The sequence below is a fragment of the Kitasatospora sp. NPDC127035 genome, assembly GCF_042726075.1.
Lineage (GTDB): Bacteria > Actinomycetota > Actinomycetes > Streptomycetales > Streptomycetaceae > Kitasatospora.
This window is the reverse complement of record NZ_JBHXDN010000012.1, coordinates 43,149-99,476: the sequence shown is the minus strand read 5'-3', so window position 1 is coordinate 99,476 and position 56,328 is coordinate 43,149. Positions and strand designations below refer to the sequence as shown.

The window sequence follows — 56,328 nt, the reverse complement described above, 5'->3', positions numbered from 1 at the left end:
CGGTCCCGAGCGCCGGGCCGAGCGCGAACCCGAGGCTGCGGGCGAGCTGGACGGCCGAGCCGGCGGTGGCCATCTGCTCCCGCGGGGCGGAAGTCATCACCAGGGCCTGGACGGGGCCGCCGTTGAGGCCCATGCCGATGCCGGCCACTGCCAGGCGCCAGGCGATGTCGGCCGAGGACCAGCCGGTATCCACCGGGACGAGCAGCAGCAGGCCGAAGGCGGTCACGGCGGCGCCGGTCAGCGCGGTCGGGCGGGCTCCCCAGCGGTCGGCGAGCCGTCCGCCGAACCGGCCGGCCACCACCATGCCGAGCGGGAAGGCCAGCATGGTGACTGCCGTTCCGGTCGCGCTGACGCCGTCGTCCCGGCGCAGGTACTGGGCGAGCAGGTAGTGGTTGGCGGCGAACCCGGCGGCCAGCGCCAGCACCGATCCGTTCACGGCGGCGGTGCCGGAGGCCCGCATGACGGCCGCGACCGGCTTCCCGCCGGGCCGGCGCAGCCAGAACAGCGTCAGCGGCACGGCCGGCAGCAGGAGCAGCAGCCAGAGCGGGGCCTCGGGCGCCAGGGTGAGGCCGAGCAGGACGGCGGCCACCGCCGAGCCGATCAGCGCGGCGTCGCCCAGGGTGCTGCGGTCGGGCAGTCGCAGGCGCCCGCCGAGCGGGGCGTCGCGCCGGGTGATCAGCCAGGCGGCCAGACAGATCGGCAGCTTGACGAGGAAGATCGCCCGCCAGCCGACGTGGTCCAGCAGCAGGCCGCCGATCACCGGGCCGAGGACGGCGCCGAGCGGGCCCAGGGTGGCGGGCACGCTCATCGCGCGCCCGCGCAGCTCGGGCCGTACGGCGGTGGCGGCCAGTACCGGCATCAGGACGAACAGCACCGCGCCGAACGCGCCCTGGGCCAGCCGGGCGGCTATCAGCCAGCTCGCCCACGGTGCGGCGGCGGCCAGCGCGCTGCACAGGGCGAAGCCGCCGAGGGAGAAGAGCAGCGCGGAGCGGATGCCGACCTGGTCGAGCCACCGCCCGGCGGGAAGCAGCAGGGCCACCAGGGGGAGCTGGTAGCCGAGCACGGCCCACTGGGCGGTGGTCGAGGAGACGTCGAGGGCGTCGGCGATGTCGGTGAGCGCGAGGTTCACGACGTTCATGTCGAGCATCGCGACGAACGAGATCAGCCCGGCGGCCAGGACCAGGCTCCACCGGTCCTCCGACCGCGCCGGGTCGTCACCCGCCTTGCTGGTGGCGGGCGACTGCTGCGCTGCCATGGGTCATCCTCCGTCCGTTCCCCGTGCCGTCCGGACACCACCTCGGCGGCGGTGTCCGGTACAGCAGTCGGAGGCACACGAGGGTGAGTTCCGAACAGGTGAGGGATTTTTATGACTTGGCCGGATCATGGCGATCGTGGCCGATCTTGTCCGCCCGGGGGCCTCCGGAGGCGCGGTACTGGCGTCGGTGCGGTGCCGGCGGTCGGCCGACGTGGTCGGTGCCGGTGGCGTGCCGACCGCTTCAGCAGGCGGCGGCCAGCTCGGCGGGCGCTCCCGGAGGCGCGTCGCCGGTCTCGGCCGCCCGCAGACGGGCTATCAGCTCCTCCCGGGCCCGTGCCACCCGGGAGCGGACGGTGCCGACCGGGCAGCCGGCCACCTCGGCGGCCTCCGCGTAGCTCAGCCCGACCACCTGGGTGAGCACGAAGGCCTCGCGCCGCTGGGCGGGCACCCGGTCCAGGAGGTCGCCCAGCGCCACGCCGTCCTCGAAGCCGGCGGTGGGCGCGGTGCCCTGTCGCTCGGCGGCCTCCTGCCAGTCCGGCAGCGCGGCGCAGCGGGGCCGGGCGGCGGCGGTGCGGTAGCGGTCGATGACGGTCCGGCGGGCGATCGACAGCAGCCAGGTGCGGGCGGAGGACCGTCCGGCGAACCCCGGCAGGCTGCGCAGGGCCCGAAGGAAGGTCTCCTGGGCCAGGTCGTCGGCGGACTGGACGTCGGTGAGGTGGGCGACGAACCGCCAGACGTCCCGCTGGGTGGCCCGGACGAAGGCCTCGACGTCGGCGGGCCGGCCCTCCCGGGCGGCCAGGGCGAGCGCGGTCAGCTGTTCGTCATCCACGGCGGCCTCCCACCCGGGCGGTCGCACGTCGGGGCGGGTGCGGGACGATGGTCACATGAGATGCGCGCAACTCCGTACCGCTCTGTCCGCACGCCTCGACGGCGAACCCGCCGGTGTGCCGGACCGTCGGCTGGACAAGCACGTCGCGCGCTGCGCGGCGTGCCGGGACTGGCTGGAGCAGGCGGAGCGACTGCGCGGCCCACTGCTCGCGGACCGGACCGACGGACCCTCCGACGACTGGTCCGCGGGGCTCCTCGCCCGCCTCGCGGCGGAGCGCGGCGACGCGGACCGGGGAGACGCGGGCCGGGGCAGTGCTGGATCGGGCCGTCCCGGGCAGGGGGACGACGGGCGGACGCGGTAGGACGGTGGCGCCGGACGAGGCCGGTGCGCCGTCGTAGTCAGGCATGGAAGGTCCTGAGGGGAAGACAGGGGCGGTGCCGCTGCGGGCGGCACCCTCGGCGTCGGTGGGCCGGTCGTGCCACGTCGCCCCGCATGACTGCGGGGGCGGCGGCACGTGCCGGGCCCGGGCCCTGGCGGCGCGGCGGCGCCGGACGCACTCCGGAGTAGCGGTACTCGGGAGTGCGCGGTGTCCGGCGGAACGGCGCAGGGCGACCGGCCCGTCGCGCCCCGGACACCGGTGGTGTCGGGGGAGGCGGCGGGCGCGTCAGCGGGCGATCGCGAGGACCGGCGGACCGCGTCGGACCAGGGCGTGCGAGAGCAGCACCAACCGGGGCGGCCGGGTCCGGTGGCCGGCGGTTCTCGGTGCGGTCGGCGGCCGGAGGCCGACCGGACAGCCGAGCAGGGCCAGCAGCGGCACCAGCAGTGCGCCCGCCAGCACCGAGCCCAGCGAACCGAGCAGTTCGAACAACCGGGCCAGGGCCGCCTCACCGCGCCAGAGCAGCAGCGCACAGGCCAGCGCGGCGAGCACGTGGGCGGTGATCATGCCGGGCGTCATGCCGTGCGCGGCCATGTCGTGCGCCGCCGTCCCGTGGGCCGCCAGACCGTCCCCGGACGTCGCGGCGCCGGACAGCGCGGACGGGTCCGCGGTGGTCGCCGCGCCGTGCGCGTGGTGCTGGACGGCTGCCGTCGTGACGGCCGGTGGCACCGCCGGGTCGAGTCCGGCCATCCGGGCCAGGTCGTCCGGCGAGAGGCCGGTGGGAGAGGCTTCCGGATTGCAGAGCAGCAGCGAGGCCCAGTCGGTCCCGGCCAGCCGGCCGAGCCCGCCGCCCCCGGCGAGCGTTCCGGCCTGTTCGAACGTCAGGTGGAGCGCGGTCTGCGCGGCCACCATCCAGACGCTGATCAGGCCGAGCCCCCGCTGTCGCCCGGCCAGCAGCCAGGTGAGGCCGAGGGTCAGACCGAAGGCGCCCGCCAGTACCGGGGGGGAGATCCCGGCGCCGGCCATGGCGACGTGAGCCGCGGCGGCCAGCGCTACGCAGAGCGCAGCGAAGACCACGGCGCGCAGCGAGCGGATCCGGTCGGTCATCACGATGACACTCATCGTCGCACCCGCCTCCGTCGGCCAGTACCGCACCCTCGGGTATTGGCCGGTTCCGCCCCCGTCCCGCCACGTCCGACCACCACGGGCACCGCTGTCCCGGGCAAGCCGTTCGGGCACTACCGCCCTGTGCGGGCGGCGGGAACGGGTGGGGTGGCCGGGGGCCGTGCGGTGGCTGGTTCATGACGGTACGGACGTCCCGCTTGCGACGTCTGTGCCTGAATACCCGTTAGTCGTACCAGCAGCACGGTTTGACAGCTTCCTTTCCGGTACGTACTAGATGTGACCCCGCGATGTGACCCCGCGCACACGGGGTGTGAGGGGGCAGGAGGACAGGCATGAGCACCGCCGCCACACCCGACGCCGAGGCCGCACCCGAGGCCGCACCCGAGGCCGCACCCGAGGCCGCACCCGAGGCCGCACCCGAGGCCGACGCCGGGGTGCCCGGCGCCGGCGTTCCCGCCGTGGACCTCGCCGACCCCGCGTTCTGGCGGCTGCCCGCCGCCGTCCGCGCCGCCGCCTTCGCCGAACTGCGCCGCCTCCCCGCCCCGGCCCGGTTCGGCGGACCCGGCTCCGGGCACCCCGGCCACGGCTTCCACGCCCTCGTCCGGCACGCCGACGTCGTCGAGGCCGGCCGCACCCCCGCCGTCTTCCTCAGCGGACCGGGCGTCACCACCCCCGAACCGGCGCGCTGGGTCCGGCTGCTGTTCGGGGACTCCATGGTCAACCTGGACGACCCCCGCCACGCCCAGCTGCGCCGCATCGTCTCCCGGGCCTTCACCCCGCGGCTGATCTCCAAGGTCGAGGACGACATCCGGCGGGTCGCCGCCGACCTCGTCGACCGGGTGGAGCGCGAGCGCCCCGAGGACTTCGTCACCTCGGTCGCCGCCGAGCTCCCGTTCCAGGTGATCTGCAACATGATGGGCATCCCCGAGGAGCCCCGTCGCGTGATCCTCGACCAGGTCAACCACGCGTCCGAGCACACCGGCGTCGCCCGCCCGCTGCGCGCCCGGCTCCGGATGCCCGGCCGCGGCCTGCTGGCACTGGCCCGGATGCAGGGCATGGTCGCCGACCTCGGCCGCGAGCGCCGCCGCCGCCCCGCCGACGACCTCGTCACCGCCCTCGTCACCGCCGACGTCGACGGCCGCCGCCTGACCGGCCGTGAGCTCGGGGCCTTCTTCTCCCTGCTGCTCGTCGCCGGCGTCGAGACGACGCGCAACGCGCTCGCCCACGGCCTCCACCTGCTCACCGCCCACCCGGAACAACGGGCCCTGCTCGTCGGCGACCTCGACCGGCACCTCGGCGGGGCGGTCGACGAGATCGTCCGCCACGCCACCCCGATCATCCAGTTCCGCCGGACCCTGGCCGTCGACCACCGGCTCGGCGGCCCCGACGGCCCGTTGCTGAGGGCCGGGGACAAGGCGGTGCTCTACTTCGGCTCCGCCAACCGCGACGAGACGGTCTTCGCCGACCCGGACGCCTTCGACATCACCCGCAGCCCCAACCCCCACCTCGGGTTCGGCGGCGGCGGACCGCACTACTGCCTCGGCGCGCACCTCGCCCGGCAGGAGATGAAGGTGCTCTACCGGGAGCTGTTCACCCGCCTGCCCGGGATCCGCTCGGTCGGCGAGCCGGAGCTGGTCCCGTCCAGCTTCGACCACCGGGTCCGGTCGCTGCGGTTCACCTTCTGAGTGCCCTCCGGGCGCGCTCGGAGGGCGCTCCGGACGGCCCCCGAGCGCCGCCTGAGCGCAGGCCACGCAGGCCACGCCGGCCACGGCGCGCGGGTCAGCCGCCGGTCGGGATGCCCCGGTCGGTCTTGACCTGCTTCATCGTCAGGTGGGAGTTGACCTGGGCGATCCCCGGCAGCCCGGAGAGCACGCCGGTGATGAACCGCTCGTACGCGGCGATGTCCGCCACCGCGATCCGCAGCAGGTAGTCCGGCTCCCCGAACAGCCGGTGCGCCTCCACCACCTCCGGCAGCTCGGCCACCCGCCGTTCGAACTCCGCCACCGTGACCTGGTCCTCGTGCCGCATGGTGATCGTCACGAAGGGCTGGAAGCCGCGCCCGACCGCCGCGCCGTCCAGCAGGGCCCGGTAGCCGCGGATCACGCCGTCCTGTTCCAGCTGCCGGACCCGGCGCAGGCAGGGCGAGGGGGTGAGGTCGACCCGGGCGGCCAGTTCGGCGTTGCTGAGACGGCCGTCCTGCTGGAGCTCGTGGAGGATTCTGCGGTCAATTCGGTCCATGGCGCAATATTCTGCCAAAAGGTGGTGAAGGCGGGCACGAAGTAGCCATCGCATGCCAGGCCGATCCGGCTACCGTCAGTGACCGCAACCCGCCCGGCCGAGCACGACAGGTCACCGCCATGGACACCCACGCCCTCCTCCTCTTCCTGGGGGTCGACCTGCTACTGGTCTGTACGCCCGGCCCCGACTGGCTCTACATCGCCGCCCGCGGCCTCGGCCAGGGCCGGCGCGCCGCACTGACCGCCGTCGCCGGGGTCTGCGCCGGCTACACGGTCCACACCCTGCTCTCCAGCGCCGGACTCGCCGCGGCCCTGCGGGCCGTCCCCGCGGCCCTGCCCGTCCTCCGCGTCACCGGCGCCGTCTACCTGCTGGTCCTCGCCGTCACCATGCTGCTCGCGCTCCGCCGCGGACGGGGCGGCACCGCCCTCGCCGCACCCCGGCCGCAGCCCACGGCCACGGTGCTGCGCCAGTCCGCTCTCACCGCGCTGCTCAACCCCAAGGGCCTGCTGCTCTACCTCTCCCTGGTGCCGCAGTTCGTCGACCCCGCCGCAGGGCTGCCGGTCGGCGGCCAGGTGCTCGTGCTCGGCACGCTCAACGTGCTGGCCTGCGCCGTCGTCTACGGGCTGGTCGCGCACGCCAGCGGACGGCTCGGCGGCCGCTTCGGCGCCGACCCGGCCGCCGCCCGCCGGATGACCGTCGTCTCGGCGGTCCTGCTGATGCTTGTGGCGGGTGTCACGGCGACCGCCTGAGGACGGGAGCAGAATGCGCTCATGACAGACCGTTCGACGTCCTCACCGCCCGGCCCCGGTCCCGTGCCCGTCGGGGACCTGCCCACCGCCGATGCCTGGGCCGCCCTCGGGGGGCCGGCGGACCTGCTGGAGCGGGTCGCCTTCCACGGCCCCGACGCGGTGCTGCCCTCCCGGCTCCCCGTCCTGCGCCTCGCCCGGGCCACCGTCGCCGCCTGCTCGCTGGCCGCCGCCGAACTCGCCGCGCTGCGGTCCGGCGGACCGGTACCGGAGGTCGGGATCGACCACGGCGCCGTCGCCACCGCCTTCGTCAGCGAACGCCACCTGCGGATCGACGGCCGGACCCCGGTCTCCTTCGCGCCGCTCTCCGGCTTCTGGCAGACCGCCGACGGCTGGCTCCGGACCCACGCGAACTACCCGCACCACCGCGAGCGGCTGCTCACCGCCCTCGGCCTGCCCGCCGACACCGGGCCCGAGCGGCTCGCCGCGGAGCTGCGGCAGCGGCCGGCCGCGTCGGTCCAGGAGCGCGCGTACGCGGCGGGGGCGCTCGCTGTCGCCGTCGCGCCGGTCCGGGAGACCGCGCTGCCGCTGGTCGAGTCCCGGGTCGTCGACGAGGCCGCCCCCCGGCCCCTGGGCCCCGCCCCGCTCCCCGCCGCCGGGATCCGCGTCCTCGACCTCACCCGGGTCATCGCCGGACCGGTCGCCACCCGCACCCTCGCCCTGCTCGGCGCCGACGTGCTCCGGGTCGACTCACCCCGGCTCCCCGAGGCCGAGGACGCCCACGTCGACACGGGCCTCGGCAAGCGCTCCACCCGCCTCGACCTCGCCGACCCCGCCGACCGGGCCGTCCTGGAGACCCTGCTCGCCACCGCCGACGTCGTCGTCACCGGCTACCGCCCCGGCTCCCTCGACGCCCACGGCCTGGCCCCCGAGGCGCTGCTCGCACGCCGCCCCGGGCTGGTCGTCGCACAGCTCAACGCCTGGGGCTGGACCGGACCCTGGTCCGGCCGGCGCGGCTTCGACAGCCTGGTCCAGGCAGGCGTCGGCATCGCCGGGATCGAGGCCGGCGCCGACGGCCGCCCCGGTGTGCTGCCCGCCCAGGCCCTCGACCACGGCACCGGCTACCTGATCGCGGCCGGGGTCCTGCGGGCCCTCACCGACCAGCGCACGACCCGCCCGGGCGGCCGCCGGCTGCGCTACTCCCTGGCCGGCACCGCCTCCTGGCTGCTGGAGGGCATCGCGCCCACCGCCGACCCGCGCGTCCTTCCGAACGACGAGCCGTACGACCCGGCGCGCTGGATCACCGAGACCGACTCGCCGTACGGGCGGCTGCGCCACGCCCTGTCGCCCGTCGCGTACGCGGGCGCCCCGGCGGGGTGGTCGCGCCCGCCGGGGCGTTGGGGGACGGACGCCCCCGCCTGGCACTGACCCCCCGATCGGTGGATCGGCCCCGGCCCCGGGTGGGGTCGGGGCCGGGGCGTCAGACGCCGGAGGGGATCCGGCCGGCCGTGCTCCGGACCTGGAACGCCGTCACGATCTCGACCAACCCGAGGATCACCAGCCAGCACCCGGACAGGATGGTCAGCGCGGTGATCGAACCGACCGGCCAGACCATCAGCAGCACGCCCGCCAGGGTGTTCGCGACCCCGGCGACGGCCTGCCAGCCGCGGGCGGGCATGGACGCGTCCGAGATCACGGCCGCGAGCTGGGTGATGCCCCGGAACAGCCATCCGATGCCGATCCAGATCGCCAGCAGGAGCAACGACCGGGCCGCGCTGCGGAAGCAGAGCAGGCCCAGCAGCACGCAGATCGCCCCGCTGATGAAGGCCAGCACCCGCAGCGCCGTCGTGGCGTGCGTGCCGAACGCCGCGACCAGCTGGACGATGCCGATGACCAGCAGGTAGAGGCCGAACAGGACGCCCACCACCAGCAGCGTCTGCTCCGGCCAGACGAACACGATGATCCCGAGGCCGAGCGAGACGAGCCCGGCGACCAGCAGGACCTGCCAGGCGGCCTTGGCGAGGAGTCCGAGCGGGCCCCGGACCGGGGAGCCGTCGGGAGTGATGATCGGGGAGACCACGGTGGCGTCCTCCTGGGGGAGCGGAGCGGGTCGGCGTTCCTCACGATCTCCGCGTGTGCCGCGCACCGCCCGCCGGATGCACCCGTTCGGGGGACCGGCCCGGCTCAGGGCGCGGCCGTTCCGCACCGCCGCCGTTTCCCCCCGCGGCTGTTTCCCCTAGGCCACCGGACGTCCATCTCCGCCTCGCCTCGCGTCGATATCGTCCGGCGATATGACTTCTGAAGGGTGGGGGACCCCTCCGGTCGAACCGATCAGCCAGCACTACATCGTCTGCGGCGGAAACGCGCTCGCCCACCGCCTCACGCTCGAACTCGTCGAACACTACGAAGTGCCCGTGGTGGTCCTCGTCCCGGACCGGACCCGCGACCACGCACCGCAGATCGAGCAGCTGGACGGGGTCGCCGCCGTCGTCGAGTACGCCGGCGTCACCGAGGAGGCGCTGCGCGCCGTCCGGGTCGAGACCGCGCGGGGCATCGCCCTGGTCGAGGGCCGCGACCAGGAGAACATCCACGCCGCGCTCTCCGCCCAGGGCCACAACCCCGACATCCGCATCGTGCTGCGGATGTTCAACCAGCGGCTCGGCGAGAACATCGAACGGCTGCTCAGGAACGGCACCGCGCTCTCCGGCTCCGCGACCGCCGCGCCCGCCTTCGCCGCCGCCGCGCTCTCCCGCCCCAACTCCGTCCAGGTCGGCGACCGCTTCCTGCACATCGCCTACGACGACGACATCGACTCCCACCGGATCTGCGTCGTCGCCGACCGGATCGACCGCCAGGACCTCGGCCGCACCCGGCTGCTCCCCGAGCAGGAGGGCGACTCGGCGTCCTTCGTGCGGCTGGCCAGGGAGTTCGGCGACGACGGGCCGATCCGCTCCGGCGCCGCCGCTCGCCGGGCCGCCGGGGCGGAGGGGGCCGCCGGGACGCCCGGGAGCGGGGACGGGGCGGGAGATCGGGCCGGGGACGGGGACACCGGCCGCGAGGCCGCCCGGGAACCTGCCGCCGAGGCCGCCGAGGCCGCCGAGGCCGCCGAGTCCTCCGAGGTCGCCGAGGTCGCCGAGTCTGCGGAATCTGCGGAGTCCGCCGAGGTCGCCGCCGACCGGGCCGCCGAAGCCGACACCGCCGCCCGCGAGGTCGCCGGGGCCGCCGCCGAGGGTCGCGGCGGGGTCGCGGCGCTGCAGACCCTGCCGAGCGAGCCACCGGTCCGGATCGCCTGGTGGCGCCGGCTGCGCTGGCGGCTGCTCGACACCCTCCGCTTCTTCACCAGCGCCCGGCTCCGGCTGGTGCTGATCACCGCCCTGGCCGCGGTGCTGCTCGCCTTCGGCCTGCTCTGGTACCTCAACCGCGACTTCGGCTGGTCGCTGTACGTCTCGCTGCTCGACCTGGCCGGCGCGGCTCAGCCGGACCAGCCCGCCGACGCCGCCGCCGGGACGGGCACCGGCGGCACCTGGCAGCGGATCGCCCAGGTGGTGATCACCTTCTGCGGGATCACCTTCGCACCGGTCGCCACGGCCATCATGGTCGAGGTCCTCGCCTCCGGACGGCGCGGCCAGCCCCGCAACCCCGGCGCCGGCACCCGCGACCACGTCATCGTGATCGGCCTCGGCAACGTCGGCACCCGGGTGGTCGCCCAACTGCACGGCCTCGGCGTCCCGGTGGTCGGGCTCGAACGCGACCCGCAGGCCCGCGGCATCTCCGCGGTCCGCGCGCTGGGGGTCCCGGTGGTGGTCGACGACGGTCCGCTCGCCGAGCAGCTGCGCCGGGCCCGGCTGAAGCGCAGCCGGGCCGTGGTCGCGGTCAGCGGCGACGACGCGACCAACCTGGAGGCGGCCCTGGAGGCGCGCGCCGTCCGGCCCGATGTCCGGGTCGTCGTGCGGCTCTTCGACGACAACTTCGCCCATCACGTGTACGCCACGCTGGACAACGCGGCGTCCCGCTCGACGTCCTACCTCTCGGCGCCCGCCTTCGCCGCGGCCCTGATGGGGCGTGAGGTGCTCGGCACCCTGTCGGTGTTCCGGCACGTCCTGCTGATCGCCGAACTGCGGGCCGAGGTCGGCAGCGGCCTGATCGGCCTGAACCGGCACGACCTGGAGGACCCGGGGGGTGTCCGGGTCCTCGCCGTCCGGCTGGCCCGCAGCCCGCAGGTGTACCACTGGAACTACGCGGACCGTACCCGGGGCCTGGAGCCGGGCGACCGGGTCGTGGTCGCCGCGACACGCAGCGGACTCGCCCGGCTCAACACGGTGCCGGGGAACGCGGGCGGCGGTCGGGCGACGGCCGAGCAGCAGTCGGACCGGTGACCGGCGACCGCTGACCGGTCGGCCGCCGGCAGCGGCCGGCGGCCGACGGCGCCCGTGAACCGCCGGCCGCCGTACGCCGGTTGTCAGCGGTCGTCAGTTGTCAGCGGTGGGTGAACGACGCCGGCCGCTTCTCGGCGAACGCCGCCATGCCCTCCTTCTGGTCGGCGGTCGCGAAGACGGCGTGGAAGAGCCGCCGCTCGAAGCGGACGCCCTCGGCGAGGGTGGTCTCGAAGGCGCGGTTGACCGCCTCCTTCAGCATGATGCTCGCCGGCGCGGACATCTCCGCGACCTTCTCGGCCGTCGCCAGCGCCTCGGCCAGCAGCTGGTCGGCCGGGACGATCCGGGAGACCAGGCCGGCCCGCTCGGCCTCCTCGGCGCCCATCATCCGGCCGGTCAGGCACAGCTCCATCGCCTTCGCCTTGCCGACCGCCCGGGTGAGCCGCTGCGAACCGCCGATCCCGGGGATCACCCCCAGCTTGATCTCCGGCTGGCCGAACTTCGCGGTGTCCGCCGCGAGCAGGATGTCGCAGAGCATCGCCAGCTCACAGCCCCCGCCCAGGGCGAAGCCGGCCACCGCGGCCACCACCGGCTTGCGGAGCTCGCCGAGCCGGTCCCACGGGCCCAGCCAGTCGTCCAGGTAGACGTCGGGGAACCGGTTGCCCTGCATCTCCTTGATGTCGGCGCCGGCCGCGAACGCCTTCTCGGAGCCGGTGATCACCAGACAGCCGATCTCCGGGTCCCGGTCGAACGCGGTCGCGGCGGTCACGACCTCGTTCATGAGCTGCGTGTTGAGCGCGTTCAGGGCCTCCGGCCGGTTGAGCGTGATCAGCCCGACCCGGCCCTTGCGCTCGACCAGGATCGTCTCGTAGGTGTCGGTCATCGCCGTTGACTCCCTTTTCCACTGCTCGGCGCCGCCGGGGCGCGCTCTGACCACCCCACGATCTCCGAACCGGACCGCCTCGCGCCAGTCTCGCTCCGCGAGACGGTCGTCACGGGCCGCGCCCCGGGGGTTCGGGCCGGTGGCTCGGGCGGGTCGGTCCGGCTGTTCAGTACAGGGCCGGCCCGTCACCCTCACGCGGGGCCAGGAAACGCGCCACGTCCTCCTCGGTGACGGCGGCCAGCGACGCCGGGGACCAGTGCGGGTCACGGTCCTTGTCCACGACCTGCGCGCGGATGCCCTCGACCAGGTCGTGGCCGTCCAGCGCCGCGCAGGAGATCCGGTACTCCTGCTCCAGCACCGCCTCCAGCGACGGCAGCGTGCGGGCCCGGCGCAGCGCCGCGAGCGTGACCTTGACGGCGGTCGGGGAGTTGGCGAGCACCTGCTGGGCCGCCTCCTTCGCCTCCGGGACCCCGCTGCCGAGCAGCCGATCGACGATCTCCTCGACGCTGTCGGCGGCGTAGCACTCGTCGATCCACGCCCGCTGCCGCGCGAGTGCGGCGGGCGGCGCCGGTTCGGCGTGCGCGGCCACGGCGGCGGTGACCGCGGCCACGGTGTCGAGGCCGTCGGCGGCGACGAGCCCGGCGAGCAGGGCCGGCACCTGCGCCGACGGGACGAAGTGGTCGGCGAACCCGCAGAGCAGCGCGTCGCCCGGCCCCATCGAGGCCGAGGTGAGCCCCAGGTGGGTGCCCAACTCGCCCGGGGCGTGGGCCAGCAGGCGGCTGCCGCCGACGTCCGGCACCAGGCCGATCCGGGTCTCCGGCATCGCCACCACCGAACGCTCGGTGACGATCCGCACCGCGCCGTGGGCGGACAGCCCGACACCGCCGCCCATGGTGATGCCGTCCATCACCGCGAGGTACGGCTTCGGGTAGCGGGCGATCAGCGCGTTGAGCCGGTACTCGTCGCGGAAGAAGGCGCGCGAACCGGCTCCGCCCGCCTTGGCGTCGTCGTGCATCGCCCGGATGTCCGCTCCCGCGCAGAGCCCGCGGTCGCCGGCGCCGGTCAGGACCACGGCACGGACGGCGTCGTCGGAGGCCCAGCCGTCCAGTGCGGCCCGGACGGTCGTGATCATGCCGTGGGTGAGGGAGTTGAGGGCTCTCGGGCGGTCGAGCACGATCCGCCCCACGCCGCCGTCCCGGTAGACCTGTACCTCGTCACTCATCGGGCTCGCTCCCGTCCGTCATCGGTCCCGCGCTGCAAGGTCGGATGGTTCCTCCGGACACGGTACTGGCAGCGGTGACCCCTGAGAACCGACGCGATCATGGACGTCCATCGGTGCCGGTGGACGTCGCCGTCCGGCCGAGCGGTACGGGGTGGGCGGGGAGTCGCCGACCGGCGCGAAGGGCGGCACCGGTTGCGTACGGTGCCGCCCTTCGCGGTGGGACGGCCGGTGCGGCCCGCGGGGCCCCCTACGGCGCCACGCGGCCGGTGACCTCGCCGAAGCCGATCCGCGTGCCGTCCGGGCCGGGGGCGGTGGCGGTGATGGTCACCTCGTCGCCGTCCTCCAGGAACGTCCGGGTGGACCCGTCGGGGAGCTTGAGCGGCTCCTCGCCGTTCCAGGTCAGCTCGATCAGCGCGCCTCGGGTGTCCCGCTCCGGTCCGCTGACCGTGCCCGACGCGAACAGGTCGCCGGTGCGCAGCGAGGCGCCGTTGGCCGTCATGTGGGTGAGCTGCTGGGCGGCCGTCCAGTACATCGCGGCGAACGGCGGCCGGGAGACGGTGTGTCCGTTGAGCCGCACCTCCAGCGCGAGGTCCAGCGCCCACGGCTCGCCGCCGCGGTCGTCCAGGTAGGGGAGCGGCTCGACGTCCCGGGCCGGCGGGGCGACCCGCGCGTGCTCCAGGGCGTCCAGCGGCACGATCCACGGCGAGAGGGAGGTGGCGAAGGACTTGCCGAGGAACGGGCCGAGCGGCACGTACTCCCAGGCCTGGATGTCGCGTGCGGACCAGTCGTTGACCAGGCAGACGCCGAAGACGTGCTCGCGGAACCGGTCCAGCGGGACCGGCGTGCCGAGCGCGGACGGGGCGCCGACCACGAAGCCGACCTCGGCCTCGATGTCCAGCCGCCGGGTCGGGCCGAAGGACGGGGCGGCGTCGGCGGGCGCCTTGCGCTGGCCGTGCGGGCGGACCACCGGCGTCCCGGAGACCACGACGGTGCCGGAGCGCCCGTGGTAGCCGATCGGCAGGTGCTTCCAGTTGGGTGTCAGCGGCTCCGTGCCGGGGCGGAACATCCGGCCCAGGTTGGTGGCGTGGTGCTCGGAGGCGTAGAAGTCGACGTAGTCGGCGACCTCGAACGGCAGGTGGAGCTCCACCTCCGCGAGCGGCAGCAGCGCCGGGGAGACGGCCTCCCGGAAGGACTCCTCGGTGAGCCAGCGGGTCAGGTCGGCCCGGACCTGCGTCCAGACCGGACGGCCCGCTCCCAGCAGCGGGTTGAGCGATTCCGCGTCGAGCAGCACGGACGGCGCCCCGACGGCGCGGGCGGCCGCTCCGGCGTCGAGGACGAAGTCCCCGATCCGGACGCCGACGCGCCGCCGGCCCGGCCGGTCGGCCGCGGTGAAGACGCCGTAGGGCAGGTTGTGCACGCCGAACGGGGAGTCCTGGGCGCTCACCGGCCGGCTGAGGGGGGTGGTCAACGGTCCTCCTGGGACGGAGAGTCGGGCGAGGTGGGTGGCGAGGTCGACCCGGCCGGCGCGGCGCCGGGCCCGGACAGCAGGCCGAGCGCGGCCAGGTCGTCCAGCGGCTCGACGATGCTGCACGTGCCGAATGCCGTGAACGAGTTGCGGATCGCGGTGATCTGACGATCCGTCAGGTCGCGTACCGACGCTGCCAGGACCTCGCCGGACCGCTCCGCCAGCACCTCGGCGGCGGCCTTCCGGTCGGTCTCCAGGGCCGCGAGCAGGACGTTCAGGAAGCCGTGGTGCTCGAAGCCGGTCGCTTGGTCGGTGTGCCGGACGGCGTGGTGCAGCCCGGCGGTGCACTTGTACGGCAGGCCGCGCTGCGCGCAGCCGGTGAGGAAGCCGGCCAGCTCCTCCTCGTCCGGGAAGGCCCCGGCCACCACTCCGCCGGTGCGGAACTTGGCCCGGTACGGGCTGTCGACCAGGGCGTCCAGCACCTCGTCCAGGCCGTCGCCGCGCAGCAGTTCGCGCGGCAGTTCGACGGCCGCCGGGACGGAGGGCGGCAGCAGCAGGTCGAGCGCGGCGATCGCCTCCCGGGCGTCCCGGGTCGACAGCTCGACCCCGGCGACCTCGAACGGCGCGGCGGCGGTGAGTGCCGGGCCGAGCTCGGAGCTGCCCCCCGGCAGCACCAGGCCGACCCGGAGGGCGGGCCCGGAGCCGACCGTCCCGCCCAGTTCGGCCAGCCGGCCCGCTCCGCAGAGGAACGGGCCGACCGCGTCGGCGTACCAGGCGGTCCGGTGCGCGCGGTGGGCGGGCGCCGCCTCGGCGACCGGCAGGTTCCCCGGCGGGAACACCGCCGCGTCGTCGAAGAGCCCCCGGAACAGCTCGGGGACGACGGACTCCCGGGTGTCGTTCACTGCTGCGGCCCCCGGCCGGCCCAGGTCCAGGCGTAGCCCGGGTCCTCGCTCGCCCGGCCGCCCTCGCCCAGCTCCAGCGGGCGGAACGTGTCCACCATGACCGCGAGCTCGTCGAAGAACTCCGCGCCGATGGACCGCTCGTACGCGCCCGGCTGCGGGCCGTGGGTGTGGCCGCCGGGGTGCAGCGAGATCGAGCTCTGGGCGATGCCAGAGCCCTTGCGGGCCGCGTAGTCGCCGCCGCAGTAGAACATGACCTCGTCGCTGTCCACGTTGGAGTGGTAGTAGGGCACGGGGATCGACAGCGGGTGGTAGTCGACCTTGCGGGGCACGAAGTTGCAGATCACGAACCCGTTGCCCTCGAACACCTGGTGGGCCGGCGGCGGCTGGTGGATCCGGCCGGTGATCGGCTCGTAGTCCCGGATGTTGAACGCGTACGGGTACAGGCAGCCGTCCCAGCCGACCACGTCGAACGGGTGGTGCGGCACGGTGTAGCGGGTGCCGGAGATCCCGTTCGGGCCGCGGTGCTTGACCAGCACGTCGACGTCGCCCTCGGGCGCGGCGTCGGCCGGCAGCAGGTCGGCCGGGCCGCGCAGGTCCCGCTCGCAGTACGGCGCGTGCTCCAGCAGCTGGCCGTACTTGGAGAGGAAGCGCTTGACCGGGGTGATGTGGCTGTTCGCCTCGATGCAGTAGGCGCGCAGCGGCTCGTCGCCGGTCGGCAGCCACCGGTGGGTGGTCGCCCGCGGGATGATCACATAGTCGCCCTGGCCGACCTCCAACGTGCCGAACACCGTCTCCAGGGTGCCGGTGCCGGACTCCACGTACACGCACTCGTCACCGAGCGCGTTGCGGTACAGCTCGCTGGGCGCCCCGGCGGCGACGTAGGAGATCCGCACGTCGCCGTTGCCGAGGACCAGCCGGCGACCGGCCACGACGTCCGCGGACTTCCAGTCCTGGCCCGCGAACAGCTCGTGCAGCTTGAGGTGGCGGGGGAGCAGCGGGTGGTTGGGCACCGTCGACTGGTCCGGCAACTCCCACGGCACCGCGTTCACGACGGCCGAGGGGATGCCCCGGTGGTAGAGCAGCGAGGAGTCCGAGGAGAACCCCTCCTCGCCCATCAGCTCCTCGTAGTACAGACCGCCTTCGGGTGTGCGGTGCTGCGTGTGCCGCTTGGGCGGGATGCTGCCCAGCTGCCGGTAGTGCGCCATCGTCCTGCTCCTCCCAGACCTTCCTACGGCTCAGCGGTGGCCGGTTCCAGCGGTGCCGGTCCCGCGGTGCCGGTTCCGCGATGGCCGGCCCGGCGGGGTGGCGCCGGGCCGGCGGTTTCCGGCCCGGCGCGTGACGCCGGGCCGGGGCGGCGCCTCAGAGGTTGCCGCGGCGGTCCTGCTCGCGCTCGATGGCCTCGAAGAGCGCCTTGAAGTTGCCCTTCCCGAAGCCCAGCGAACCATGCCGCTCGATGAACTCGTAGAAGACGGTCGGACGGTCGCCGATCGGCTTGGTGAAGATCTGGAGCAGGTAGCCGTCCTCGTCCCGGTCGACCAGGATGCCGCGCTTCTTGAGCTCCTCGATCGGCACCCGGACCTTGCCGATCCGCTCGCGCAGCTCGGCGTCGTCGTAGTACGAGTCGGGGGTGTTCAGGAACTCCACGCCGCGGGCACGCAGCACGTCCACCGTGGTGAGGATGTCGTTGGTGGCCAGCGCCATGTGCTGGCAGCCCGCGCCGGTGTAGAACTCCAGGTACTCGTCGATCTGGGACTTCTTCTTGGCGACGGCCGGCTCGTTGAGCGGGAACTTCACCCGGTGGTTGCCGCTGGCGACGACCTTGGACATCAGGGCGGAGTAGTCGGTGGCGATGTCGTCACCGACGAACTCGGCCATGTTCACGAAGCCCAGGACCTTGTTGTAGAAGGCGACCCACTGGTCCATCTTGCCGATCTCGACGTTGCCGACCGCGTGGTCGAGCGCCTGGAACAGCCGCCGCGGCGAGCCCTCGGGGTGCTTCACCCTGCTCTGCGCGGCGACGAACCCCGGCAGGTACGGGCCGTGGTAGCGGGAGCGGTCGATCAGGGTGTGCCGGGTCTCGCCGTACGTGGCGATCGCGGCGCGGCGCACGGTGCCGTTCTCGTCGGACTCGTCGTTCGGCTCCTCCAGGACCGTCGCGCCCTGGGCCCGGGCGTGCGCGATGCACTTGTCGACGTCCGGGACCTCCAGCGCCAGGTCCACGACGCCGTCGCCGTGCCGGCGGTGGTGGTCCAGCAGCGGGCTGTCCGGGGCGACGCCGCCCGTGATCACGAACCGGCAGGAGCCGGAGCGCAGGACGAAGGCCTTGCGGTCGCGCACGCCCGTCTCCGGACCGGAGTAGGCGACCAGCTCCATGCCGAAGACGACCTGGTAGAACTGGGCCGTCTGGGTGGCGTTGCCGACGACGAACACGACGGCGTCCTGCGCGGTGACCGGGAACGGGTCGGTCGCGGGGTCGTGCTCGACGAGGCCGACGAGGCGGCGGAGCTGCTCGGCGTCGAGACCGGCCTCGCGCTCCTCGGGGGTGAGCTCAAGGGCGTGGGACTGCGGGGTCATCGGTCGTTCCTCCACATTGAGGCCTCGGCATTGAGGCATCCGCTTGAGGCGGCCGCGCCGCGGGGTGGGTGCGAGTGCGGCTGAGCGGAGAGCTTGCTCCAGTCGGGGTGGTTGGGCAACAGGTCGGATTTCCACTGTTCAATGTGTACAAGGTGATCAGGAAATCCCTGGTCCTGCTGTGCAGAATGCCCGGTCTTGGGGGCGGTTTCACGAGTTCTGAGGAACGCCCCCGAGGGACCGGGGGCGTCGGTCGGGTGCCCCGGGAGCGGCCGACCACGGTGGGGCCGGGGCGTGCTCGGAGCCCGGTCAGGGCCCGGTCAGGGCCTGGTCAGGGGTGGTGCGGGTCGGTGTGTGCAGGCGGGTCGGCGGGTCGTGGCGGGGGTCGCGGCGGAGTTCGTCAGGCCGGTGCGAAGTGGTCGACGAACCAGACGCGGGCCAGCTCGGCGACCCGGTCGAGGGTGCCCGGCTCCTCGAAGAGGTGACCGGCGTTCGGCACCACCGCGAGCTCACTCTCGCAGCGCAGCAGCTCGCGCGCCCGCCGGTTCAGATCGATCACCGGGCCGTCCCGGGAGCCGACGATCAACAGGGTCGGCGCGGTGACGCGGCCCAGGTTCCCGGCGCCGGCGAGGTCCGGCCGCCCGCCCCGGGAGACCACCGCCCGCACGCCGTCGCCGAGCCGGGCGGCGGTCCACAGCGCGGCGGCGGCGCCGGTGCTGGCGCCGAACAGGCCGAGCGGGATCCCGTCCGCGGGGCCGTCCCGGCCGGGCGGCCCCGCGGACGGGGCGGCGGAGAGCCGGTCGGGCAGGACCGCGGGGAGGTGGCCGGCGACGTCGGTCAGCCGGGCGCCGAGCAGGTCGACGTCGAAGACGTTCCGCCGGTCGGGCTCCTCGTCCTCGGTGAGCAGGTCGAAGAGGAAGGTCGCCAGCCCCGACCGGTTGAGGTAGTCGGCCACGTACCGGTTGCGCGGGCTGCGCCGGCTGCTGCCGCTGCCGTGCGCGAACACCACGATCCCGCGTGCCCCGGCGGGCACGGTCAGCCGGCCGGTCAGCCGGACCCCACCGGCCGCGACGGTCAGCTCGCGGTCGGTGGGGTCCGTGGCGTCGGTGGAGTCCGGCTCGACGCCTCGGTCGGGCCCGGCGGCGGCCCGGGGCCCGGCGCCGACCGGCGTGCCGGCTCCTGCCTCCGCCCGTGCCTCCTCCCGTGCGCCGGCCTCGGCGAGACGGCGCAGGACCTCGGTGTCCTCGGTCTGCCGGAAGTCGGCGTAGAACTCGCCGATTGCGAAGAACGGCGACGGCGTACCCACGCAGACCAGCTCGTCGGCGACGTCGTCGAGCCGGTCCGTCCAGTCGTCGGGGGCCACCGGGACGGCCAGCACCACCCGGGCGGCGCCGCGGGCCCGGACGATCAGGCAGGCGGCCCGGGCGGTCGAACCGGTCGCGATGCCGTCGTCGACGACGACCACCGTCCGCCCCCGCAGGTCCGCGGGTGGCCGGTCGCCCCGGTAGCGGCGGGCCCGGCGCTCCAGCTCGACGCGTTCCCGGGACTCCACGTCGGCGAGCTGCCGCGCCGTGACCCCGGCCGGCCGCAGCACCTGGTCGTTGAGCACCCGTACGCCGTCCTCGCCGATCGCCCCCATACCCAGCTCCGGCTGGTACGGGACACCGAGCTTGCGGATCACGCAGATGTCGAGCGGGGCGCCGAGGGCGGCCGCCACCTCGGCGGCCACCGGGACCCCGCCGCGCGGCAGGGCGACCACCACGGTGCCGGGGCCGCGCAGATGGCCCAGGAGCGCGGCCAGTCGGCGTCCCGCGTCGGTGCGGTCGGTGAAGTGGGTTCCGGTGACGTGCATGGTGCGGCCTCCGGCTTCCACCGTACGTCGGCTGGGCGGCTGGGCGGCTGGGCGGTGGGGCGGTCGGTGTGCCGGGGCGGCGGGCCGCGGGGGCGGCCGTGTCCCGGGTGGGGCCGGGACACGGATGGGCCCGGCCGCCCGTGTGGCCGGGACGGCGGGCGGGACAGCGTGGAGAGCGGCCCGGTCGCCCGTCCTGCGTCCGGCCGTGCCACCCGATCCGTGCGAAGGAGTCGACCCGTGTCCATTCCCCACCCCCAGCACCCCGCCGCCGAACCCGCGGAAACCGCCGATGGCGCCGATGGCGCCGAGAACGCCGCGTCCGCCCTGACCGCCCGCGAGGCCCGGGGCCGCGACCGCCGTGCCGTGCCGGGACCGCACTCCGCCGGTCTCCACGCCGCGGGGCCCGACTCCGCCGGCCACGCCCCCGCGGGCCGGCACGGCACGGCAGCCGGGCACGTCGCCGGCCTGCACGCCACCGGTGACCCGGTGAGCGGCGCCCCGGCCGCCGGCTGGACGGTCGCCACCGCGCTGCCCGTCAGCTACCGGGTCCGCTTCACCCCCGGCGTCCTGGACCCCGGGAACCCCGCGCTCGCCCTGGCCGGCGGACCGCCCGGACGCCGGCTCGTCGTGGTCGACGCCCGGGTGCACGAACTGCACGGACACCGGCTCCACCGCTACCTGACCGCCCAGGGCGTCGAGTACGAGGCACTGGTCCTGCCCGCACACGAGCAGGTGAAGACCATGGACTCGGTGTTCCAGGTCGCCGACCGGATGGACTCCTTCGGCATCTCCCGACGCGGCGAACCGGTCATCGCCGTCGGCGGCGGCGTGCTGACCGACGTCGTCGGCCTCGCCTGCAGCCTGTACCGCCGCTCCACCCCGTTCGTCCGGGTGCCGACCACGCTGATCGGTCTGGTCGACGCCGGTGTCGGCGCCAAGACCGGCGTCAACCACGGCCGGCACAAGAACCGGCTCGGCACCTACCACCCGGCCGTGGACACCCTGCTCGACCCGGCGTTCCTCGACACCCTGGACCGGCGGCACCTCGGGAACGGGCTCGCGGAGATCCTCAAGGTCGCCCTGATCAAGGACCGTGACCTCTTCGAACTCCTGGACCGCCACGGCCGGAGCCTCCTCGACGAACGCTTCCAGGGCCGGCGCGTCGCTGCTGCGGTGCTCGGCCGTGCCGTCCACGGCATGCTGGAGGAGCTCCAGCCCAACCTCTGGGAGCACCGGCTGGAACGCCTCATGGACTACGGCCACTCGTTCAGCCCGACCGTGGAGATGCGCGCACTGCCCGAACTCCTGCACGGCGAGGCGGTCTGCGTCGACATGGCGCTCACCACCGTGGTCGCCCAGCGGCGCGGACTGCTCGACGCCGCGCAGGGCGAACGGATCCTGCGGCTGATGCGGCGGCTCGAACTGCCCGTCTGGCACCCGCTGGTCGAGCCGCTGACGCTCGGTGAGGCACTCGCCGACACCGTTCGCCACCGCGACGGGCGGCAACGGCTGCCACTGCCGTCCGGGATCGGGTCAGGCGTCTTCGTCGACGACCTCGACGCCCGTGAACTCGCCGAGGCGGCAGGCCGGTTGCGTGCCTGGTCGGCGGCGGAGCGCGCGCGGCCGGGGACCGGACAGGCGTTCCGGACGTGGGAGGGGAGTGAGACGCGTGCGTAGCGCGATCGTGGTCGCGGACACCGACGCGCCGGCCGCCGTCCACGGCGTGCACGGCGCGGCCGGGGTGACCGAGTGGACGTGCCTGGCCCGCCGGGTGGGGCTGACCGGGGCCTGGGAGGCCGTGGAGTGGGCCCGCGTGCCGGTCGGCGGGGCCAGCGGCGAACACCTGCACACCCGGACCCGCGAGATCTACGTGCTGCTGGCGGGGGAGGGCGAGGTCGCCCTCGACGGCCGCCCGTACCCGGTCCGGTCCGGTGACGCCGTGCTGACGGCGGTCGGCACCCGGCACGGGTTGCGCAACACGGGCGCGGAGCCGCTGGAGTGGCTGGTGATCGAACTGCCGGCCGACCCGGCGGAGGAGGATCCGGACCGGGCGGGTGACGACGGCGGCCGACGGGTCGGCAGCACGGTGATCACCGACCTGCGGCGGACCGGGCCGCTGGACCCGTCCGCCGTCATCGGCGGACCGCTGCGCCTGCTCCACCACGCCGAACTGGCGCCCGGCGAAAGCACCGGGCTCGTGGCGGACGGCGCGGAACACACGGTGTTCGTCACCGGCGGGGGCGGGCGGACGGACGCCGGGAGTGTCCGGGCGCCGCTGCGGCCCGGGACCGCGCTCACCCTGCCGCACGGCACGGCGGCCGGCCTCGCCGCCGGACCGTCCGGACTGGCGTACGTGCACGCGGAGCTGGTCCTTCCGGGCGGTGAGCGGCGATGATCGTCACCGGAACCGGCGGGCCCCGACTGCTGCTGGGCCCCGGCACCCAGCGGGTCCGCACCCGCTGCCTGGCCCGGCGGGGCATGCTGCACAGCGAATGCGAGGCCTTCGAACACGTCCGGCTCGGCCCCGGCGCCTGCTTCGACCTCGCCGGGCGCGAATCCACGGAAGCCGCCTGGTACGTGCTGCGCGGTCCGGTCGCGCTGGTCGACTGCCCCGACCTGCCGCTGCGCCTGCTCGACCGCGGCGCCCTGGTCCTCGCCCCGCACGGGGAGTCCGTCCACCTGCACGGCGGGCCGCTCGGTGCGGAGCTGCTCTGTCTGACCGTCCTGCCGGCGCGGGTCAGCGCCGCGCTGCCGGAGCGGCGGCCGGAGCTCGACGGCCACGGCACGGCAGCCGGCGGACCGCCGTCGGCAGGGAGCGGCTGACCGGCAACGGCTGACCGGCAACGGCTGACCGGGAACGGCAGACCGGAGCGGTCGGCCGGGAGTGCGGGCAGGCCCGGGCTGCCGTCGCCCGTTGTGCGCCCGTTGCCCGTTGCCCGTTGCCCGTCGCCCGTTGCCCGGCCCGTTGCCCGCGCCGTCGGGACCGGTCCCGGTGTCCTCCTCCCGGGCACCGGGACGGGCCGGGACGCTGCACCCGGGCCGGACCCGGGCCCGGCCGGGGCGCGGACAGGCCCGGCGGCTCAGGCGTCCGGGGCGACGGGCGCCGCACGGTGGGTGTGCGATCCCGAACGGGAGGAGGCCCGCCATGCGTAGCAGCGTTCGACTCGACCGGCGGATCCAGGCCGGTGCCGCGAGCATCGCCCTGGCGGTCCGCAGCGGCGAGCAGTCCTGGGACGAACTCGGCGAACGGATCGGCGAGTTCGCCGGTTCCGCCGGTTCGGCCGGTTTCGTAGGGTCCGCCGGGTCCGCCGAAGCCTCCGGTCCTGCCGGGTCGGCCGCCTTCCGGTTCGTCCTCGTGACGGACGGTACGGCGCCCGCCGACCTCGTGGCCCGGGTGCACGCGCTCGCCGCCTCCCGGGCCCCGTGCGCGGTCCACGACCTGCGGAGCGGTCCGCTCCCCGACCGGCCCGCTCCGGCCGGCCGGACCGTCGTCATCGCCGTCGGCGGTGAGCGGGCCTGCGCCGTCGCGGCCGACGTCCGGGTACCGACCGACCTCGCCACGGCCTGCGGACCGGCGCTCGCCCTGCACCGTCCCGCTCCGACGGGCCCGTCCTCCGCGGACCCCGGCCGCGGCGGCGCCGCCGGTCCCGCGCCCGCCCTGGTCTGGGTCCGCGCCGACCGGCTGGCCGACCGCCCGGCCCGGGAGACCGTAGCCGGGACGGTCGCCGTCGTCCGGCACGTCCTCGCCGTCTGCCCGGCGCAGTACGCGCCGCTGGCCGAGGCCCTCGCCCCCGGGGCCCGGTACGGCGAGCGGACCCTCACGGCGCTGCTCGCGCTCTGCGCGGACGCCCGCGCCGCCCTGGTCTGCTTCGACCCGTACGAGACCGGCCCGGCCCTCGCCCTCGGCTACGGCCGGAGTCTCGGCCGGGCCCTGCGGACCGCCGTCGGCCCGGCGCTCGCACCCGGCGACGCCGACGCCCTGGGTCTGCTCCTCGCCGGCCGGATCGCCTTCCGGCTCGGCCTGCTGAACGGTCCCGCCGCCCGGGCCCACGGCGATCTGCTGGCCCGGACCGGCGCGCCGACCGCCCTGCCCGGCGGCGTGGACACGGACCGCCTCGCGGCAGCCGTCGGCGCCGCAGCCGCCCCGGGCCTGCTGCTCCTCGCCGACCTCGGTCACCCGCACTGCGTCGACGGCCGGTTGCTCGGCCCGTTGGACGGCAGGGTGCTGCGGGCCGCCGTCGGGAGCCTGGGCGGTCCGGCCGGCCTCCCGCACAGCCGGGCCGCCGCACCGGACGCGCCGCCCGTCCGGGACCGGCTGCCCGGCCCGGCCGCGGTGCCCGGCCAGGGCCTGCTGCCCCTCCCGGACGCGCTGTGCGCCGCCCGCTGAGCGGCAGACGGGTCCGGCCCGCGGTGCCCGGCCCCGCTCGGCCCGTGCCCGTCGTCCCGGCCCTCGTCCCGGCCGCTGTTCCCGGTCCCGTGACCCCCGGGACCGGCACCGTTCCCGGGCCCGGCCGGGGGCGGGAGCAGGACGGGACCGGGCTCCCGTGCGACCGGGACGGCGGGCGCCACATCGTGGAGGTCAGAAGCGGCCCAGCACGGACCGCCGGACAGCAGAAGGAGTCCCCGTCATGACGGGCACCGTCATCACCGACCTCCGCCGACGTGGCGCGGTCGACCCCAGCCGGGTGCTGACCGGACCGCTCCGCGCCGTCGGCCTGCAGTGGCTCGACCCGGGCCGCAGCGCCGAGGTCGTCGCCGAGGGTGTCGAACGCGCCCTCTACATCACGGCCGGTTCGGGCACCGCCACCGCTCCCGGGTCGGAGGCGTCGACGGCCCCCGACTCCGGAATCCCGCTGGTCGAGGGCACCGCCGTGACGCTGCCGCTGGGCACGGGCACCGTGCTCACCGCAGGAACGGCCGGTCTGGAGTTCTTCCACGCCGTCCTCGCCGTCGCCGGGCATCCGGGCCGGGCCGCCGCCCACCCGGCCGCCGGCCGCCCCACCACCGAACACCGCCCGGTGCACCCGGACCGGCCCGCGCAGGCGGAACACCGCGCGGACCCGGAACCGCCGGAGAACCCCGAGCGCGGTAGCCGTTCCGGCGGCGCCGACCGCCCCGGACATCCGGACCGCCCCGAGAACCCCCCGAGCCCGAAGGGAGGCGAGTCCCGGTGATCGTCACCACCGCGACGGCCTCGGCCGCCGTCATCCTCGGCCCGAACGGCGAACGCGTCCGACTGCGCTGCCTGGCGCGCCGTTCCATGCTCGCCAGCGCGTGCGAGTCCTTCGACCACCTGCGCCTCAGCCCCGGCGCCCACCACACGCTGGCGGGGCAGCCCGAGGCCGAGACCGTCCTCTACGTGCTGCGCGGATCCCTGCTCGTCGGCGGGACCGCCGACGGGCCCGACCACCTGGCCGTCGACGGCGACCTGCTCCTGGCGACCCGGGGCCGCACGCTCGTGCTGGAGGCCGGCCCGGTCGGTGCGGAGGTGCTCTGCCTCAGCCTCGCGGCGGCCCGCCGCACCACCGCGACCAGGGAATCCCTGGCCCGGCGCCGCAGCGAACGACGGACCCGACCGTGAGCGGCCGCCCCGTAGGTCCGGTGACCGGACCCGTCACCGGACCCGTCACCGGGCCGATCCCGGTGCCGATCCTGGTGCCGGCCCCCGGACCGGCACCGTCCCGGGGCCCGGCGGGTGCGTCCGGCCGGGCCATGACCGCCCTGCGGTTCGAGGCGCCGCACCGGATCGCCCTCGCCCGGGTGCCCCGACCGGGGGCACCCGGGCCGGACGCGGTCACGGTGCGCACCTCCCTGGTCGGCCTCTGCGGCACCGACCTGGAGCTTCTCCACGGCACCGCCGCCTACCTGCGGGACGGACGGGCCGGCTACCCGCTCGTCCCCGGGCACGAGTGGTGCGGGACGGTCGTCGAGGTGGGCCGCGACGTCGCCGGGCTCACGCCCGGCGACCGGGTGGTCGGTCACACGATGGTGCACTGCGGCCTCTGCCGGATGTGCCGGCAGGGCCGCCGTCCGCTCTGCGAACGCCTCACCGAGGTCGGCCTCTACGGTCGCCAGGGCGCCGCCGCCCAGTACGTGCAACTGCCCGAGCGTTCGCTCTCCCGAGTCCCGGACGAGGTACCGGACCGGACGGCGGTGCTGACCGAGCCGGCGGTCACCGTGGTGGCGGGCCTGGAGCAGGCCCGCTGCCGGCTCGGCGACCGGGTGGCGGTGATCGGCACCGGCACGATGGGACTGCTCGCCGTCCAACTCGCCGCCCGGCTCGGCGAATCCGTCGACGCCGTCGGCATCGACCCGGCCGGACGGGACCTCGCCCTGCGCTGCGGGGCGCGCCGCGCCCTGACCCCCGGACAGGCGCGCACCGCCGGCGCCCGCTACGCCCTCGCCGTCGAGGCGTCCGGTGCGGTCGAGGCGTTCGGGTTGGGCCTGGAACTGCTGGAACCGGGCGGACGCCTCGCCGTGATCGGCGTGGCCGGGCAGCCGTACCCGGACTTCGCCCCCGGCCGGCTCGCCCTCCGTGGACTGGAGGTGATCGGGGTCCGGCACGGTCTCGACCACTACGACCGCACGCTCGGGCTGTTCCGTGACGGCGTGCTGGTGGCGGAACCGCTCATCGCGGCCGTCCTGCCGCCGGCCGCGGGGCCGGCGGCCTTCCGGTTGCTCGCCGAGGGGCGCAGCGGCCCGCCCAAGATCCTGCTCGACTTCGGCCGCGTCGGCGGCCCGACCCCGTTCGTCCCCGGTCCGGCCGGCCCCGGGCGCCGGTCCGCCCCGACCGGACGGCCCCGCCGGGAGCCCCGGTCCGGTCCGGCCACCCCGACTCCCACGGTTCCCCCGACTTCCCCGACTCCCACGACTCCCCCCGTGCAAGGAGACCTCGCGTGATCCTCGTACCCGCCGCCGTGCCCCGCACGGCCCCCGCGTTCCGCCGACTCATCGACCCCTTCCACCTGCCCTCGGTCCACGGCGGGCTGACCGTCGAGACCCTGCCGCCGGGGGTCCGGGTCGAGCAACACCCCTCCAGGGTGGCCGAGTCGGTGACGGTGGTCCTCTCCGGCCGGATCCGGTCGGCCGGGCGTGTGCTCGGCCCCGGCGAGGGCATGTACCACCCGCCCGGCAGCTCCTGCGGCATCACGGCACTGCCCGGTGCGCCCGCGGCCGTCCTGACCGTCCGGCCGCGGGCGGTGGCCGACGACCGGCCCGCGCCGCTCCCGTACCCCGTCCCGCTGGGCCCGCCGAGGCCCACCGCCCCTGACGCTCCCACCGCCCCCGCCACTCCTGCCGCCGGGACCGTTCCCGCCGCGCGCCGGGCGGGCGAGGCGGGCCCGTCGGGCGAGGCTGGCCCGGTCCAGCCGGAGCCGGGCGCCGCGGGCCGGATCGCCGGTTCGGCGGGGATGGAGGTGCGCTGGCTCGCCACCGCCGACACGGTCGGCGCCCGCCGGCTCACCGTCGCGGCCTCGACCTTCGCGGTCGGGGGCGGCCACGGCCTCCACCGCCACCCGCACGCCGACGAGTTCTTCCTGGTGATGTCCGGAGGCGGCGGCCACCTCACCGAGACCGCCGAAGTCCCGCTCCGGGCCGGTGACCTGGTGTTCGTCCCGGCGGGGGAGTGGCACGGGTTCCGGACCGGCCCGGCCGGCCCGACCGCCGCGCTGTACGGCTACCTGGGTGCGTCGAGCCTGACCGGCGCCGGCTACCAGGTCCGTCCGGCCGACGTGCCGGAGGTGGCCTGATGGACACCGGGCACCCCGACCGCGGGGAAGGGCCCGCCGGCGGACGCGGGCGAGCCGCCGCGGCGCCGTCGGTGGCGATCGTCACCGGCGCCAGCTCCGGTATCGGCCGGGCCACCGCCGTCGCGCTGGCCCGGGCCGGCCACACCGTGGCCATCGGCTACCGGACCGACCGCGCCGCCGCCGGCCGGACCGCTGCCCTGGCCGGCGGGCGGACCGTGCTGCTGCCGCTTGACCTGGCCGACCCGGCCGCCGCCGCCCGGGCCGTGCACGGCGCGGCGGACCGGCTCGGCGGGCTCGACATCCTGGTCAACTGCGCGGGTGTCAACCGGCGTTCACCCGTGCTCGACGAGACGCTGGACGACTGGCAGCGGATCCTCACGGTGGATCTCAGCGGCCCGTTCGCCTGTGCCCAGGCGGCTGCCCGCCGGATGGTCCGGCAGGGGCGCGGGGGGCGGATCGTCAACGTCACCTCCGTCCACGAGTTCACCCCGATCGTCGGCGGCGCCGCCTACTGCGCGGCCAAGGGCGGGCTGGGCGAGCTGACCAAGGTGCTCGCCCTGGAACTGGCCCCGTACGGGATCACCGTCAACGCCGTCAGCCCCGGCGAGACCGCCACCCGGATGAACGGCGCGACCGACGAGTACGACACACCCGACGGAGCCGACACACCCGACACACCCGACGGAGCCGACCCCGGCACGCCCGCCGACGCCGCCCGGCCGGCCCGGTTCGCCCCTCGTCCCGCCATTCCGGTGGGCCGCCCGGGCCGGGCCGCCGAGGTCGCCGCGGCCATCGTCCACCTGACAGGGCCGGACGCCGCCTACACCACCGGCATCTCGCTCACGGTCGACGGCGGCCTCAGCCTGATGAGCGCCGTCGCGAACCAGCGCGACGCCGCGCACGAGCGGCCCGGCGACGCCCGGCACCCGGCGGGGCGACCGGCCTGACGATCTGACGGCCCGACCACCGGACGAATCGACTGCCTGACGACCGACCTGACGACCGACTTCGCAGAGGAGTGCGCCATGACCGGAATCCCCGGTGCCCGCGCCGTCCATCACGTCGCCTACACCGTGCCCGACCTCGACGCGGCCGTGGCGTTCTTCACCGGCGTGCTCGGCGCGCGGCTGCTCTACCGCGTCGGGCCGGTCGCCGCACCGCAGGGTGACCGCGACTGGATGGCCCGCCAACTCGGCGTCCACCGCGAGGCGGTGGCGCACATCGCGATGCTGAGGCTCGGCCCGGTCAGCAACCTGGAGCTGTTCCAGTACACCGCCCCGGGCCAGCGGCACGAGCTGCCCGCCAACAGTGACTGGGGCGGTCACCACCTGGCGATCGCGGTGGACGACGTCGACCGCGCCGTCGCCTACCTGCGGGGCTGCCCGGGGGTCGAGGTCCTCGGCGAACCGCAGACCGTCGCCGACGGCGGCCCGATCGACGGCGACCGCTGGGTGTACTTCCGCACCCCCTGGGGCCTCCAGCTGGAAGTGCTGGCGATGCCGCCCGGGATGCCCTACGAACGCGCCACGCGCGACCGGCTGTTCACGCCCGACACCCCGTGGGCGTCCGCCGACGCGCCCGGGAGCGGCGATGATTGAGGCCACCGCCGCCGTGGTGGACACCAGGGGCGGACCGTTCGAGCCGGAGACCGTCCTGCTGGACGACCCGCGCCCCGACGAGGTGCTGGTCCGGATCCGCGCCGTCGGGATCTGCCACACCGACCTCAGCGTCCGGGCCGGCCGCACGCCCGCCCCGCTGCCCGCAGTCCTCGGCCACGAGGGCGCGGGCACGGTGGTCGCGGTCGGCGCCGCCGTCACCAGGGTGCGGCCCGGTGACACCGTGATCCTGACGTTCGACTCCTGCGGCGCCTGTCCGCCCTGCCTGGGCGGCCGCCCGGTGCGCTGCGAGCACTGGGCCGCGCTCAACCTCTTCGGCGGCCACCGGCTGGACGGCAGCGCCACCCTGCGCGGCACCGGCCGCCGCGACGGGGCCGTCCTGCACGGCCACTTCTTCGGCCAGTCCTCCTTCGCGACCCACGCGCTGGCGGACGAACGCAACGCCGTCGCCGTCCCGGGACCGGCCCTGCCCTTCGAACTGCTGGCCCCCTTCGGCTGCGGGGTGCAGACCGGCGCGGGCGCGGTGTTCCACGTGCTGCGCCCCCGACCGGGCGACACGGTGGTGGTGTTCGGTGCGGGCGCCGTCGGGCTGGCCGCCGTCCTCGCGGCCCGGCTGACCCCGGCGGCGCGGATCGTGGCGGTGGACCTCCGCCCGGTCCGGTTGGCCCTGGCCCGGGAGCTCGGTGCGACCGACGTCGTCGACGCGGGCGCCGACGACCCGGTGGCGGCGGTCCTGGACCTCACCGGCGGACGCGGCGCCGACCACACGCTGGAGACCAGTGGGAGCGTCCGCGCGCTGCGGCAGGCCGTGGACGCGCTGGCCGTCGGCGGGACGTGCGGGGTGGTCGGCGCGCCGCCGGCCGGCAGCGAGGTGGGCCTGGACGTTCCCGCGCTGCTGGCCCGGGCGCCCCGGATCGTCGGCGTCAACCAGGGGGCGAGCGTGCCCGGGCGGTTCCTGCCGGCCCTGGTCGACCTGTTCCGTGCGGGCCGCCTGCCGGTGGACCGGCTGGTGCGGGCCTTCCCGTTCGCGGCGATCGAGGAGGCGGCTGCGGCGGCGGAGGCGGGGGAGGTGGTGAAGCCGGTGCTGACCCTGCCCTGATCTGCGACGACGACCGCCGTCCCGGCTGCCGGGCCCGTTCTGGGACCGGAACGGGACGGCGGGCCCATGCGCCCGGGGCGCGGGTCCGCCCAGAGTGGAGGAAGAGCGGCCGATCGGCTCGACCCCTCGGAAGCGAAGAATCTGGAGCATCATCCATGGCAACGAACACGGCAACGAAGACGCTCGGCGTCGCGTCCGTAATCGTCGGCTTCGCCGCAGCCACCGCCGTCATCCGGAGCGCCGTCGTCGGCGCGGCGGCCAAGGCGGGCCCCGCGGTCCAGGCCGCGGACTCCGCGCGACGCTGCAAGCCGGGCGAGAAGGACTGCAAGGGCTGATCACCCCTCGGTTCTCCTCCGTCCCCCGATCACTCGTCCCCTGCCTCCGCCCCCGGCGCCGCCAGCGCCGGGGGCGGCAGCCTGTGCGGAGACCGCCCGCCCGGCGGGAACGCCGTCGAGGCGGCGCCGCGGATCACGAGCTGCGCGCCTCCGGGGCGGTCACGCCTCGACACGGATCCAGGTGTTGCCGGCGCGAAGCCACAACACGCCGTCCCGACCCTGCCCGCCGTGCCTGACCACCCGGCCGGGCACGTGCAGGATGCTCCGGTCGATCACCCGCCAGGTGTCGCCGACCAGTTCGGCCCGCACGACCTCGGTCGACCGCTGGTCGTGGGTGCGACGGGTCAGGACTGCTCGACGGTCGCGCACGGCGAATCCGTCCGGGTCGCGCACGGGGCTCGGCCGGCTGGTCACCTCACCCGTCGAGGGGGTGATCCGCGTCAGGAACGTCTCGTCGGACCGGGTGCCGGAGTACCAGACCAACCAGACCCGGTCGCCCTCGGTGGTGGCGGCGCAGCCTTCCAGCGGCTCGTCGGGAAGGCGCCCGCCCGGGGCCCAGACCGCCCGGCCGGTGGCGCTCCAGCCGGCAAGCCCGGCAGTGGACTCCGGATGCTCCCCGTAGACGCCCTCGTCGCCGTAGGCGGTCCAGATCGATCCCGCGCGGTCGGTCACCAGGGCGGGGATGTCGTCGCCGATGCAGAAGGCGTCCTCCTGCTCGCCGCTCCCCAGGCAGAACACCACGGCGTTCGGGCTCCACCCGCCCGCCGGCTCCTGATACGCCCGAGCGCTCGCCACCAGGAGCCGGGACTCCGGGAGAAGCGCCAGGTGGTCGGGGCTGACCGGTACGTCCCTGACCGGTCGGCGCCGCACCGACCCGTCCGCCCGCCGAACCACCAGCACGCCGTCGAACGGCACCGCCGGACCGTGTCCCGCCCGACCCCTGACGGCGTGGCTCCGACGGAGGTACGCCCGGCCGACGAGCAGAACCGCCAGTTCCCCCGCCGGCCCGGCGGTCCACCCCAGGGGGCGCCGCCCGGCCCGCAGGTCCGTGGCGGACGGCCGCCACACCCGCTGAACCTCGACCGCCGACACCGCGCCCCCCGTTCCCGATCGCAGCACCCGGCAGAGGCGCTGACGGGAGGAGTGTACGGACGGCGCCGCCGTCCGCCCGCCGCACCTCCGTGTCTCGCCTCCGCCGCCTCGCCCCCGCCGGCCGGTCGACGCGACCCGTCCGGGGTCAGCGGCCCGACGTCATCCGCCCGGGGCCGGATCGCCGCTCCGGGACGGGTAGCGGGGCAGTACGGCCAGCACGCGCGTCCCGCTGTCCCGGGACAGCGCGTCGACGGTGCAGCTGCCGCCGATCTCCGCGGCCCGGTCCGCCATCGACCGCAGGCCGACGCCGCCGGACGGTTCCTCCTCGGGCCGCGGCGCCTCGCCGATCCCGACCCCGTCGTCCTGGACGGTCAGCGTCAGGCTCGCGCCGTCCACCCGGAGGGCCACCTGGGCGCGGCGGGCCCGGGCGTGGCGCAGCACGTTGTTCAGCGCCTCGGCGGTGATCCGGTACGCGGCCACCTCGACGGCGGCGGGCAGTTCGGGCAGCGGCTCGGGTTCCACCACGGCGGTGACGGCGAGGCCGTCGCCGCTGAACGTGGCCGCCAGCTGCTGTACGGCCCGGGCCAGCCCGAACTCGCCGAGCGGGGCCGGTCCGAGCCGGTCGGTGATCCGCCGGACCTCCTTGATCGCCATCGCGAGCTCCTCCGAGATCCCCTGCAGGCTCTCCGTGAGCCGGTGACCACTGCCACTGTCACTGCTACTGCCGCTGCCGCTGCCGCTGCCGCCGACCCCGCTCCCCGCCCCGGCGTCGCTCCCGGTCCCCGTCATCGAGGCCGAGGCCGAGGCCGCGTCGTCCACCCGCAACCGCAGCCCGGCGAGCGCGGGCCCGAGCCCGTCGTGGATGTCCCGGCGCAGGCAGCGCCGTTCCTCCTCCCGGGCCGCGACGATCAGCTCCCGGCTGGCCTGGAGGTCCTCCAGGAGTCGCAGCGAGGCGACGGCGGGCGAGGCCTGGTCGGCCAGTGAGCGCAGGATGTCGACGTCGCTCGGGTCGAGCTCCTCCTCGCCCGCCCGCAGGCCGACCGTCAACTCGCCGATCACCGTGCCCTGGTGGATCAGCGGGAAGCCCTGGCGGCTCCCGCCGGTCCGGCCGACCGAGGCCAGCGGCCGGCTCCCGGCCCGGGTGGTGACGGTCAGCGCGACGCCCGGCAGCCGCAGCTCCGCCGCGACGGCCGTGCACAGCGCGGACGGCAGTCGCTCGGGCTCGACGACCTGCCGGACCTGGCCGGCCAGTGTGCGCAGCACCTGGTACGGCTGGGCGCGTTCGCCGTAGTAGAGCCGGTCGACCAGGCCGACGGCCCGGCGGGTGGCCCACGGCAGTCCGGCGCCGAGCCCGTAGACCAGGGCGATCAGCAGCAGTGCGGCCGCGCCCCGGCCCGGCACCAGCCAGCCGGAGAGCACGGCCGCGCAGACCACGAACAGCACCGTGAGCCCGGTGGCGAGCAGCAGTCCGGTCAGGACCGAGCGTGCCGCCCGGTCCAGCCGCCACCCGCCGTCGCGGACCACCAGGTACGCGACGGCGACGGCCCAGACCGCGCCCGCCGCGGTGAACAGCGAGTAGCTCAGCCAGTACTCGTACGGGTACCGGCGGGTGTAGTAGTCCTGCATGCCCGCCCAGAGCAGGTACGCGCCCAGCATCCCCGCCACGTGCGCCCGGTGCCGCGGCAGCGCGGTGGCGGTCCCGCCGTCTCGGCCCGGCACGGGCCGGACCAGCCGGGCCAGCAGGACGGCGGCCGCGATGCCGACCAGCAGGTAGTTGACCGGGTCGTAGAGGCCGTCCAGGTGGTCCGCGACGGACCCGAGGAAGCTCGCCGGCTCGGAGCCGGCGAGCGGACCGGGGCGGCCGAAGACGGTCGTCCGGTCGAGGAAGGACAGGCCGTCGGGGATCACCCAGAGCGCCACCGCGCCGATGTAGAGCCACCACCGGCGGGTGGTGAGGCGTCCGGCCGGCAACCAGAGCGGCAGCACGTAGAACAGCGTCTGGCTGACCGTGTCGCAGACCCCGCGTACGACCGCCGTCGCGCCCACGATCGCGGGATCGGAGATCTCGACCCAGACCGGTGCGGCGGCGGCGCTCGGCAGCATCGACGTCAGCGCGTAGACGAGCATCACCCAGCCGAGCGGACTTCCCGGCCGGTGGGCGTGCAGCAGCATTCCGGCGCCGGCGGTCGGCAGGGCGTAGAGCAGGATGGCGAGTTGGTCGCGGGGCCGGTCCACGCCGGGTTCGCCGAGGTGGACCAGCACGTAGCAGACCCAGGCGGCGGCGATCGCCAGGCAGAGCGCGGTGAGGACCGCGGCGCCGGTCAGCCGGCGCTGTGCGGGCGTCCGGTGCGGGGTGGCCCGGGCGGGCCCGCGGGGCCTGGACCGGGGCCGGAGGGAGATCACCGTGGTCATGGCACCGCCTCGAAACGGACTGGGGATGGGTCCACCGGCGGCCGGGCGCCGGGCCGAGCGCTGGATCCAGTCTCGGCCGCCCGTCGTCCCGGGCGCATGGGGCAGCGGTCTCGTCCTTCCCGGGGGCGCCCGCGGGCGGGGCCCCGCGGAGCCGGCCGGCCCGGCGCCGGGCCGCGCATGTCACGGAAAGTCACTCTCCTATCGCTGGTAGTGTCGGCCGGGTGGACGAAGAGCACCCCTCCGCAGAGCCCCCGCACCCGGACCATGCACCGCACCCGGACCCCTCCCCGCACCCCGACCGCGCCCCGGTCCGGGCCCAGGACCGGCGTCCGGACCGCACCCCCGGCGCGGAACCGGACGTCCCGCCGGTCCGGGTCCTGATCGTCGACGACCACCCGCTCTTCCGGGAAGGGCTCAAGGCCGCCCTGGAGAGCGCCGAGGGCATCGCCGTGGTGGGCGAGGCCGAACGCGTCGCCGACGTGCCGGACGCCGTCGCGCGGCACCGTCCGGACCTCGTCGTGATGGACCTGTCCCTGCCGGACGGGTCCGGGCTGGAGGCCACCCGTCGGCTCTCCGTCGAGCAGCCGGCCCCGCCGGTGCTGATGCTCACCATGGCGGACGACGACGGCAGCCTGCTGGCCGCGCTCCAGGCGGGCGCGCGCGGCTACCTGGTCAAGGGCGCGGGTCGGGAGGAGGTGCTGCACGCGGTGCGGACCGTCGCGGCCGGAGGCGCCGTGTTCGGCGCGGACGTGGCCGAACGGATCACCACCCTGCTCGCCGGCGCCCGGGTGCGGGAGGCCGGCCAGCTCTTCCCGGCGCTCACCGCCCGCGAGGCGGAGGTCCTGGACCTGGTGGCCCGGGGGCTGGACAACCGGCGGATCGCCCGCGAGCTGGTGGTCGCCGAGAAGACCGTGCGCAACCACGTCACCCACATCTTCGAGAAGCTGCACGTCGCGACCCGGGCCGAGGCGGTCGCCCGGGCCCGCGACATGGGCCTCGGCGACGCCTGACCCGCGGTGCCCCGGACCGGCCGGACCCGGGACCGGCGGGGGCGCGCCCGGACGCGGGCCCGCCGCCGGACCGCAGACCCGGGCCCGCCGCCGGACCGCGGACCCGGGGCCGAGAGCGGACCGCGGACCCGCGCCCCCGGGACGGCAGGACGCCGAGGATGCGGGGGAGGAGGCCACCCATGAGTGAACCGGCTGTCACCCCGGACAGGGCGGACCGGGCGTCGGCCCGGGCCGACGGTCCGGCCCCGGCGCCGCCGGGCCCGACCGCGACCCGACGGGCGGGCCCGCCCCCGGCGGCCTGGGCCTGCGCGCTGACGCTGGCCGGCGGCCTGGGCTGGGTCCTGCTGGCTGTCACCCACCAGGACACCCGCTGGGCCACGCCCTTCTACCTTCACGACGGCGAGACCGTCCTGCTCGGCTTCGCCTTCGCGCTCTCCGGGCTGCTCATCCTCGCCCACCGCTCCGGCCCCGAGGAACACCCGCGGCCGGGGAGCGTCGCACCCGCCCCGCCCGTCGGCCGCAGCCTCGGCCGCTGCCTGCTCGCCGCCGGCCTCGGAGGCTGCCTCTCCCGGTTCGTCCTCTTCGCCGGCGCGGCGGCCGACGCCGGTCCGGTCGTGGAGGCGCTCGGCGCGGCCCTGCTGCTCGCGTCCGTCACCCTGTTCATCTTCATCTCCCTCGCCCTCCCCCTCTGGCTGCCCGAAGGGCGGCTGCCCGGTGGGCCCGGCCGCCTCTACGTCGCCGCGATCGCGGCGTGGAGCGCCCTGCACGCGTGCGTGGTCCGCCTCGGAAGCCCGCTCCCGTACTTCGACGACGTCCTGGTCCCGGACGGCCGGGGGCTGCCGCTCGGCGAGTGGCGGGCGACGCTGGTCGCCTGGGGCATCGTCGTCACCAGCCTCGCGGTGGCGGCCGTCCGCTGGCGGCGCTCGGCGAGCCCGCACCGCTCCGTGACCGCCGTCCTCGTGCCGTACCTGATCTGGCTGATCACCACCAACATCGCGCTCCGGATGGGGAGTTCCGAGAGCGTCGCGGCGGTCGCGTACTTCGCCGGATCGGCGCTCTGGATGCTCGGTGCGGTCGGCTACGCCTTCACCCGCGACCGCTCCCACTACCTCGACCGGGCGACCCGCCGGATGTTCAGCGTCCTCGCCCTCACCGCGCTGCTCATCGCCGGCTACCTCGGCATCGCCCTGCTGCTGCGCCGTCTGCTGCCGCAGGCCAGTACCGCGGACGCCCAGCTGCTGGCCGCCGGGGCGCTCGCCATCGGCGGACTGCTCGGCCCCACCACCCGCTGGGTGGTGCGCGCCGTCGACCGGTTCTACTACGGGGACCGGGCCCGGCCCTACCAGGTGGTGCGGGCGCTCGCCGAACGCCTGAGCCGCGCCGTCAGCCCGTCCGACGCGCCGCCGCTGCTCTGCGACACCGTGGTCAACGCCCTCGGCCTGCCCGGTGCCCGGGTGGTCCTGCACACCCGCACCGGACCGCTCGAACTCGCCTCGGTCGGCGTGCTGGGACCCAACAGCCAGGTCTTCCCGCTCAGTTACGAGGGCGCGGTGATCGGCGACCTGTATGCGCCGCCGCGCGCCGGACAGCCCGAGCTGGACGCCCAGGACCACGAGGTGCTGCGCTTCCTCGCCGACCAGGCCGCGCCCGCGATCGCCTCGCTGCGCCTCTACGAGGAGCTCCAGAGCGGGCGGCGACAGATCGTGCTGGCCCGGGAGGAGGAGCGCCGACGGCTCCGGCACGACCTGCACGACGGGCTCGGACCCACGCTGTCCGGCCTGCGGCTCGGCGTCGACACCGCGCGGGCCGCCGTGCCGCAGGACTCCGCGGCGGCCCGGTCGCTGGGCGCCGTCTCGGCCGGGATCGGCCAGGCGATCGTCGAACTCCGCCGGATCACGGAGGGGTTGGCGCCCGCCGCGCTGGCGGGGGAGGGGTTGGCGGTCGCGTTGCGGCGGCTGGTCGCGGAACTGGACGGGCCGCGGGTGCGGATCTCCCTGGTGCTCGATCCCGATCCGCCACCCGCGCTGCCCGCCGCCGTCGAGGTGGCCGTGCTGCGGATCAGCGGGGAGGCGCTGAACAACGTCCTGCGTCATTCGGGTGCCGCCAAGGCCCGGTTGACCCTGCGGGTCCGGCCGGACCTCGTCGTCGTCGAGGCGTGGGACGACGGCTGCGGGTTCCCCGAGGCCCGGGCGGCGGGCGGCGGCGGGGCGGGGTACCGGCCGAACGGGTCCGGCGTCGGGCTGCGTTCGATGGCCGAGCGTGCCGAGGAACTGGGCGGCGGCTTCACGGCGGTCAACCACGACGGCGGGGCGCTCGTCCGGGCGGCGCTGCCCCGCACGCCGGAAGCGGACGACACGTAGCCGAGGGTGGGTAGGGGTCGACGGGTAGCCGACGGCGGTCGGCCGACGGCGAGTGGGGGTCGTCGGGTGGGGGGTCGTCGGGGAGCGGCCGACGGCCGGCGGCGGCGCGTGACGGGAGGTGGCCGAACGGCCGCCGTCACCGGCCCGCTCGCTCCCCTCGTCGGGCCTCCCCTCTTGACGGGTCCGCGAGTTGGCCCAATCATCATGGTCGCGTCAACTTCGCGACCCGACCCCGCTTACCCGCGAAGTGCCGCGCTTCCGTTCTGCCCCATCAGAAACCGGAGCCTCCCTTGACCGAGCGCGCCCCGCGGCGATTCCGCCTGCGCCGAACCACCCTGCCGACCGCAGCCGTGGTCACCCTCGCCGCCGCCCTCCTCGCCCCCGCCGCAGTCGCGGCCCCCGAAGCCCCGGCCGTCCGGGTCGCCTCGGCGGGCGTGAGCCCGGCCCTCGCCGCCGCCCCCGACATCCCGGTCGCCAACGTGAAGGCGCACCTCGCCCAGCTGCAGTCGATAGCCACGGCCAACGGCGGCAACCGCGCCCACGGCCGAACCGGCTACAAGGCCTCGATCGACTACGTGAAGGGCAAGTTGGACGCGGCCGGCTACACCACCACACTGAAGACCTTCAGCTACAACGGCGCGACCGGCTACAACCTGATCGCCGACTGGCCGGGTGGCGACACCTCGCACGTCGTGATGGCCGGTGCCCACCTGGACTCCGTCACCGGCGGTCCAGGCATCAACGACAACGGCTCCGGCTCGGCCGGTGTCCTGGAGACCGCGCTCGCCGTCTCCCGGGCCGGGCTCACCCCCTCCAAGCACCTGCGGTTCGGCTGGTGGGGTGCCGAGGAGTACGGCATGATCGGCTCCAAGAACTACGTGAACAGCCTGTCCGCCGCGGACCGTTCGAAGATCGACACGTACCTGAACTTCGACATGATCGGCTCGCCCAACCCGGGCTACTTCACCTACCGCTACGACAGCACGCTCGACGCCCTGTTCCGGAACTACTTCGCCGGTCTCGGCATCAGCACCGAGCAGGACTTCGAGGGTGACGGCCGGTCCGACCACGCGCCGTTCCAGGACGCGGGCATCCGGGTCGGCGGCCTGTTCAGCGGCGCCGACTACACCAAGACCAGCGCGCAGGCCGCGAAGTGGGGCGGAACGGCGGGCCAGCCGTTCGACCGCTGCTACCACTCCTCCTGCGACACCACCGCCAACATCAACGACACCGCGCTGGACCGGATGAGCGACGCCATCGCGTACGCGATCTGGAACCTGGCCGCCGGGAGCACCACGCCGCCCACCGGTACGGTCTTCGAGAACACCGCCGACGTGCAGATCCCGGACTACGGGGCGGCGGTGACCTCCGACGTCGCCGTCACGGGCCGCACCGGCAACGCGCCGGCCGCGCTCCAGGTCGGCGTGGACATCAAGCACACCTGGCGCGGCGACCTGGTCATCGACCTGGTCGCGCCGAACGGCACCACCTTCCGCCTGAAGGACGCCAGCGGCAACGACTCCGCGCCCAACGTGCAGACCACGTACACGGTGAACGCGTCCGCCGTGGCCGCCAACGGCACCTGGAAGCTGAAGGTCCAGGACATCGGCCGGCAGGACACCGGCTACGTCGACAGCTGGAAGCTCACCTTCTGACGGCGCCGGGGGTGCCGGCCGGCCGGGCCGGCACCCCCGGGACCACCCGGTGCGGCTACGGCTGCATCTCGTACGCGCCGGAGAGCGCCTCGACCATGCCCCACACCTTCGCCGCCCGCGCGCCGTCCGCGACCGGGCGGCGGACGTGCGCCAGCGCCCACGCGGCCTGCGCGTCCGTCGTCGACGCCTTGCCGTGCAGCTCGGTGGCGTGCGCGGAGAAGTCCCGCACCAGCGCGTCGAAGACCTGGTCGAGCAGGTCGGCGTCCAGTCCGGTCAGGGCGGCCTGCTCCAGGACCAGCTGGCCGTAGACGATCAGCGCGAAGAGCTGCCCGATCTCCAGCAGGAAGTCGAGGTCGGCCTGCTGCTCGGTGCTCGGCGCGGCGGTCAGCAGCAGCTCGCAGAAGCCGTCGGCCTGCTCGCGGAACCGCGCGACGTTCGGGACGTGCGCGTGCGCGTCGTAGGCGGTCCGCCAGTCGTGGAAGCGGATCGAGCCGAGGCCGCGGGCCGGACCCTGCCGGAACAGGAACGTGTCGTCGGCGGCGTCCCGGCGGCCGGGCACCGGGGCGTACTCGGCCGGGTCGAACAGGTAGTTGGCCATGAACTTGAGGATCAGCGCCAGGTTGACGTGGACGGTGCCCTCCAGCTTCGGCAGGCCGCGGATGTCCTTGGCGGCCTTGTCGAAGTAGGTGTCCGCCTCGAAGCCCTTGGCCGCGATGACGTCCCACATCAGGTCGATGACCTTCTCGCCCTCCGTGGTGACCTTCATCTTGGTCATCGGGTTGAAGAGCAGGTAGCGGCGGTCCTCGGGGGAGGCGGTGCGGAAGTAGTCCACCGCGCGGGCGGAGAACAGCTTCATCGCCACCAGCCGCGCGTAGGCGTCGGTCAGCTCGCGCCGCACGTGCGGGAAGTCGGTGACGTTCCGGCCGTACAGCACCCGGTTCCGGGCGTGCGTGACGGCCTCGTACATCGCGTGCTCGCAGATGCCGACGGAGGCCGTGCAGAGGTTGAACTTCCCGACGTTGACGGTGTTCAGGGCGGCGTCGAAGGCGGCCTTGCCGGTGTGCAGCACGTCGTCGGCGCGGACCGGGTACCCGTCCAGGCGGAACTCGCTGACGTACATCTGGGCGTTCACCACGTTCTTGACGAGGTGGTACGCCTCGTGGCGGCTGTCCGCCGCGAAGAAGACGTAGCCCTCCGGGCCGTCGACGTCGGAGCGGCGGCCGAACACCGAGACCAGGCCCGCGACGTTGCCGTTGCCGATGTAGTACTTGGAGCCGGTGGCGGTGAAGCCGCCGTCGCCGTCCGGGGTGAGGATCATGTCGGTGGAGTAGATGTCGGCGCCGTGGCTGCGCTCGGAGAGCCCGAACGCCATCACGTGCCCCTCCGTCAGGAGCTTCGCCGCGCGGGCCCGGACGGCCTCGTTCTCGCTCTGCCAGACGGGGCCGAGGCCCAGGATGGTGACCTGCCAGGTGTACCAGTAGCCCAGGCCGTAGAAGCCGAGGATCTCGTTGAGCTCGGCGATCCGCGCGGTGTCCCAGCGCTTGGCCGGGTCGGCGGCCGAGGGCGTCAGGAACTCGGCGAACAGGCCCTCCTTCGCCGCGAAGTCGAGGAAGTCGGCGTACCAGGTGCGGTCGACGTAGGTGTCGATCAGCGCCTTCTTGCCGCGCGACTCGAACCAGTCCACGGTCGTGCGCAGCAGCCGGCGGGTCGGCTCGTCGAACTGCGTGGGGTCGTAGGTGCGCGGGTTGAAGAGCATCGCGGGCTCCCGGGAGTGTCGAGGGTGGGGAGGGGTGTCAGGGGGTGTCGGCGGCGGAGCCGCCGGTGCGGTCGGCGGGGTCCGTGCCGCCGGCCGGGCCGGTGCGCGCCGGGCCGGCGGACCGGCCGTCCACGTCGGCACCGGCGAGGTCGTGCAGGGTGGCGAGCACGTCGTCCAGCCAGGCGAGGGTCATGCGTTCGTACTCGATCCCGCCGCGCAGCACCACGTGCTGGAGCCGCTGCCGGGCGTCGAGGGCGTCCGGGGCCGGGAAGTCCCGCTGCTCGCCGTGCAGGTAGCGGGCGAGCAGGGCGGCGTGGCCGTCGCGGTGCCGTTCGACCTCGGGGATCAGCGCGGCCGGGTCGTCGAAGGCCACCGCCCGGATCCGGACGGCCAGCTCGTGCCGGACGGTCTCCGGTTCGACGGGTTCGCGCAGCCAGCCGGCGAGTGCGGCCCGGCCGGGCGGGGCCGCCGAGTACACCTTCTTGTCCGGTCGGCCGTCCTGGGCGACCTCCTCGACGGAGATCCAGCCGTCCGTCTCCATCCGCCGCAGCACCCGGTAGATCTGCTGGTGCGTGGCGGTCCAGAAGCGGCCGATGGACCGGTCGAAGCGCCGGGCCAGTTCGTAGCCGGAGCCGGGCCGCTCCAGCAGCGAGACGAGGATCGCGTGCTCCAGTGCCATGAACGGCATCCTGCTATGCACCGAGTTGCATAGGCAATGGCGGCGCGCGAGGGTGAGACGGAGGTCACCCGGGTCGTCGGGGGTCGTCGGGGAGGGGGGCGGGGCAGGGTAGCTTCCGGGGCGAAAAGGTGCAAAACGGTCGAACGGCGCCAGAATGGTACTGGGCTAGCGCCCTCCATGTGCCGAACCTAGGAGGTGGTATCGGTGTCTACCCAGATTCCGATGGGCATGGAGCACCATCCGGACATCGTCGAACTACGGGAGCACTACGAGCGACTCACCCTCACTCCGCGGGCCCAGGCCGTCGAGGCCCTGGCCGTGCTGGCCGGTCTGTTCCTGGCGGCCTCGCCGTGGATCATCGGCTTCACCGCCTTCAACACGCTGACCGTCACCTGCCTGATCGTCGGACTCGCCTACTGCGTGCTGATGGCCGGCTACGGCTCCGCGTACGAACGCACCCACGCGCGGGCCTGGGCGGCCACCCTGCTCGGCGCGTGGACGATCATCTCTCCGTGGGTCGTCTCCGGTGAGGTGGACCGCGGCAAGAACATCGTCACCTGCATGATCGCGGGCGGCGTGATGTTCCTGCTGGGGCTCGCCGCCATCTCGATGGCCACCATGACGTCGAACGGAGCATCGATGCGGCGCGGCCGGGCCGGTCGGGCCAGGGGCTGACGATCACGGGAAGCCCGACCCGGGGCGCGGAACGGCGAGGCCGCCGTCCGCGCCCCGGGTGCTGCCCTACGGCCGCGTCATCCGCAGCACGTCCAGGGCCTCGTCCAACTGCTCGACGGTGAGCCGGCCCTGCTCCACGTACCCGCGCTCCAGCACCACCTGCCGGATCGTCTTCCGCTCGGCCAGTGCCTGCTTGGCGACCTTCGCCGCCTCCTCGTACCCGATGTACCGGTTCAGCGGGGTGACCACCGAGGGCGACGACTCGGCGTACTCGCGGGCCCGCTCGACGTTGGCGGTGAGGCCGTCCACGGCGCGGTCGGCCAGCAGCCGGGCGCTGTTGGCGAGCAGCCGGACCGACTCCAGGACGTTGCGCGCGATCACCGGGAGCATCACGTTGAGCTCGAAGTTCCCGCTCGCCCCGGCCACCGTGACGGTCGTGTCGTTGCCGATCACCTGGGCGGAGACCATCAGCACCACCTCGGGCAGCACCGGGTTCACCTTGCCCGGCATGATCGACGAGCCGGGTTGCAGGTCCGGCAGGTTGAGCTCGCCGAGGCCGGTGCGCGGGCCGGATCCCATCCACCGGAGGTCGTTCGCGATCTTCGTGAACCCGACTGCGACGGTGCGCAGTTGGCCGCTCAGCTCGACCAGTCCGTCCCGCGCGCCCTGCGCCTCGAAGTGATCCCTCGCCTCGGTCAGCGGCAGGTCGGTGGCGCGCGCCACCTCCTCGATCACGGCCGCCGCGAACCCGGGCGGGGTGTTGATGCCGGTGCCCACGGCCGTGCCGCCGAGAGGGAGTTCGGCCACCCGGGGGAGCGTGGCCAGCAGCCGCTCCCGCCCGTGCCGGACCTGCGCGGCGTACCCGCCGAACTCCTGGCCCAGGGTGACCGGCGTGGCGTCCATCAGGTGGGTCCGGCCGGCCTTGACCACCAGCGCGAACTCCGCGGCCTTGCGCTCCAGCGCCTCAGCGAGGTGCTCCAGCGCCGGGATCAGGTCGTGGGTGACGGCGGCGGTGGCGGCGATGTGGATCGAGGAGGGGAACACGTCGTTGGAGGACTGGCTGGCGTTGACGTGGTCGTTGGGGTGGACCGGTCGGCCCAGCCGCTCGCCGGCCAGGGTGGCGATCACCTCGTTGGCGTTCATGTTGGACGAGGTGCCCGAGCCGGTCTGGAACACGTCCACCGGGAACTCGGCGTCCCACTGCCCGGTGGCGACCTCGTCGGCGGCGGCCGCGACGGCCTCGGCCGTCTCCTCGTCCAGGACCCCGAGCCGGGCGTTGACCCGGGCGGCGGCGGCCTTGATCCGCGCCAGCGCGGCGATGTGCGCCCGCTCCAGGCGCTGGCCGGAGACCGGGAAGTTCTCCACCGCCCGCTGCGTCTGCGCCTGCCATTTCGCTGCGGCGGGCACCCGCACCTCGCCCATCGAGTCGTGCTCGGTCCGGTACTCCTGCTCGTCGGCCATCGCGCGCCGCACCTCCTGGTCGGTCCGGGCGGGCGCCGTTCCCCGGCCGTCCGACGGCCGTACGGCGCCCGTTCCCGGGCCCTCGCTCTCGGGTCTGGGGTCTGGGGTCCGGGTCCCGGTTCCGGGTCCCGCTTCCGATCACCACAGCCGCGCGCGGGCCCCGGGTATTTCCGAACCCGGAGCAGGGCTGCGGCGTCGGCGGGGCGGCGCCGTCGGAGCCGCCCCGGGAGGGGCCTACCGGAGCTCGACGCGGATGATCTCGCCCGCCCCGTCGCCGGCCTGGACGACCAGCGAACCGTCCGCCGCCCAGACGCCGGAGCCGCCCGAGGTCTCCGCGAAGTCGCCGCTGGCGCCCGCGCCGGTGGACAGCACGCCCCACACCCCGTGGGCGGTGGCCCGCTCGCGCATGTGGCTGTCGCGCCTGGCCAGCTGCGACTCGCTCACCCCGTACAGGGCGGAGCCGACGTAGGCGTCGATCCCGAGCCCGGCGGTCCGCTCGGCGTGCCCGGGCTCGGCGACGTCGGCACACACGGCGAGGCCGAGGCGGAAGCCGTCCAGCTCCAGGACGGACGGCGTCCCGGCCGGGGCGAACCGCTCGACCTCCTGCCCGTGCAGGTGGGTCTTCCGGCAGGCGACCTCGACGCCCCGGCCGCTGACGGCCAGCGTGCCGATGTACTCGCGCCCGTCCCGGTCCGCCACCGGCGCGCCGACCAGCGCGACGGAGCCGGTCTCGGCGCAGGCCGCGACCAGGGGCGCCAGCCTGGGATCACCGGGAGCGAGGGCGGGTGCGTCCAGGTCGTACCCGGTGAGCGAGAACTCGGGGAACACCACCAGGCGCGTCCCGGCCTCCCGGACGGTGGCGGCGTGCCGTTCGACGTTGAGGACGACCGTGTCGGGCCGGCCGGACTCCGCGCAGACGGGTTGGGCGACGGCGACGGTCAGCGGAGCCGACTCGGATGCGGATGCGGATGCGGATGCGGGCGCGGACTCGGACTCGGGCGCGGGCACGGTGGGGCCTCCGGGCGTGATCAGGTGGGATCGAGAGTGATCGGGCGTGATCCGGGATGGTGATCACTCTTAACCTACGAGCCTGTCGCAGAACGGGGCAAGGTTCACCTGATCGAGTGAAGATCGCGAGGCGTCGCCCCGTGCTCGAACGGTCCGCTCCGTACGCTCGCCCCGAACCGGGGGACCATCCGGGCCTCGGTCCGCCGGGGCCGATCGACAGGGGCGGGCATGGCGACACCACAGCACGACGATCGCGGCAGCGGCAGCGGCAGCGGCAGCGGCAGGGACGGTCACGGTAGCGGCGACCCCGGCGGCGTCGGCCACCACGACGGCCGCCCTGACCGGGGCGCCCCGACCGGCCTCAGCCGTCGGCGTCTCCTCGGCGCCACCGCCGCGCTCGGCACCGGCGCCTGGCTGCTGCGCGGCACCGTCGGACCGGACGGCGCCGAGGCCGCCGCCCTCCCCGCCCTCCCGCCCCCGCCCGACCTGCCCGCCGGCACCGAGATCACCCGGAGCGTCTACCAGAACTGGTCGGGCGAGGTCCGCACCGACCAGCTCTGGACCTGTGCCCCGCGCACCCCCGAGGAGATCCCCGCGCTCGCCGACTGGGCGCGCGCCCACGGCTGGCGGCTGCGCCCCCAGGGGTACCGGCACACCTGGGCACCGCTCACCGTCGCCGACGGCACCCCCGGGGCGGCCCGCGTCCTGCTGCTGGACACCACCCGCCACCTCACCGCGATCACCGCCGACTCTCCCACCACCGTCCGGGTCCAGACCGGCGCCACCATGGAGGACCTGCTCGCCCACCTGGCCGGCCGGGGTCTCGGCCTCACCGCCGTGCCGGCCCCGGGCGAACTGACCGTCGGGGGCGTGCTCGCGATCGGCGGCCACGGCACCGCCGTCCCCGCGGCCGGCGAACTCCGGCCCGACGGACACGGCTACGGTTCGGTCAGCAACCAGGTCACCCGGCTCACGGCCGTCGTCCACGACCCGGCCACCGACCGGTACGCCCTGCGCACCTTCGATCGGTCCGAGGCCGACAGCGCCGCCTTCCTGGTCCACCTCGGCCGGGCGTTCCTCACGGAGGTGGTCCTCCGGGCCGGTGCCGACCGGCCGCTGCGCTGCGTCAGCCGGCTGGACATCCCGGCCGCCGAACTCTTCGCCCGGCCCGGTACCGCCGGCCGGCCGCGCACCTTCGCCGACTTCGTCGAACGGGACGGCCGCGCCGAGGCCATCTGGTTCGCCTACACCGACCGCCCCTGGCTCAAGACCTGGAGCGTCGCCCCGACCCGCCCGTTCGGCTCCCGCGCCGTCGACGAGCCCTACAACTACCCCTTCTCCGACTCGATTCCGGAGCCCGTCGCCCGTCTGGCCGGTGAACTCGTCGGCGGTTCCTGGGCCGTGGCCCCGCTCTTCGGGCAACTCCAGTACCTGATCGCCAAGGTGGCGCTCACCGGCGACATCACCGACATCCTGCTCTCGGGCGGTCTGATCCGCGACCTGCTCACCGGCGAGGTGCTCACCCACCTGCTCGCCGGCGGCCTGCGCTCCGACCTCTGGGGTCCGTCCCGCACCCTGCTCCAGTACGTGCGGCCCACCACCCTGCGGGTCACCGCCAACGGCTACGCGATCCTCGCCCGTCGGGCCGATCTCCAGTGGGTGGTGGCCGAGTTCGCCGACCGGTACCGGACGCTGCTCGACGCTTACCGGGCGCGGGGCGAGTTCCCGGTGAACGGCGCGGTGGAGATCCGGGTCACCGGCCTGGACGACCCCGCGTGGTCCGGGGTGCCCGGGGCGCGCCCGCCGCTGCTCTCCGCGCTGCGCCCGCGTCCCGACCGGCCCGAGTGGGACACCGCCGTCTGGCTCGACGTGCTCGGCTTCCCCAACACGCCCGGGTTGCACCGTTTCGGCAGGGACCTCGAACAGGCCCTGCTGCGTTCCTTCGACGGCACCAGGGCCGGTCTGCGCGTCGAGTGGTCGAAGGGCTGGGCCTACACCGAGGACGCGGCCTGGGCGGACCCGGACGTCCTCGACCGGGTCATCCCCGCCAGCCACCGGGACGGCGGCGGGCCCGGGTGGGACGAGGCGATCGCGGTGCTCGACCGGCACGACCCGCACCGGGTCTTCGGCAACCCCTTCCTCGACCGGCTGCTGAAGGCGTGAGGGCGTGAAGGCGTGAAGGCGTGAGGGGCCGAGGACCTGAGGACCTGAGGACCTGAGGACCTGAGGGTCCTGCGGGTGTGAGCCGGACGGAACCCGTCCGACGTCCGGTCAGATGTGCTCCATCACGATCACCGCGAGGGTGCCGGGTTCCAGCGCCCGGAAGACGTGCGGGACGTCCCCCGGGTAGCTCACGTAGTCGCCCGGCCCCAGTTCGATCGGTGCCTCCGTCGGCCCGGCCAGCGCCCGTCCTGCACCCAGCAGGACGTGCTCCACCGTCCCCGTCATGTGCGGGTCGGAGGCCCGGGTCTCGCCGGGCTGGGCGTCGATCCGGTAGATGTCGCGGCGGGCGTTGGGCGGGCAGGAGGCGAGCAGGGTCGCGGCGTAGTCGGCCCGCTCGGAGTGGGTGATCGGGCCCTCGCCTGCCCGCACCACCCGGACCACCGGGCGCGGCGGGTCGACGAGCCGGCTGAACGGCACGTCCAGGGCGACGCCGAGCGCCCAGAGCGTCTCGACGCTGGGATTGCCGGCGCCCGACTCCAGTTGCGAGAGCGTCGACTTGGCGATCCCCGCGCGCCGGGCCAGCTCGGCCATCGACAGGCCGGTGCGCTCGCGCTCGCGCCGGATGGACGCCGCGATCAGCCCGATCAGCTCCGATCCGGTGGCGGAGCCCGGGTGTGATCCCTGGCCACTGCCGGCGCCGGCACCGGAGGGCCGGGCGGTGCGGTCGGTCGGGGGGATCCCGTCGCTGGTGTCACTCATCCGCGTTCGCTCCACAGGTCCAAGCGTTCGCCTTGACGAACGGCAGCCATGGGGTTCACTCTACTGGACATGCGTTCGCTCCTCCGAACCCTGGAACGTTCCACGCTCCGTGACATCGCCCTGGTCTGTCTCGCCGACGCCCTGGTCGGCGCCTCGTTCGGGGCGATCACCGTATCCGGTGGTCTCCCGCTCTGGGTGCCGGTCGTCATGTCCGTCCTCGTCTTCGCCGGCGGTGCCCAGTTCGCGGCCATCGGCGTCGTCCTCTCCGGCGGCGGCGCGCTCGCCGCCGTCGCCACCGGGCTGGTGCTCAACGCGCGCCTGCTGCCCTTCGGCTTCACCGTCGCCGGCGTGCTCGACGGCCCCTGGTGGCGGAGACTGCTGGGCGCGCAGCTCCTGACCGACGAGTCCGTCGCCTTCACCCTGCTCCAGCCCGACCGGCGGCGGCGCCGGGCCGCGTACTGGGTCTGCGGCCTCGCCCTGTTCGCCGTCTGGAACGCCTCCGTGCTGGTCGGCGCCGCGGCCGGCGGAATGATCGGTGACACCGACGCGCTCGGTCTCGACGCGGCCTTCCCGGCCGTGCTGCTCGCCCTGGTCCTGCCGTCGCTCACCGACCCCCGCACCCGGACGGCCGCCCTGGCCGGCGCCGTGGTCGCGGTGGCCGCCACGCCGTTCCTGCCGGCCGGCGTCCCGGTCCTGCTCGCCCTGGCCGGCCTGCTGTTCGCCCGGCGCCCCGCCGGTCCCGCCCGGCCCGGCGATACCGCCGATCCCGCCCGGCCCGGCGATACCGCCGATCCCGCCGATCCCGCCGTCCCCGCGGACCCGGCCGGCTGCCCTTCGGACTTCGCCGCGAAGGCCGGCCCGTCCGGCGACGCGGCCCCGTCCGCCCCCGCCGACAGTGCCGGAGGCGCGGCCGACCGCAGCCGGCCGACCCCCCTCGCCGAGGAGGTCCACTGATGCCCCTGCTCGCCGTCCTGCTGCTGGCCGTCGGCACCTACGCGTTCCGGATCGCCGGCCCGCTGCTCGGTGACCGGCTCACCGTCTCGGACCGCGTACGCCACCTGCTCGCCGTGGCCGCCGCCGTCCTGCTGGTCGCCCTGGTCGCCACCGGAACCTTCACGCAGGGCCACGACTTCGCGGGCTGGGCACGCCCGGCCGGCGTCCTGGTGGCCGGGGTCCTCGTACTTCGCCGCGCGCCGTTCCCGCTCGTGGTGGTGGCGGCCGCCGCGACCACGGCGCTGCTCCGGCTCGCCGGGGTCTCCTGAGCCGATGCTCAGCGGGTTCCGTCGGTGAGCCGCTCCTGCTGGACCTCCGGGCGCTTGCTGTCCCACAGCAGCTCCCACACCTTGAAGACGCAGTGGTAGTCCCGCATGCTCCCCCGGGAGATCAGCATGTAGGTGTCGCCGTCCCGCAGCAGCGTGCGCCGGCGGCTGTTGAACGGGTGCTGCGGCGTGTACGACGGGACCAGCTTCCGCAGTTCGGCGAGGGCGTCCTCGCGGCTGCCCTCGATCTCGGCGAGCACCTTGGTGCCCCAGATCCGGTCGTCGCCTATTCCGTCGGTCTCCTGGACGACCAATGCCCAACGCGCCACGGTCCACCCCTCACGTCTCGTCACGTCCCCCCGCATCCCGCCCGTGTGCGAGAGCGGTCATCCTAGAGCTTGTCCCGGCCGGGGCGGACGTCCGGCCCGGCGGCCGGTTCCGCGGGCAGTGCCTTGTAGAAGACGGTCGTCGCGTGCGGCGTCCCGGACGGGTCGGTCGCGTAGTCCGGCACGGTGCCGACCCGGGTCCAGCCCGCCGCCGCGTACAGCCGCTCGGCGGGGCTTCCCGTCTCGGTGTCCAGGACCAGGGTCCGGATCCCGTGTTCCACGGCCGCCGACTCCAGTGCCGTCAGCAGCCGGCCGGCCAGCCCCCGGCCCCGGTCCGCCCGGTGCACCATCAGCTTGGCCACCTCCGCCCGGTGCCGGCCGTTGGCGGGGGTCGCCGGGCGCAGCTGCACCGTCCCCGCGATCCGGTGGTCCGCGTCGTGGTGCGCGGCCCAGACCAGCAGCCGGCCGGCCGCGACGTCCGGGGCCAGGGCCCGCCACCAGCCGGCGGCCTCGGCGGCGTCGAGCGGGGCGAGGAACCCGAGGGAGGAGCCGCTGCCGACGGTGTCGACCAGGAGTTCGGCCAGCGGCCCCGCCGAGTCCCGCAGTTCGCCCGCCGCCAGCCGCCGGACTGTGTACATGCTCACTCCCTCGCCGCCGGTCCTCCGAAGGCAGGGCCCGTGCGGAATACTCGCCGGTACCCAGCGCTGCGCCCGGCACCCGCCGAGACTAACAAGGAGCTCCCATGGCGAAGCCGACCAGGATCGACCCCGCCGACCTGCTCGCCGTCGGTGACCTGCTCACCGACGAGGAGCGGCTCGTCCGCGACACCGTGCGGAGGTTCGCCGACGAGCGGATCCGCCCGCACGTCGGCGACTGGTTCGAGCGGGGCGTCTTCCCGGCCCGCGAACTCGCCCCGGAGCTCGGCGCCCTCGGTGTCCTCGGCATGCACCTCGACGGTTACGGCTGTACCGGCTCCACCGCCACCGCCTACGGCGTCGCCTGCATGGAGCTGGAAGCCGCCGACTCCGGGCTGCGCAGCTTCGTCTCCGTCCAGGGCTCGCTGGCCATGCGCTCGATCCACGCCTTCGGGTCCGAGGAGCAGAAGCAGCGCTGGCTGCCCGGTCTCGCGGCCGGTGAACTCATCGGCTGCTTCGCCCTCACCGAACCGGACTTCGGCTCCGACCCCGCGAACATGCGGACCCGGGCCCGCCGCAAGGGCGCCGGCGAGGACGCCGACTGGGTGCTCTCCGGCTCCAAGATGTGGATCACCAACGGCAGCGTCTCCGACGTCGCCGTCGTCTGGGCGCAGACCGAGGACGGCGTCCGGGGCTTCCTGGTCGAACCCGGCACGACCGGCTTCACCGCGACCGACGTGCACGGCAAGCTCTCGCTCCGGGCGTCCGTCACCAGCGAACTGGCCTTCGACGAGGTCGTGCTGCCCGCCGACGCGGTCCTGCCCGGCGTCAGCGGCCTGCGCGGACCGCTCTCCTCCCTCAACGAGGCCCGCTACGGCATCCTCTGGGGTACCGTCGGCGCCGCCCGCGACTGCTACACCACCGCGCTCGACTACGCGAAGAGCCGGATCCAGTTCGACCGGCCGATCGCCGGGTTCCAGCTCACCCAGCAGAAGCTCGTGGAGATGATGCTGGAGGTCGAGAAGGCGTACCTGGTCGCGCTGCGGATCGGCCGGCTCAAGGACGAGGGGGCGGCCCGCCCGGCGCACATCAGCTTCGGCAAGCTGAACAACGTCCGTGCCGCGCTCGAGATCGCCCGCAGTGCCCGCACCGTGCTCGGCGCCAACGGGATCACCACCGAGTACCCCGTTCTGCGGCACGCCAACAACCTCGAATCGGTGCTCACGTACGAGGGCACCGGTGAGATCCACACCCTCGTCCTCGGGGAGACCATCACCGGAGAGTCGGCCTACCGCTGACAGCCGGTCCCGGCTGCGGACCGTCGCCACCGGCCGGGTCCGGGCCGGTCCCGCGCGGCGTCCGCGGCGGCACCGCACGGGAAAAACGGTTCGTCCGTCGGGCCGTTCGTGGATACCTTCGGTGACCATGAACGGCCCGACGGCGCAGCCCGTCACCCCAGTCACGCCCACCACGACCCTCTGGCGCCCGACCGGTCCCGCGGAGCTGGCCCTGGTCGAGGCCGCGGACCGGCGCGCCTGGCCGCCCCGCCTCCCCGACCAGCCGATCTTCTACCCGGTGCTGAACGAGGACTACGCGGTCCGCATCGCGCGCGACTGGAACGTCCCCGCGTCCGGGGTCGGCTACGTCACGCGGTTCGAGGTGGAGACCGCGTTCCTCGCCCGCTATCCCGTGCGGCGGGCGGGCGGCCGGACGATCCTCGAACTCTGGGTGCCCGCAGATGAGTTGCCCGAGTTCAACCGGCACATCGTCGGCCGCATCGAGGTCGTCCACGAGTTCCGGCCCGCGTCGTGACCGGGCCGTTCGGGCTCCCGGCCGCCCGATCCGATCACCCGCGCGCGGTGACACCGGACGCCGCACGGTCACCCGCCGTTGTGCCGGAGGACACCTGGTGGTCCGGCAAGGCGTGAAGCATGACGCGGTCGGTGACGCCCTCGCGGGCGGGTCCGGCACCCGCACCGCGAAAGGAACCACCGTCCTCATGTCCGTACCACCGCTGCCCCGCCCCCGGCCCCGGGTCCTCGTCGTCGGAATCGACGGCGTCCGGTACGACCTGCTGGAGCAGGTCCCGATGCCGAGGCTGGCGGAGGTCGCGGGGGCCGGCTTCCTGGCGCCCGTCACGGTGGCGGAGTCCACGCCCACCATGTCGGGGCCCTGCTGGGCCACCGTCGTCACCGGCGTCGAACCCGCCAAGCACGGCGTCTGGGGCAACCACCTGGGCGGCAACCGGCTCGACGTCTTCCCCGACTTCACCACCAGGCTGGCCCGGCAGGACCGCCGCCGCACCTACGTCGCGGCCGGCTGGGACCCGCTGGTGATCGGCGAGTCCGGCGGACCGTTGTTCCGCGCACCCGGCCGGCTCAGCTACGTCGCCCCCGCCGAGGACACCCCCGAAGCCTGGGAGGCCGTCGACGAGGAGGTCACCCGGGAGGCCGTCGACGTCCTGCGCGCCGCCGACCCGGAGGTCTCCTTCGTCTACCTCGGCGCCGTCGACGAGACGGCCCACTTCCTCGGCTGCGGGGACGAGTACCGCGCCTCGATGCGCACCGCCGACGAACGGCTCGGCCGCCTGCTCGACGCGGTCCGGGCCAGGCCCGGCTACGCCGACGAGGCGTGGACGATCATCGTCGTCACGGACCACGGCCACGTCGACGCCGGGGGCCACGGCGGACGCACCCCCGAGGAGCGCACCGCCTGGGTCGCCTGCGCGGGGCCGGACATCCCCGCCGCGCCGCCCACCGGCGAGATCCGCCACCCGGACGTCGCCGCCCAGGTGTACGCGGCCCTCGGCCGGCCGATCGACCCGCACTGGACCCTGGACGGCCGTCCGTTCCCCGTCGCCCGGCCCGTCCCGGCCGGGGCCTGACGGGGCCTGACGGTCGGACGGCCCCGGCACGAGGGCCCGGTACGCCGGGCCCGGTGCGGTGTCCGGCAAGCGGGTGGCCCGCGCACCCGGGCGGCCCCGGCCGGGTGCGCCCCGGCCCCGTCCGGGCCAGGCTCGACCGGGGTGAACCCCTAGACCGGACGGCCTCGCGTACGCCTGAAGGTGGAGGGCGTACCCCCCAAGGACGGCGGACGGTCGCGACTTGCTGGTGACGTCCCGACAGGGGCGGACGGGCCAGGATGGGAGACGACCGGAGCGCCGGCCCCCGGACCGGGTCGGCGACGGCCGCGGGGGACAGCGGTTCCGGCAGAGGTACGGAAGTGGTCCGGGCAGTGGTCCGGACAACGGCTCGGGCAACGGCTCGGGCGGGCGGTGCCGCACGGCGCGCCGCACAGCAGTGGTGGCGGTGCCGCACGGGGCGGCACCACAGGAGGAGAGGGCAGGCGGGCATGAACGGCATCGTGGGCAAGGTCGTACTCGGAGTGGCCGGCACCGGCATGGCCGTCGCCGCCGCGGCCGTGGCGGTCGGACCTCGGGTCGTCGACTGGTACGACGGCCGGCACCAGGAGCAGTCCAGCTACGCCAGCGGCAGCGAGGCCAAGGCCGGCCGCCACTCGGTGCCGACCTGGCTGCCGGACAACGCCTCCTCCGTCCGGTACCTGGCCTCGACCACCGGCGACGACCGCCTGCTGATCGCCACCCTGCCGGAGGGCAGGCTGCCCGCCGGGTGCACCGCCACCGCATCCGGCCGCGGTGGCCACCCGGCACCGGCCACCCTCAAGGCGGGCTGGTTCCCGGAGGGCGTCGTCTCGAAGGTCACCGGCTCCTGCGGCCACTACAACGTGACCCTGACAGGCAACCGGCTCTACGCGTGGCAGGACGGCGCCGCCGTCCAGGCCGCCCTGCGGGCCGAGCGCGTCGCGCGCTGACGGGCCCGCCCGACGGCCCCGCACCGACGGGCCCGCCCCCCGGTCGGCAGGGGGCGGCGGAGGGAGGGCCGTGGGCCACGCGGCGGACCCCGACTGTCGGGGCGCCGGGCCGCTGGGGTAGGACGGAGCGAGCACGACTCCCGCGTTCGTTCCGAGAGGAGCCCCATGCCTGGTTCGACCGCCGGCCCCGCCGGTGACACGTCGACCGCTCCCGCCGCCCCCACCGACCCCGGAACCGCAGACGCCCCCGGCCGCGCCACCATCGCCGTCCTCGGCGGCCTGGTCGCCCTCGGCCCCCTCACCACCGATCTCTACCTGCCGGGCCTCCCCGCGATCGCCGAGGACCTCGTCGCCGAACCGGCAGCCGTGCAGCTCACCCTCACCTTCTCGATGTTCGGCGTCGCCGCCGGCCAGCTGATCTTCGGACCGCTCAGTGACCGCCTCGGCCGCCGCCCGCCCCTGCTCGCGGGCCTCGTCGTCTACACCGTCGCCAGCATCGTCTGCGTGATCGCGCCCAACCTGCCCGTCCTGATCGCCAGCCGCTTCGTCCAGGGCGCCGCCGGCGCCGCCGGGCTCGTCATCGGCCGCGCCGTGGCCCGCGACCGCTTCGAGGGCGTCGCGATGATCCGCTTCCTCGCCTCGATCACCCTGATATCCGGACTGGCCCCGATCCTCGCGCCCCTCGTCGGCGCCCAGCTCCTCCGCGTCACCTCCTGGCGCGGCACCTTCGGGGCCCTGGCCGTCCTCGGCCTGCTGCTCACCCTGATCGCCTTCGCCGCCCTCCGGGAGACCCTCCCGGCCTCCGCCCGGCACGGCGGGGGTCTGGGGACGACGCTGCACACCATGGGCGGACTCCTGCGCCGGCTGCCGTTCCTCGGCCTCGCACTGACCAGCACCTTCGCCTTCGGCTCGCTGTTCGGCTACATCAGCGGCTCCTCGGTGGTGCTCCAGCAGGTCTACCACGTGTCCCCGCAGACCTACAGCCTGCTGTTCGGGCTCAACTCGCTGGCGATCGTCGGTGTCACCCAGTTGAACGGCCGCGTCCTCGCCCACCGCTTCACCGCCGGGACGCTGATGACGGTGGGCCTCGGCACGTCCATCGCTGCGGGCGTGTCCCTGTTCCTCGTCACCGCCGTCTGGGACCTCGGGCTGGTCGCCTTCTGCGCCTCGCTCTTCGTGATGATGGGCAGCCTCGGCATCGTCCTCCCGAACTCCGCCGCCCGCGCCCTGAGCCTGGTCGCCCCGAAGACCGCCGGTTCCGCCTCCGCCCTCATCGGCACAGGAACGTTTCTCTGCGGCGCGATCGTCGCCCCGCTCAGCAGCCTGGGCGGCAAGCCGTCGGCGGTCCTGCTCGCGATCGTCGTGCTCTGCTGCTCGGTGCTGGCCGCCACGTCCTACGCCGTCCTCTGCCGCCCCGGGAGGTCGACCCCGGTCGACGCCCCGAAGCCGGCCGTCGCGTAGCGGGGCGGGGAACGCGCCCGGCCGGCCCGCCCGTCCCCCGTGGGGCGGCCGGGCCGCTGCCTTCGCGGCAGCGCGCCGCGCCGTCCTGCGGCCCTGGTCCCGCCGGTGCCGCGGTACTCCGGCAGGAACCGCGTCAGGGGTGCCGCGACGCATGGTCGCGGTACCCCTGAGCGGTACCCCTGACGGGACGGCCGGGCTCGTCCGTCCTCCGACGGAAATGGGCCGTCAGCCGTCAGAAGTCGTCAGCCGTCAGCCGTCGGCTTCAGGCTTTCGCCGGCTGTCGTGCCGTCAGGCGATGGAGAAGTCGTCGCCGAAGACATTGCCCTGGCCGTACCAGCCGTGCAGGTACACCGTGGCGGTGCCGGAGGCACCGGTGGTGAACGGCACGGTGAGCTTGGTCCAGCCGCTCGCGCTGGTCCAGGCGGAGCCGGTGGCACCGCCGCTCACGCCGAGGTAGGCGTAGCTGCCCTGGACCCAACCGGTCAGCGTGTAAGCCTTGTTGGGCGCCAGCGTGACGGTCTGCTGGCACTGGCCGGTCTGCGAGGCACTGGCTGCGGCCTGGAGCGCGTAGGACCCGGAGTGGGCCGGGGTGCTCACCACGGAGCCGCCGCTCTGGCAGGTCCACGGACCGAGGCTGCCGGTCTCCAGGCCACCGTTGACCAGGCCGCCGGGCGGGGTGACGCCGGTGACGGTCAGCGTGTAGGTGCTGGTGTGGGTGCCGGAGGGGGCGGTGCCGGTGACGGTGAGCGGGTAGGTGCCGGGTGTGGTGGTGCCCGCCGTGGTGATGTTGAGCGTGGCGGGGGAGCCGGCGGTGACGCTGCCGGGGGTGGCGGTGGCGTTGACGCCGGCCGGGGCACCCGAGACGGTGAGGCTGACGCTCTGCGCCGAACCCGACGTCACGGCGGTGGTGATGTTCGCGCTGGTGCCCGCACCGGCCGTGACCGTGCCGGAGACCGGGTTCACGCCGACCGAGAAGTCGTTCCCGGGCTGGGTGCTCGTCACCTTCAGCGTGTAGGTGCTGGTGTGGGTGCCGGAGGCGGCGGTGCCGGTGATGGTGAGCGGGTAGGTGCCGGGTGTGGTGGTGCCCGCCGTGGTGATGTTGAGCGTGGCGGGGGAGCCGGCGGTGACGCTGCCGGGGGTGGCGGTGGCGT

50 protein-coding genes and 1 pseudogene (1 of these 51 cut by a window edge) are annotated in these 56,328 nt (G+C 75.1%); 29 read left to right on the top strand and 22 right to left on the bottom strand.

The features are described from left to right. Both ACFWIC_RS10860 and ACFWIC_RS10855 read right to left on the bottom strand, forming a co-directional pair. Positions 1-1,255: the 5' portion of an MFS transporter gene (locus ACFWIC_RS10860; protein WP_329879072.1), read on the bottom strand. It extends 182 nt beyond the left edge of the window; the window shows 1,255 of its 1,437 coding nt (coding positions 1-1,255); the start codon lies at positions 1,253-1,255; its stop codon lies off the left edge, out of view. Between the two features lie 241 nt (positions 1,256-1,496). Further along, a complete protein-coding gene (locus ACFWIC_RS10855; RefSeq protein WP_329879073.1) occupies positions 1,497-2,084 on the bottom strand; it encodes a sigma-70 family RNA polymerase sigma factor in 588 nt (195 codons plus the stop codon). Positions 2,085-2,139: 55 nt separating this feature from the next. On the opposite strand from ACFWIC_RS10855, the gene ACFWIC_RS10850 reads away from it, so the two are divergent. Beyond that, positions 2,140-2,445 carry a zf-HC2 domain-containing protein gene (locus ACFWIC_RS10850; RefSeq protein ID WP_329879074.1) on the top strand — a complete coding sequence of 102 codons (306 nt, stop codon included), beginning with the start codon at positions 2,140-2,142 and terminating at the stop codon, positions 2,443-2,445. Positions 2,446-2,748: 303 nt separating this feature from the next. Here the strand turns inward: ACFWIC_RS10850 and ACFWIC_RS10845 are convergent, their stop codons facing one another. Further along, complete coding sequence (locus tag ACFWIC_RS10845; protein WP_380517732.1) at positions 2,749-3,582, bottom strand: hypothetical protein; 834 nt, start codon at positions 3,580-3,582, stop codon at positions 2,749-2,751. A 335-nt stretch (positions 3,583-3,917) separates the two neighbouring features. Here ACFWIC_RS10845 and ACFWIC_RS10840 point away from each other — a divergent pair, with 335 nt between their 5' ends. Further along, positions 3,918-5,270, top strand: coding sequence for a cytochrome P450 (locus tag ACFWIC_RS10840; RefSeq protein ID WP_380517728.1), 1,353 nt, complete (start codon positions 3,918-3,920; stop codon positions 5,268-5,270). A 94-nt stretch (positions 5,271-5,364) separates the two neighbouring features. Here the strand turns inward: ACFWIC_RS10840 and ACFWIC_RS10835 are convergent, their stop codons facing one another. After that, entirely contained in the window at positions 5,365-5,823 is a 459-nt protein-coding gene (locus tag ACFWIC_RS10835) for an Lrp/AsnC family transcriptional regulator (protein WP_380356014.1), read from the bottom strand. A 119-nt stretch (positions 5,824-5,942) separates the two neighbouring features. Between ACFWIC_RS10835 and ACFWIC_RS10830 the strand changes: the two genes are divergently transcribed. Together ACFWIC_RS10830 and ACFWIC_RS10825 are read left to right on the top strand one after the other, a co-directional pair. Then, positions 5,943-6,572 (top strand): LysE family translocator, encoded by a 630-nt coding sequence (locus tag ACFWIC_RS10830; protein ID WP_329950845.1) that lies wholly within the window; start codon positions 5,943-5,945, stop codon positions 6,570-6,572. A gap of 21 nt (positions 6,573-6,593) precedes the next feature. Further along, a complete protein-coding gene (locus ACFWIC_RS10825; RefSeq protein WP_380517724.1) occupies positions 6,594-7,997 on the top strand; it encodes a CoA transferase in 1,404 nt (467 codons plus the stop codon). 52 nt (positions 7,998-8,049) lie between these two features. Here the strand turns inward: ACFWIC_RS10825 and ACFWIC_RS10820 are convergent, their stop codons facing one another. Then, positions 8,050-8,649, bottom strand: coding sequence for a DUF308 domain-containing protein (locus tag ACFWIC_RS10820; protein ID WP_329950843.1), 600 nt, complete (start codon positions 8,647-8,649; stop codon positions 8,050-8,052). A 211-nt stretch (positions 8,650-8,860) separates the two neighbouring features. Between ACFWIC_RS10820 and ACFWIC_RS10815 the strand changes: the two genes are divergently transcribed. Beyond that, the gene (locus tag ACFWIC_RS10815) at positions 8,861-10,945 is read left to right on the top strand and encodes an NAD-binding protein (RefSeq protein WP_380517721.1); all 2,085 of its coding nucleotides are present in this window, start codon (positions 8,861-8,863) and stop codon (positions 10,943-10,945) included. A gap of 100 nt (positions 10,946-11,045) precedes the next feature. Here the strand turns inward: ACFWIC_RS10815 and ACFWIC_RS10810 are convergent, their stop codons facing one another. From ACFWIC_RS10810 to ACFWIC_RS10780, 7 genes are all read right to left on the bottom strand, one after another. Next, positions 11,046-11,825 (bottom strand): enoyl-CoA hydratase, encoded by a 780-nt coding sequence (locus tag ACFWIC_RS10810; protein ID WP_380517718.1) that lies wholly within the window; start codon positions 11,823-11,825, stop codon positions 11,046-11,048. A gap of 166 nt (positions 11,826-11,991) precedes the next feature. Beyond that, positions 11,992-13,047 carry an enoyl-CoA hydratase/isomerase family protein gene (locus ACFWIC_RS10805; RefSeq protein ID WP_380517715.1) on the bottom strand — a complete coding sequence of 352 codons (1,056 nt, stop codon included), beginning with the start codon at positions 13,045-13,047 and terminating at the stop codon, positions 11,992-11,994. A 247-nt stretch (positions 13,048-13,294) separates the two neighbouring features. Further along, entirely contained in the window at positions 13,295-14,515 is a 1,221-nt protein-coding gene (gene fahA / locus ACFWIC_RS10800; RefSeq protein WP_380517712.1) for a fumarylacetoacetase, read from the bottom strand. Continuing rightward, on the bottom strand, positions 14,512-15,414 hold the full coding sequence (locus tag ACFWIC_RS10795) for a hypothetical protein (RefSeq protein WP_329949135.1): 903 nt from the start codon (positions 15,412-15,414) through the stop codon (positions 14,512-14,514). Before ACFWIC_RS10795 ends, fahA begins: the two co-directional genes overlap by 4 nt. Further along, a complete protein-coding gene (locus tag ACFWIC_RS10790) occupies positions 15,411-16,619 on the bottom strand; it encodes a homogentisate 1,2-dioxygenase (RefSeq protein ID WP_380517709.1) in 1,209 nt (402 codons plus the stop codon). Before ACFWIC_RS10790 ends, ACFWIC_RS10795 begins: the two co-directional genes overlap by 4 nt. A 154-nt stretch (positions 16,620-16,773) precedes the next feature. Then, the gene (gene hppD, locus ACFWIC_RS10785; RefSeq protein ID WP_329879449.1) at positions 16,774-17,988 is read right to left on the bottom strand and encodes a 4-hydroxyphenylpyruvate dioxygenase; all 1,215 of its coding nucleotides are present in this window, start codon (positions 17,986-17,988) and stop codon (positions 16,774-16,776) included. A gap of 397 nt (positions 17,989-18,385) precedes the next feature. Next, positions 18,386-19,837, bottom strand: a complete 1,452-nt coding sequence (locus ACFWIC_RS10780) for a phosphoribosyltransferase family protein (RefSeq protein ID WP_380517706.1) — start codon at positions 19,835-19,837, stop codon at positions 18,386-18,388. 465 nt (positions 19,838-20,302) lie between these two features. On the opposite strand from ACFWIC_RS10780, the gene ACFWIC_RS10775 reads away from it, so the two are divergent. The 12 genes from ACFWIC_RS10775 (at position 20,303) to ACFWIC_RS10720 (ending at position 30,635) form a co-directional block, all read left to right on the top strand. After that, the gene (locus ACFWIC_RS10775) at positions 20,303-21,514 is read left to right on the top strand and encodes a sedoheptulose 7-phosphate cyclase (protein ID WP_380517840.1); all 1,212 of its coding nucleotides are present in this window, start codon (positions 20,303-20,305) and stop codon (positions 21,512-21,514) included. Beyond that, entirely contained in the window at positions 21,507-22,232 is a 726-nt protein-coding gene (locus ACFWIC_RS10770; protein WP_380517704.1) for a cupin domain-containing protein, read from the top strand. The genes ACFWIC_RS10775 and ACFWIC_RS10770 overlap by 8 nt, the downstream gene beginning before the upstream one ends. After that, positions 22,229-22,660 carry a hypothetical protein gene (locus ACFWIC_RS10765; protein WP_380517701.1) on the top strand — a complete coding sequence of 144 codons (432 nt, stop codon included), beginning with the start codon at positions 22,229-22,231 and terminating at the stop codon, positions 22,658-22,660. The genes ACFWIC_RS10770 and ACFWIC_RS10765 overlap by 4 nt, the downstream gene beginning before the upstream one ends. Before the next feature lie 322 nt (positions 22,661-22,982). Next, positions 22,983-24,224, top strand: coding sequence for a hypothetical protein (locus tag ACFWIC_RS10760; protein ID WP_380517698.1), 1,242 nt, complete (start codon positions 22,983-22,985; stop codon positions 24,222-24,224). Positions 24,225-24,465: 241 nt separating this feature from the next. Continuing rightward, positions 24,466-25,011 carry a hypothetical protein gene (locus ACFWIC_RS10755; protein ID WP_329949142.1) on the top strand — a complete coding sequence of 182 codons (546 nt, stop codon included), beginning with the start codon at positions 24,466-24,468 and terminating at the stop codon, positions 25,009-25,011. Next, the gene (locus ACFWIC_RS10750; RefSeq protein ID WP_329879456.1) at positions 25,008-25,418 is read left to right on the top strand and encodes a hypothetical protein; all 411 of its coding nucleotides are present in this window, start codon (positions 25,008-25,010) and stop codon (positions 25,416-25,418) included. Before ACFWIC_RS10755 ends, ACFWIC_RS10750 begins: the two co-directional genes overlap by 4 nt. A gap of 20 nt (positions 25,419-25,438) precedes the next feature. Continuing rightward, positions 25,439-26,737, top strand: coding sequence for a zinc-binding dehydrogenase (locus ACFWIC_RS10745; protein ID WP_380517695.1), 1,299 nt, complete (start codon positions 25,439-25,441; stop codon positions 26,735-26,737). Further along, on the top strand, positions 26,734-27,585 hold the full coding sequence (locus ACFWIC_RS10740) for a cupin domain-containing protein (protein ID WP_380517692.1): 852 nt from the start codon (positions 26,734-26,736) through the stop codon (positions 27,583-27,585). The genes ACFWIC_RS10745 and ACFWIC_RS10740 overlap by 4 nt, the downstream gene beginning before the upstream one ends. After that, positions 27,585-28,532, top strand: coding sequence for an SDR family oxidoreductase (locus ACFWIC_RS10735; protein WP_380517689.1), 948 nt, complete (start codon positions 27,585-27,587; stop codon positions 28,530-28,532). Before ACFWIC_RS10740 ends, ACFWIC_RS10735 begins: the two co-directional genes overlap by 1 nt. Before the next feature lie 78 nt (positions 28,533-28,610). Further along, complete coding sequence (locus ACFWIC_RS10730; protein ID WP_329949146.1) at positions 28,611-29,183, top strand: VOC family protein; 573 nt, start codon at positions 28,611-28,613, stop codon at positions 29,181-29,183. After that, complete coding sequence (locus tag ACFWIC_RS10725) at positions 29,176-30,300, top strand: NAD(P)-dependent alcohol dehydrogenase (protein ID WP_380517686.1); 1,125 nt, start codon at positions 29,176-29,178, stop codon at positions 30,298-30,300. The genes ACFWIC_RS10730 and ACFWIC_RS10725 overlap by 8 nt, the downstream gene beginning before the upstream one ends. 155 nt (positions 30,301-30,455) lie before the next feature. Beyond that, the gene (locus ACFWIC_RS10720; RefSeq protein WP_329879462.1) at positions 30,456-30,635 is read left to right on the top strand and encodes a hypothetical protein; all 180 of its coding nucleotides are present in this window, start codon (positions 30,456-30,458) and stop codon (positions 30,633-30,635) included. Between the two features lie 159 nt (positions 30,636-30,794). On the opposite strand, the gene ACFWIC_RS10715 is transcribed toward ACFWIC_RS10720, so the two are convergent. Both ACFWIC_RS10715 and ACFWIC_RS10710 read right to left on the bottom strand, forming a co-directional pair. Beyond that, positions 30,795-31,550 (bottom strand): hypothetical protein, encoded by a 756-nt coding sequence (locus ACFWIC_RS10715; protein WP_380517683.1) that lies wholly within the window; start codon positions 31,548-31,550, stop codon positions 30,795-30,797. Positions 31,551-31,886: 336 nt separating this feature from the next. Then, the gene (locus ACFWIC_RS10710; protein ID WP_380517681.1) at positions 31,887-34,139 is read right to left on the bottom strand and encodes an ATP-binding protein; all 2,253 of its coding nucleotides are present in this window, start codon (positions 34,137-34,139) and stop codon (positions 31,887-31,889) included. Positions 34,140-34,516: 377 nt separating this feature from the next. On the opposite strand from ACFWIC_RS10710, the gene ACFWIC_RS10705 reads away from it, so the two are divergent. The 3 genes from ACFWIC_RS10705 to ACFWIC_RS10695 all read left to right on the top strand — a co-directional run bounded on the left by ACFWIC_RS10705 (position 34,517) and on the right by ACFWIC_RS10695 (position 39,164). Beyond that, positions 34,517-35,149, top strand: coding sequence for a response regulator transcription factor (locus tag ACFWIC_RS10705; protein ID WP_329879481.1), 633 nt, complete (start codon positions 34,517-34,519; stop codon positions 35,147-35,149). Positions 35,150-35,328: 179 nt separating this feature from the next. Then, positions 35,329-37,509, top strand: coding sequence for a histidine kinase (locus ACFWIC_RS10700; RefSeq protein WP_380517678.1), 2,181 nt, complete (start codon positions 35,329-35,331; stop codon positions 37,507-37,509). A gap of 320 nt (positions 37,510-37,829) precedes the next feature. Then, entirely contained in the window at positions 37,830-39,164 is a 1,335-nt protein-coding gene (locus ACFWIC_RS10695) for a M28 family metallopeptidase (RefSeq protein WP_380356103.1), read from the top strand. A 55-nt stretch (positions 39,165-39,219) separates the two neighbouring features. Here ACFWIC_RS10695 and ACFWIC_RS10690 read toward each other — a convergent pair whose 3' ends face one another. Beyond that, a complete protein-coding gene (locus ACFWIC_RS10690) occupies positions 39,220-40,920 on the bottom strand; it encodes an acyl-CoA dehydrogenase family protein (protein ID WP_329879466.1) in 1,701 nt (566 codons plus the stop codon). A gap of 136 nt (positions 40,921-41,056) precedes the next feature. Next, a pseudogene (locus tag ACFWIC_RS10685) lies at positions 41,057-41,599 on the bottom strand (PadR family transcriptional regulator); the annotation flags it as partial. A gap of 204 nt (positions 41,600-41,803) precedes the next feature. On the opposite strand from ACFWIC_RS10685, the gene ACFWIC_RS10680 reads away from it, so the two are divergent. Continuing rightward, positions 41,804-42,274 (top strand): SPW repeat protein, encoded by a 471-nt coding sequence (locus ACFWIC_RS10680; RefSeq protein ID WP_329879467.1) that lies wholly within the window; start codon positions 41,804-41,806, stop codon positions 42,272-42,274. Between the two features lie 66 nt (positions 42,275-42,340). Here ACFWIC_RS10680 and ACFWIC_RS10675 read toward each other — a convergent pair whose 3' ends face one another. Then, positions 42,341-43,735, bottom strand: coding sequence for a class II fumarate hydratase (locus ACFWIC_RS10675; RefSeq protein WP_329879468.1), 1,395 nt, complete (start codon positions 43,733-43,735; stop codon positions 42,341-42,343). A gap of 234 nt (positions 43,736-43,969) precedes the next feature. Then, on the bottom strand, positions 43,970-44,743 hold the full coding sequence (locus ACFWIC_RS10670; protein ID WP_380517674.1) for a carbon-nitrogen hydrolase family protein: 774 nt from the start codon (positions 44,741-44,743) through the stop codon (positions 43,970-43,972). A gap of 228 nt (positions 44,744-44,971) precedes the next feature. Here ACFWIC_RS10670 and ACFWIC_RS10665 point away from each other — a divergent pair, with 228 nt between their 5' ends. Further along, positions 44,972-46,906 carry a cholesterol oxidase substrate-binding domain-containing protein gene (locus tag ACFWIC_RS10665; RefSeq protein ID WP_380517671.1) on the top strand — a complete coding sequence of 645 codons (1,935 nt, stop codon included), beginning with the start codon at positions 44,972-44,974 and terminating at the stop codon, positions 46,904-46,906. Positions 46,907-47,014: 108 nt separating this feature from the next. Here ACFWIC_RS10665 and ACFWIC_RS10660 read toward each other — a convergent pair whose 3' ends face one another. After that, positions 47,015-47,665 carry an XRE family transcriptional regulator gene (locus tag ACFWIC_RS10660; RefSeq protein ID WP_329879471.1) on the bottom strand — a complete coding sequence of 217 codons (651 nt, stop codon included), beginning with the start codon at positions 47,663-47,665 and terminating at the stop codon, positions 47,015-47,017. Positions 47,666-47,734: 69 nt separating this feature from the next. Here ACFWIC_RS10660 and ACFWIC_RS10655 point away from each other — a divergent pair, with 69 nt between their 5' ends. Further along, positions 47,735-48,619 carry an AzlC family ABC transporter permease gene (locus ACFWIC_RS10655; RefSeq protein WP_380517668.1) on the top strand — a complete coding sequence of 295 codons (885 nt, stop codon included), beginning with the start codon at positions 47,735-47,737 and terminating at the stop codon, positions 48,617-48,619. After that, positions 48,619-48,927: an AzlD domain-containing protein gene (locus ACFWIC_RS10650; RefSeq protein WP_329879473.1), complete on the top strand. Its 309-nt coding sequence runs from the start codon at positions 48,619-48,621 to the stop codon at positions 48,925-48,927. The genes ACFWIC_RS10655 and ACFWIC_RS10650 overlap by 1 nt, the downstream gene beginning before the upstream one ends. Positions 48,928-48,935: 8 nt before the next feature. On the opposite strand, the gene ACFWIC_RS10645 is transcribed toward ACFWIC_RS10650, so the two are convergent. Beyond that, complete coding sequence (locus tag ACFWIC_RS10645) at positions 48,936-49,253, bottom strand: hypothetical protein (protein ID WP_329879474.1); 318 nt, start codon at positions 49,251-49,253, stop codon at positions 48,936-48,938. 62 nt (positions 49,254-49,315) lie between these two features. Further along, positions 49,316-49,888 (bottom strand): GNAT family N-acetyltransferase, encoded by a 573-nt coding sequence (locus ACFWIC_RS10640; protein WP_329949157.1) that lies wholly within the window; start codon positions 49,886-49,888, stop codon positions 49,316-49,318. A 104-nt stretch (positions 49,889-49,992) separates the two neighbouring features. Here ACFWIC_RS10640 and ACFWIC_RS10635 point away from each other — a divergent pair, with 104 nt between their 5' ends. The 5 genes from ACFWIC_RS10635 (at position 49,993) to ACFWIC_RS10615 (ending at position 55,177) form a co-directional block, all read left to right on the top strand. Then, positions 49,993-51,183: an acyl-CoA dehydrogenase family protein gene (locus ACFWIC_RS10635; RefSeq protein WP_355399718.1), complete on the top strand. Its 1,191-nt coding sequence runs from the start codon at positions 49,993-49,995 to the stop codon at positions 51,181-51,183. A gap of 127 nt (positions 51,184-51,310) precedes the next feature. Continuing rightward, complete coding sequence (locus ACFWIC_RS10630; RefSeq protein WP_380517663.1) at positions 51,311-51,697, top strand: ADP-ribosylation/crystallin J1; 387 nt, start codon at positions 51,311-51,313, stop codon at positions 51,695-51,697. A 187-nt stretch (positions 51,698-51,884) separates the two neighbouring features. After that, complete coding sequence (locus ACFWIC_RS10625; protein WP_380356088.1) at positions 51,885-52,769, top strand: alkaline phosphatase family protein; 885 nt, start codon at positions 51,885-51,887, stop codon at positions 52,767-52,769. A 467-nt stretch (positions 52,770-53,236) separates the two neighbouring features. Next, positions 53,237-53,716 (top strand): hypothetical protein, encoded by a 480-nt coding sequence (locus ACFWIC_RS10620; RefSeq protein ID WP_329949160.1) that lies wholly within the window; start codon positions 53,237-53,239, stop codon positions 53,714-53,716. 165 nt (positions 53,717-53,881) lie between these two features. Next, on the top strand, positions 53,882-55,177 hold the full coding sequence (locus tag ACFWIC_RS10615; protein ID WP_380517660.1) for a multidrug effflux MFS transporter: 1,296 nt from the start codon (positions 53,882-53,884) through the stop codon (positions 55,175-55,177). 288 nt (positions 55,178-55,465) lie between these two features. Here ACFWIC_RS10615 and ACFWIC_RS10610 read toward each other — a convergent pair. After that, positions 55,466-56,328, bottom strand: an 863-nt coding sequence (locus ACFWIC_RS10610) for a carbohydrate binding domain-containing protein (protein WP_380517657.1), incomplete at its 5' end; no start/stop codon positions are given.

Bases quoted from the DNA above. Each gene is read 5' to 3' on its own strand.
- ACFWIC_RS10850 (WP_329879074.1), top strand. From the start codon at position 2,140: ATGAGATGCGCGCAACTCCGTACCGCTCTGTCCGCACGCCTCGACGGC.
- ACFWIC_RS10845 (WP_380517732.1), bottom strand. From the start codon at position 3,582: ATGAGTGTCATCGTGATGACCGACCGGATCCGCTCGCTGCGCGCCGTG.
- ACFWIC_RS10840 (WP_380517728.1), top strand. From the start codon at position 3,918: ATGAGCACCGCCGCCACACCCGACGCCGAGGCCGCACCCGAGGCCGCA.
- ACFWIC_RS10835 (WP_380356014.1), bottom strand. From the start codon at position 5,823: ATGGACCGAATTGACCGCAGAATCCTCCACGAGCTCCAGCAGGACGGC.
- ACFWIC_RS10830 (WP_329950845.1), top strand. From the start codon at position 5,943: ATGGACACCCACGCCCTCCTCCTCTTCCTGGGGGTCGACCTGCTACTG.
- ACFWIC_RS10825 (WP_380517724.1), top strand. From the start codon at position 6,594: ATGACAGACCGTTCGACGTCCTCACCGCCCGGCCCCGGTCCCGTGCCC.
- ACFWIC_RS10815 (WP_380517721.1), top strand. From the start codon at position 8,861: ATGACTTCTGAAGGGTGGGGGACCCCTCCGGTCGAACCGATCAGCCAG.
- ACFWIC_RS10810 (WP_380517718.1), bottom strand. From the start codon at position 11,825: ATGACCGACACCTACGAGACGATCCTGGTCGAGCGCAAGGGCCGGGTC.
- ACFWIC_RS10805 (WP_380517715.1), bottom strand. From the start codon at position 13,047: ATGAGTGACGAGGTACAGGTCTACCGGGACGGCGGCGTGGGGCGGATC.
- ACFWIC_RS10790 (WP_380517709.1), bottom strand. From the start codon at position 16,619: ATGGCGCACTACCGGCAGCTGGGCAGCATCCCGCCCAAGCGGCACACG.
- hppD (WP_329879449.1), bottom strand. From the start codon at position 17,988: ATGACCCCGCAGTCCCACGCCCTTGAGCTCACCCCCGAGGAGCGCGAG.
- ACFWIC_RS10780 (WP_380517706.1), bottom strand. From the start codon at position 19,837: ATGCACGTCACCGGAACCCACTTCACCGACCGCACCGACGCGGGACGC.
- ACFWIC_RS10765 (WP_380517701.1), top strand. From the start codon at position 22,229: ATGATCGTCACCGGAACCGGCGGGCCCCGACTGCTGCTGGGCCCCGGC.
- ACFWIC_RS10760 (WP_380517698.1), top strand. From the start codon at position 22,983: ATGCGTAGCAGCGTTCGACTCGACCGGCGGATCCAGGCCGGTGCCGCG.
- ACFWIC_RS10755 (WP_329949142.1), top strand. From the start codon at position 24,466: ATGACGGGCACCGTCATCACCGACCTCCGCCGACGTGGCGCGGTCGAC.
- ACFWIC_RS10735 (WP_380517689.1), top strand. From the start codon at position 27,585: ATGGACACCGGGCACCCCGACCGCGGGGAAGGGCCCGCCGGCGGACGC.
- ACFWIC_RS10730 (WP_329949146.1), top strand. From the start codon at position 28,611: ATGACCGGAATCCCCGGTGCCCGCGCCGTCCATCACGTCGCCTACACC.
- ACFWIC_RS10725 (WP_380517686.1), top strand. From the start codon at position 29,176: ATGATTGAGGCCACCGCCGCCGTGGTGGACACCAGGGGCGGACCGTTC.
- ACFWIC_RS10720 (WP_329879462.1), top strand. From the start codon at position 30,456: ATGGCAACGAACACGGCAACGAAGACGCTCGGCGTCGCGTCCGTAATC.
- ACFWIC_RS10710 (WP_380517681.1), bottom strand. From the start codon at position 34,139: ATGACCACGGTGATCTCCCTCCGGCCCCGGTCCAGGCCCCGCGGGCCC.
- ACFWIC_RS10700 (WP_380517678.1), top strand. From the start codon at position 35,329: ATGAGTGAACCGGCTGTCACCCCGGACAGGGCGGACCGGGCGTCGGCC.
- ACFWIC_RS10690 (WP_329879466.1), bottom strand. From the start codon at position 40,920: ATGCTCTTCAACCCGCGCACCTACGACCCCACGCAGTTCGACGAGCCG.
- ACFWIC_RS10675 (WP_329879468.1), bottom strand. From the start codon at position 43,735: ATGGCCGACGAGCAGGAGTACCGGACCGAGCACGACTCGATGGGCGAG.
- ACFWIC_RS10665 (WP_380517671.1), top strand. From the start codon at position 44,972: ATGGCGACACCACAGCACGACGATCGCGGCAGCGGCAGCGGCAGCGGC.
- ACFWIC_RS10660 (WP_329879471.1), bottom strand. From the start codon at position 47,665: ATGAGTGACACCAGCGACGGGATCCCCCCGACCGACCGCACCGCCCGG.
- ACFWIC_RS10655 (WP_380517668.1), top strand. From the start codon at position 47,735: ATGCGTTCGCTCCTCCGAACCCTGGAACGTTCCACGCTCCGTGACATC.
- ACFWIC_RS10650 (WP_329879473.1), top strand. From the start codon at position 48,619: ATGCCCCTGCTCGCCGTCCTGCTGCTGGCCGTCGGCACCTACGCGTTC.
- ACFWIC_RS10640 (WP_329949157.1), bottom strand. From the start codon at position 49,888: ATGTACACAGTCCGGCGGCTGGCGGCGGGCGAACTGCGGGACTCGGCG.
- ACFWIC_RS10635 (WP_355399718.1), top strand. From the start codon at position 49,993: ATGGCGAAGCCGACCAGGATCGACCCCGCCGACCTGCTCGCCGTCGGT.
- ACFWIC_RS10630 (WP_380517663.1), top strand. From the start codon at position 51,311: ATGAACGGCCCGACGGCGCAGCCCGTCACCCCAGTCACGCCCACCACG.
- ACFWIC_RS10625 (WP_380356088.1), top strand. From the start codon at position 51,885: ATGTCCGTACCACCGCTGCCCCGCCCCCGGCCCCGGGTCCTCGTCGTC.
- ACFWIC_RS10620 (WP_329949160.1), top strand. From the start codon at position 53,237: ATGAACGGCATCGTGGGCAAGGTCGTACTCGGAGTGGCCGGCACCGGC.
- ACFWIC_RS10615 (WP_380517660.1), top strand. From the start codon at position 53,882: ATGCCTGGTTCGACCGCCGGCCCCGCCGGTGACACGTCGACCGCTCCC.